The sequence below is a fragment of the Phytoactinopolyspora alkaliphila genome, from assembly GCF_010550695.1.
GTDB lineage: Bacteria > Actinomycetota > Actinomycetes > Jiangellales > Jiangellaceae > Phytoactinopolyspora > Phytoactinopolyspora alkaliphila.
The window spans coordinates 1-57,671 of record NZ_JAAGOB010000015.1; the positions used below are offsets into that span (position 1 = coordinate 1).

General features: G+C 67.0%; 55 protein-coding genes, 2 tRNA genes and 1 riboswitch (1 of these 58 running past the window's edge). Of the genes, 21 read left to right on the forward strand and 36 right to left on the reverse strand.

The features are described from left to right. The 8 genes from G1H11_RS21775 to G1H11_RS26105 all read right to left on the reverse strand — a co-directional run. Nucleotides 1–1,222 (reverse strand): DUF6531 domain-containing protein (locus G1H11_RS21775; protein ID WP_163820727.1); only part of this gene is annotated, 1,222 nt, incomplete at its 3' end. A 264-nt stretch (nt 1,223–1,486) separates the two neighbouring features. After that, nucleotides 1,487–2,446, reverse strand: a complete 960-nt coding sequence (locus G1H11_RS21780; RefSeq protein ID WP_163820728.1) for a M23 family metallopeptidase — start codon at nt 2,444–2,446, stop codon at nt 1,487–1,489. A gap of 39 nt (nt 2,447–2,485) precedes the next feature. Next, nucleotides 2,486–2,860 carry a hypothetical protein gene (locus G1H11_RS21785; RefSeq protein ID WP_163820729.1) on the reverse strand — a complete coding sequence of 125 codons (375 nt, stop codon included), beginning with the start codon at nt 2,858–2,860 and terminating at the stop codon, nt 2,486–2,488. A gap of 354 nt (nt 2,861–3,214) precedes the next feature. Then, the gene (locus G1H11_RS21790) at nt 3,215–3,874 is read right to left on the reverse strand and encodes a hypothetical protein (RefSeq protein WP_163820730.1); all 660 of its coding nucleotides are present in this window, start codon (nt 3,872–3,874) and stop codon (nt 3,215–3,217) included. A gap of 11 nt (nt 3,875–3,885) precedes the next feature. Beyond that, a complete protein-coding gene (locus G1H11_RS21795) occupies nt 3,886–5,604 on the reverse strand; it encodes a hypothetical protein (RefSeq protein WP_163820731.1) in 1,719 nt (572 codons plus the stop codon). A 62-nt stretch (nt 5,605–5,666) separates the two neighbouring features. Further along, nucleotides 5,667–6,569, reverse strand: a complete 903-nt coding sequence (locus G1H11_RS21800; protein ID WP_163820732.1) for a hypothetical protein — start codon at nt 6,567–6,569, stop codon at nt 5,667–5,669. Nucleotides 6,570–6,849: 280 nt separating this feature from the next. Next, nucleotides 6,850–6,999: a hypothetical protein gene (locus G1H11_RS21805; protein ID WP_163820733.1), complete on the reverse strand. Its 150-nt coding sequence runs from the start codon at nt 6,997–6,999 to the stop codon at nt 6,850–6,852. Nucleotides 7,000–7,158: 159 nt separating this feature from the next. After that, nucleotides 7,159–7,497 (reverse strand): winged helix-turn-helix domain-containing protein, encoded by a 339-nt coding sequence (locus G1H11_RS26105; RefSeq protein ID WP_216844016.1) that lies wholly within the window; start codon nt 7,495–7,497, stop codon nt 7,159–7,161. A gap of 194 nt (nt 7,498–7,691) precedes the next feature. On the opposite strand from G1H11_RS26105, the gene G1H11_RS21815 reads away from it, so the two are divergent. Then, nucleotides 7,692–7,955, forward strand: coding sequence for a helix-turn-helix domain-containing protein (locus tag G1H11_RS21815; RefSeq protein WP_163820734.1), 264 nt, complete (start codon nt 7,692–7,694; stop codon nt 7,953–7,955). Nucleotides 7,956–8,170: 215 nt separating this feature from the next. Continuing rightward, nucleotides 8,171–8,593 (forward strand): hypothetical protein, encoded by a 423-nt coding sequence (locus tag G1H11_RS21820; protein ID WP_163820735.1) that lies wholly within the window; start codon nt 8,171–8,173, stop codon nt 8,591–8,593. Between the two features lie 171 nt (nt 8,594–8,764). Here G1H11_RS21820 and G1H11_RS21825 read toward each other — a convergent pair whose 3' ends face one another. The 7 genes from G1H11_RS21825 to G1H11_RS21855 all read right to left on the reverse strand — a co-directional run bounded on the left by G1H11_RS21825 (nt 8,765) and on the right by G1H11_RS21855 (nt 11,112). After that, complete coding sequence (locus G1H11_RS21825; RefSeq protein ID WP_163820736.1) at nt 8,765–9,013, reverse strand: hypothetical protein; 249 nt, start codon at nt 9,011–9,013, stop codon at nt 8,765–8,767. Between the two features lie 360 nt (nt 9,014–9,373). After that, complete coding sequence (locus G1H11_RS21830; protein ID WP_163820737.1) at nt 9,374–9,688, reverse strand: hypothetical protein; 315 nt, start codon at nt 9,686–9,688, stop codon at nt 9,374–9,376. Between the two features lie 24 nt (nt 9,689–9,712). Then, the gene (locus G1H11_RS21835; RefSeq protein WP_163820738.1) at nt 9,713–9,991 is read right to left on the reverse strand and encodes a hypothetical protein; all 279 of its coding nucleotides are present in this window, start codon (nt 9,989–9,991) and stop codon (nt 9,713–9,715) included. A gap of 24 nt (nt 9,992–10,015) precedes the next feature. After that, the gene (locus tag G1H11_RS21840) at nt 10,016–10,342 is read right to left on the reverse strand and encodes a hypothetical protein (RefSeq protein WP_163820739.1); all 327 of its coding nucleotides are present in this window, start codon (nt 10,340–10,342) and stop codon (nt 10,016–10,018) included. 13 nt (nt 10,343–10,355) lie between these two features. Then, the gene (locus G1H11_RS21845) at nt 10,356–10,535 is read right to left on the reverse strand and encodes a hypothetical protein (protein ID WP_163820740.1); all 180 of its coding nucleotides are present in this window, start codon (nt 10,533–10,535) and stop codon (nt 10,356–10,358) included. Between the two features lie 273 nt (nt 10,536–10,808). Further along, nucleotides 10,809–10,958, reverse strand: coding sequence for a hypothetical protein (locus tag G1H11_RS21850; RefSeq protein WP_163820741.1), 150 nt, complete (start codon nt 10,956–10,958; stop codon nt 10,809–10,811). Continuing rightward, a complete protein-coding gene (locus tag G1H11_RS21855) occupies nt 10,951–11,112 on the reverse strand; it encodes a hypothetical protein (protein ID WP_163820742.1) in 162 nt (53 codons plus the stop codon). The genes G1H11_RS21850 and G1H11_RS21855 overlap by 8 nt, the downstream gene beginning before the upstream one ends. A gap of 568 nt (nt 11,113–11,680) precedes the next feature. Between G1H11_RS21855 and G1H11_RS21860 the strand changes: the two genes are divergently transcribed. The 3 genes from G1H11_RS21860 to G1H11_RS21870 all read left to right on the forward strand — a co-directional run bounded on the left by G1H11_RS21860 (nt 11,681) and on the right by G1H11_RS21870 (nt 13,933). After that, nucleotides 11,681–12,004 (forward strand): hypothetical protein, encoded by a 324-nt coding sequence (locus G1H11_RS21860; protein WP_163820743.1) that lies wholly within the window; start codon nt 11,681–11,683, stop codon nt 12,002–12,004. Between the two features lie 340 nt (nt 12,005–12,344). Continuing rightward, the gene (locus G1H11_RS21865) at nt 12,345–12,557 is read left to right on the forward strand and encodes a helix-turn-helix transcriptional regulator (protein ID WP_216844017.1); all 213 of its coding nucleotides are present in this window, start codon (nt 12,345–12,347) and stop codon (nt 12,555–12,557) included. Beyond that, complete coding sequence (locus tag G1H11_RS21870; RefSeq protein WP_216844018.1) at nt 12,536–13,933, forward strand: tyrosine-type recombinase/integrase; 1,398 nt, start codon at nt 12,536–12,538, stop codon at nt 13,931–13,933. The genes G1H11_RS21865 and G1H11_RS21870 overlap by 22 nt, the downstream gene beginning before the upstream one ends. Nucleotides 13,934–14,050: 117 nt before the next feature. On the opposite strand, the gene G1H11_RS21875 is transcribed toward G1H11_RS21870, so the two are convergent. Beyond that, nucleotides 14,051–14,126 (reverse strand) — tRNA-Glu (locus G1H11_RS21875). A 238-nt stretch (nt 14,127–14,364) separates the two neighbouring features. On the opposite strand from G1H11_RS21875, the gene G1H11_RS21880 reads away from it, so the two are divergent. Next, nucleotides 14,365–14,658: a DUF6412 domain-containing protein gene (locus G1H11_RS21880; protein WP_163820744.1), complete on the forward strand. Its 294-nt coding sequence runs from the start codon at nt 14,365–14,367 to the stop codon at nt 14,656–14,658. A 111-nt stretch (nt 14,659–14,769) separates the two neighbouring features. Further along, on the forward strand, nt 14,770–15,513 hold the full coding sequence (locus G1H11_RS21885; protein ID WP_163820745.1) for a membrane protein insertase YidC: 744 nt from the start codon (nt 14,770–14,772) through the stop codon (nt 15,511–15,513). A 726-nt stretch (nt 15,514–16,239) separates the two neighbouring features. Here G1H11_RS21885 and G1H11_RS21890 read toward each other — a convergent pair. From G1H11_RS21890 to G1H11_RS21900, 3 genes are all read right to left on the reverse strand, one after another. Further along, nucleotides 16,240–16,311: transfer RNA gene (locus G1H11_RS21890), tRNA-Gln, on the reverse strand. An 87-nt stretch (nt 16,312–16,398) separates the two neighbouring features. Next, nucleotides 16,399–17,940, reverse strand: coding sequence for a glutamate--tRNA ligase (gltX, locus tag G1H11_RS21895; RefSeq protein ID WP_343074903.1), 1,542 nt, complete (start codon nt 17,938–17,940; stop codon nt 16,399–16,401). 140 nt (nt 17,941–18,080) lie between these two features. Further along, on the reverse strand, nt 18,081–18,881 hold the full coding sequence (locus G1H11_RS21900) for a fumarylacetoacetate hydrolase family protein (protein ID WP_163820746.1): 801 nt from the start codon (nt 18,879–18,881) through the stop codon (nt 18,081–18,083). 107 nt (nt 18,882–18,988) lie between these two features. Between G1H11_RS21900 and G1H11_RS21905 the strand changes: the two genes are divergently transcribed. Then, complete coding sequence (locus G1H11_RS21905) at nt 18,989–19,843, forward strand: 3-methyladenine DNA glycosylase (RefSeq protein WP_343074904.1); 855 nt, start codon at nt 18,989–18,991, stop codon at nt 19,841–19,843. A gap of 37 nt (nt 19,844–19,880) precedes the next feature. On the opposite strand, the gene lplAB is transcribed toward G1H11_RS21905, so the two are convergent. Continuing rightward, nucleotides 19,881–20,927 (reverse strand): lipoate-protein ligase LplAB, encoded by a 1,047-nt coding sequence (lplAB, locus tag G1H11_RS21910; RefSeq protein WP_163820747.1) that lies wholly within the window; start codon nt 20,925–20,927, stop codon nt 19,881–19,883. Nucleotides 20,928–21,063: 136 nt separating this feature from the next. Between lplAB and G1H11_RS21915 the strand changes: the two genes are divergently transcribed. Next, nucleotides 21,064–21,783 carry a Pr6Pr family membrane protein gene (locus G1H11_RS21915; protein WP_163820748.1) on the forward strand — a complete coding sequence of 240 codons (720 nt, stop codon included), beginning with the start codon at nt 21,064–21,066 and terminating at the stop codon, nt 21,781–21,783. Nucleotides 21,784–21,906: 123 nt separating this feature from the next. On the opposite strand, the gene G1H11_RS21920 is transcribed toward G1H11_RS21915, so the two are convergent. From G1H11_RS21920 to G1H11_RS21985, 14 genes are all read right to left on the reverse strand, one after another. Continuing rightward, nucleotides 21,907–22,944: an NAD(P)H-dependent flavin oxidoreductase gene (locus G1H11_RS21920; protein ID WP_163820749.1), complete on the reverse strand. Its 1,038-nt coding sequence runs from the start codon at nt 22,942–22,944 to the stop codon at nt 21,907–21,909. A gap of 38 nt (nt 22,945–22,982) precedes the next feature. After that, complete coding sequence (gene cimA, locus G1H11_RS21925; RefSeq protein ID WP_343074905.1) at nt 22,983–24,602, reverse strand: citramalate synthase; 1,620 nt, start codon at nt 24,600–24,602, stop codon at nt 22,983–22,985. Nucleotides 24,603–25,097: 495 nt separating this feature from the next. After that, complete coding sequence (locus G1H11_RS21930) at nt 25,098–26,195, reverse strand: branched-chain amino acid aminotransferase (RefSeq protein WP_163820750.1); 1,098 nt, start codon at nt 26,193–26,195, stop codon at nt 25,098–25,100. 158 nt (nt 26,196–26,353) lie between these two features. Continuing rightward, on the reverse strand, nt 26,354–27,202 hold the full coding sequence (locus G1H11_RS21935) for a glycerophosphodiester phosphodiesterase family protein (protein ID WP_163820751.1): 849 nt from the start codon (nt 27,200–27,202) through the stop codon (nt 26,354–26,356). Nucleotides 27,203–27,380: 178 nt separating this feature from the next. Next, on the reverse strand, nt 27,381–28,418 hold the full coding sequence (locus tag G1H11_RS21940; protein WP_163820752.1) for a 3-isopropylmalate dehydrogenase: 1,038 nt from the start codon (nt 28,416–28,418) through the stop codon (nt 27,381–27,383). 63 nt (nt 28,419–28,481) lie between these two features. Then, complete coding sequence (locus G1H11_RS21945) at nt 28,482–29,522, reverse strand: phosphotriesterase family protein (RefSeq protein ID WP_163820753.1); 1,041 nt, start codon at nt 29,520–29,522, stop codon at nt 28,482–28,484. A gap of 129 nt (nt 29,523–29,651) precedes the next feature. Continuing rightward, nucleotides 29,652–29,813 (reverse strand): IclR family transcriptional regulator domain-containing protein, encoded by a 162-nt coding sequence (locus G1H11_RS26685; RefSeq protein WP_216844019.1) that lies wholly within the window; start codon nt 29,811–29,813, stop codon nt 29,652–29,654. Between the two features lie 801 nt (nt 29,814–30,614). Then, entirely contained in the window at nt 30,615–32,204 is a 1,590-nt protein-coding gene (gene serA / locus G1H11_RS21955) for a phosphoglycerate dehydrogenase (RefSeq protein ID WP_216844020.1), read from the reverse strand. Between the two features lie 217 nt (nt 32,205–32,421). After that, complete coding sequence (locus tag G1H11_RS21960; protein WP_163820754.1) at nt 32,422–33,087, reverse strand: TenA family protein; 666 nt, start codon at nt 33,085–33,087, stop codon at nt 32,422–32,424. Nucleotides 33,088–33,162: 75 nt separating this feature from the next. Next, complete coding sequence (thiD, locus tag G1H11_RS21965; protein WP_163820755.1) at nt 33,163–33,978, reverse strand: bifunctional hydroxymethylpyrimidine kinase/phosphomethylpyrimidine kinase; 816 nt, start codon at nt 33,976–33,978, stop codon at nt 33,163–33,165. Nucleotides 33,979–34,004: 26 nt separating this feature from the next. Next, on the reverse strand, nt 34,005–34,673 hold the full coding sequence (gene thiE / locus G1H11_RS21970; RefSeq protein WP_163820756.1) for a thiamine phosphate synthase: 669 nt from the start codon (nt 34,671–34,673) through the stop codon (nt 34,005–34,007). Continuing rightward, the gene (gene thiM, locus G1H11_RS21975; protein WP_163820757.1) at nt 34,673–35,479 is read right to left on the reverse strand and encodes a hydroxyethylthiazole kinase; all 807 of its coding nucleotides are present in this window, start codon (nt 35,477–35,479) and stop codon (nt 34,673–34,675) included. Before thiM ends, thiE begins: the two co-directional genes overlap by 1 nt. Before the next feature lie 56 nt (nt 35,480–35,535). Next, a riboswitch (TPP riboswitch) is annotated at nt 35,536–35,627 on the reverse strand. Between the two features lie 120 nt (nt 35,628–35,747). Continuing rightward, the gene (locus G1H11_RS21980) at nt 35,748–38,741 is read right to left on the reverse strand and encodes a glycoside hydrolase family 2 TIM barrel-domain containing protein (RefSeq protein WP_163820758.1); all 2,994 of its coding nucleotides are present in this window, start codon (nt 38,739–38,741) and stop codon (nt 35,748–35,750) included. 171 nt (nt 38,742–38,912) lie between these two features. Further along, nucleotides 38,913–40,478: an alkaline phosphatase D family protein gene (locus G1H11_RS21985; protein WP_163820759.1), complete on the reverse strand. Its 1,566-nt coding sequence runs from the start codon at nt 40,476–40,478 to the stop codon at nt 38,913–38,915. A 210-nt stretch (nt 40,479–40,688) separates the two neighbouring features. On the opposite strand from G1H11_RS21985, the gene G1H11_RS21990 reads away from it, so the two are divergent. The 5 genes from G1H11_RS21990 to G1H11_RS22010 all read left to right on the forward strand — a co-directional run bounded on the left by G1H11_RS21990 (nt 40,689) and on the right by G1H11_RS22010 (nt 46,640). Continuing rightward, nucleotides 40,689–41,720, forward strand: coding sequence for a substrate-binding domain-containing protein (locus G1H11_RS21990; RefSeq protein WP_163820760.1), 1,032 nt, complete (start codon nt 40,689–40,691; stop codon nt 41,718–41,720). 115 nt (nt 41,721–41,835) lie between these two features. Then, nucleotides 41,836–43,140 carry an ABC transporter substrate-binding protein gene (locus G1H11_RS21995; protein ID WP_163820761.1) on the forward strand — a complete coding sequence of 435 codons (1,305 nt, stop codon included), beginning with the start codon at nt 41,836–41,838 and terminating at the stop codon, nt 43,138–43,140. Next, on the forward strand, nt 43,124–44,083 hold the full coding sequence (locus G1H11_RS22000; protein ID WP_163820762.1) for a carbohydrate ABC transporter permease: 960 nt from the start codon (nt 43,124–43,126) through the stop codon (nt 44,081–44,083). Before G1H11_RS21995 ends, G1H11_RS22000 begins: the two co-directional genes overlap by 17 nt. A 65-nt stretch (nt 44,084–44,148) precedes the next feature. Then, nucleotides 44,149–44,961, forward strand: a complete 813-nt coding sequence (locus G1H11_RS22005; RefSeq protein WP_163820763.1) for an ABC transporter permease subunit — start codon at nt 44,149–44,151, stop codon at nt 44,959–44,961. 59 nt (nt 44,962–45,020) lie between these two features. Next, a complete protein-coding gene (locus G1H11_RS22010) occupies nt 45,021–46,640 on the forward strand; it encodes an FAD-dependent oxidoreductase (protein ID WP_163820764.1) in 1,620 nt (539 codons plus the stop codon). A gap of 2 nt (nt 46,641–46,642) precedes the next feature. Here G1H11_RS22010 and ppk2 read toward each other — a convergent pair whose 3' ends face one another. Continuing rightward, complete coding sequence (ppk2, locus tag G1H11_RS22015; RefSeq protein ID WP_163820765.1) at nt 46,643–47,485, reverse strand: polyphosphate kinase 2; 843 nt, start codon at nt 47,483–47,485, stop codon at nt 46,643–46,645. 120 nt (nt 47,486–47,605) lie between these two features. Next, complete coding sequence (locus tag G1H11_RS22020; RefSeq protein ID WP_163820766.1) at nt 47,606–49,888, reverse strand: outer membrane protein assembly factor BamB family protein; 2,283 nt, start codon at nt 49,886–49,888, stop codon at nt 47,606–47,608. A gap of 242 nt (nt 49,889–50,130) precedes the next feature. Between G1H11_RS22020 and G1H11_RS22025 the strand changes: the two genes are divergently transcribed. The 7 genes from G1H11_RS22025 to G1H11_RS22055 form a co-directional block, all read left to right on the forward strand. Beyond that, entirely contained in the window at nt 50,131–51,306 is a 1,176-nt protein-coding gene (locus G1H11_RS22025) for an exo-beta-N-acetylmuramidase NamZ family protein (protein WP_216844022.1), read from the forward strand. Between the two features lie 86 nt (nt 51,307–51,392). After that, nucleotides 51,393–52,259 carry a MurR/RpiR family transcriptional regulator gene (locus G1H11_RS22030; protein ID WP_216844023.1) on the forward strand — a complete coding sequence of 289 codons (867 nt, stop codon included), beginning with the start codon at nt 51,393–51,395 and terminating at the stop codon, nt 52,257–52,259. A gap of 109 nt (nt 52,260–52,368) precedes the next feature. After that, nucleotides 52,369–53,067 carry a PIG-L family deacetylase gene (locus G1H11_RS22035; RefSeq protein ID WP_163820768.1) on the forward strand — a complete coding sequence of 233 codons (699 nt, stop codon included), beginning with the start codon at nt 52,369–52,371 and terminating at the stop codon, nt 53,065–53,067. Between the two features lie 14 nt (nt 53,068–53,081). Next, nucleotides 53,082–54,074, forward strand: coding sequence for a GNAT family N-acetyltransferase (locus G1H11_RS22040; RefSeq protein WP_163820769.1), 993 nt, complete (start codon nt 53,082–53,084; stop codon nt 54,072–54,074). Then, nucleotides 54,071–55,756, forward strand: coding sequence for an ABC transporter substrate-binding protein (locus G1H11_RS22045; protein ID WP_163820770.1), 1,686 nt, complete (start codon nt 54,071–54,073; stop codon nt 55,754–55,756). Before G1H11_RS22040 ends, G1H11_RS22045 begins: the two co-directional genes overlap by 4 nt. A 21-nt stretch (nt 55,757–55,777) precedes the next feature. Then, nucleotides 55,778–56,755 (forward strand): ABC transporter permease, encoded by a 978-nt coding sequence (locus tag G1H11_RS22050; RefSeq protein ID WP_163820771.1) that lies wholly within the window; start codon nt 55,778–55,780, stop codon nt 56,753–56,755. Next, on the forward strand, nt 56,755–57,671 hold the start of the coding sequence (locus G1H11_RS22055) for a dipeptide/oligopeptide/nickel ABC transporter permease/ATP-binding protein (RefSeq protein WP_174257874.1). The gene runs 949 nt beyond the window's last position; only the first 917 of its 1,866 coding nucleotides appear in the window; its start codon is at nt 56,755–56,757; the stop codon falls past the right edge of the window. The genes G1H11_RS22050 and G1H11_RS22055 overlap by 1 nt, the downstream gene beginning before the upstream one ends.

The window sequence follows — 57,671 nt, forward strand, 5'->3', positions numbered from 1 at the left end:
CCATCGCATCAGTGACAGACGCCACGTCGCTGTTCGGGGTCCATTCCTGCGAACGAGTTCGCCCTAAAGCGTCGGTGACCTCGATGACGCGGTCATCTGAGTCGAAGACGAACACCGAATCGTGACCGTTCGGATCGGTCACGGTCGTCTCGTCACCGTCGTAGGCGAACGAGGTCACCGCGGCGTCGCCGCTCTGAGCGTGCTGCGTCAGGTACCGCCTGATCTCGGCGACACGGTCCGAGCCGTCGTAGGAAATCTGGGTGCTGTACCCATTCGGGCTGGTCACCCATTCCAGCAGGCCGTCGCTGTTGTAGCCGTACACAGTGATTACCGCTGGCTGCCCGGGCAACGTCGGCGCGGTCACCGTGCTCAGCCGACCAGCCGAATCGTAACCGTAGACCGTCTCCCGGCCGCCAGCATCAACAACATGGGTAGCCCGGCGAGAGGTGTCGTGGAAGATGTCCGTGGAGCGATGGGCGGCGTCCCGCATGCCCCAACCCACCTGGGTACCAGGAAACGGCCCGTCGATATGGACCATGGAATCATTTCCTACATCGTTGCGGTCACGGTCACTGGTCAACGTCCCGCTCGATGTGAACCGCAACCACTCCCCTGTACGCTGGTATTCGACCCTATATCCACCACCACTGAGCTCGGTCAGGTCAGCATTGAGTCCCGGCGGTGCGACCCAATCGCCGTTCGAATCCTGCGTGAACGTCTGCGCGAACCCTGTCGGGCCGTAGAAGGTCGCTTCATCATTGTCGACGTCGAGACGGATATCCGGCCAGGCCGACAACGTCCACCGATCCCGCAACGGCGACGTCGTTGAATCATTCGCCAGACTGTTGTAGTAGCGATCGATCCGGTGAGCGACGCCCGGAGCATCGATCTGCACGTCATTCGCCTCGAGCAGAAGATTCCCGTTGCCAATGTTCACCCGCAACACAGAACTATCCCATAATTCGAAGTCCTGAAACGAAAAGAACGGCATCGCACCCGTAGACGACGTTCCGATAGATAAAAGTCCTGCACCAAACCCCTCGCCGTCGCCGTCCTCACTCAATAGCTCTTCACGGAGTAGCTGCTCGAACTCCTCGACCTCGACAGCGCCATCGACGTCTCGCACCGCTTCATCCGGCGCATCCCACACCGGCAAGTCTTTCAGTTCCAGGGTTTCAACTACTGGACCCGCATCTGCAATTTCAGTGTCGACTCCCACCATGGAAACACATAGAGCCACACTTAATGCCGAAAACCCCACCCTCTTATCGAACCCGCGCATACTCAGGCCCACCCTCGTGCCACCCATAACTAACTCCCCACCCCTCGATAGCTTGCCCTCAGCTAACAAAAACTTTGCAACTCTGTGAACCCAGAAACATATAACGAATAAATAACGAAGAACTCAATGCTGATGATTTGATCATGAACCTAAGTCCTGGCTCATCTCTTGGTCGCCGACTTGACCTGGAAGCATGCGCGTGTCTTATGGCTCAAGACTCTCAGTCTGGAACCACGATTCTGGGTCAATCGGCGATCCGTTGGCTGTGATGGTCAGGTGCAGGTGTGGGCCGGTCGAGAGTCCTTCGTGTCCGACGGTTCCGATCTTCTGGCCGGGGTGGACTGTCTCACCTCGGCCCACGGTTGATGTGCTCATGTGTCCGTAGACGCTTGCGTGCCCGTCGGCGTGGGTGATCTCGACGGTGTTCGGGCCGGACCAGACCCGGTACCCGGTGTAGGTGACGGTGCCGGCGGCGATGGCGCGCACGGGCGTGCCGGAGGGTGCAGCGAAGTCGAGTCCGTCGTGGAGTTTCCATTCGCCGGTGATGGGGTGCTCGCGGTAGCCGTATCGGTCGGTGATCCGGTAGGCGCCTTTCCCGATCGGCAATACGGCTGAACACGAATGGCCTTCGGTGAGGTCGGCTAGCCAAGCCCGCGCGCGCTGTTCCCACCGGCCGTAGCGTTCCGGGTAGGCGCTTCGCTGCACCGCCTGAGCGGCGTCGCCGACGGGAATGCGGTGCCATTCCGCGATGTCGAGCAGACCGGGCGGCTCGCTTGCCGCGCCGAGGCTGTTCGGCCCACCGGGGCCGCCGTAGAACGCCCGGGCGGCGTAGGAGACGTCCATGATCTGGCCTGGTGTCCCCCACCCCATAGAGGGTCGCTGCTGGAACACCCCGAGTGAGTCCCGGTCCCCGTAGTCGAGGTTACGCACGCCCGACTCGACGGCCGCGGTCACCAGCGCCACGATCAGTCCCCTGCGTGGGACGCCCGCCTTCTGGCCTTCAGCGATGATGATTCGTGCGACGCGGGACTGCTCGTCGTCCAGGCCAGGTGCCGTGCCTGTTGCGGCGCAGTGCTCGCCCCAGATGTCGCCGTCGGGCTCTTCGTCGTCAAGGTCGTCACCCAAGACCACGCTGGCGCCCAGTGCCGCCGTAAACAGGAACATCACAGGCACCAGGAAGGCAGCTGCGGCTTTGCCGAGCATCTACGGTTGCCGATCTACGACGCGCAGCACGCGGCAGCCGGACCATTCGTCGGCGCACCCGATGAGCATCTGCAGGGACGGGTGCACGGTCTGAGTCTGTGACGTGCCGTCCGGTTGATCGAACGTGATTCGCTGGTGCCCGGTGACCAGGACCATGGTGGTGCTCGCGCCTGCTGCCGCCAGTTCTGCACTCGTCTGGATGGGTTCGACGCCGACCGGTTCGCGCACGTCGAAGTTTGCCCGCTGATGGTGGTCGGCCAGTCGGTCCCACACGTCCGGCGCAGGCACGAGAGCCACGACCCCGGCAAGGTCCGAGTCGTCAGCGAACGCCGCCATGGCTTGCTCGGTGTTGTCGTCGTCGCCCCCGAGGGTCACCGACCACAAGGCGTCCGCGTAGGCGTCACGATCCAGTCGGTAGTCCGCGCCGTAGGTGGTTTCAGCGACCCACCGGGCAAGCAGTTCCGGTCGCCTGTGGGAGGCGACGGGATCCGTGGCTCGGTCTGCGAGTCACGGGTGAGCATTTCAGGTCCCGTTGGGGTCGGGTCCGGCGTAGACGTGGCTGTTGGAGACGATGTCGCCGGATCGGTCGGTCGTTCGCCACCGCCGCCGATGACACTCGCAAGCGTCACGGCGAGAAGCGCTGCGGCGACGGCCGCGATAGCTGCGATTCCTCTGAGGTGTCTCACGTCGTCTGTCCGCCTTTCTTCTGGGACGGCCACGAGGTCGGGGTCATAGGTCGATTCCCTGCCTCGAGGCACCCGGTGTGACGGTGAGCGGGGTATCTAGCGGTCCCCATTGGCGTCGACGCGCCATCACGGTGATGGTCACCAGCAGCGCTCGCGAGGCAGCGTCGTAAGAGAGCTGCCCGTGCTCGACCGCGGCGACCACGCGTTGGCCGACAGCGTCGGCTTCCGGGCGGATCGTGTCCGCGACGGGACGGAGGATCCGTGCGTCGGTGTGTACGGGTTGCAACTCCCAGCCGAGCTGGTCCAGCCGGTACAACCCATACGTGTCCGGGTCGAGGTGAAAGGACCCATGCGCGCCGTCGCGCCGCTGCCCCGTGCCGTCGGTGATCACATCCCGGAAGTCGACGCGTACCCGGTCGCCGTTCCAGCTCAGGCGGTCCAGCGCCGGCTGCGCTTCGCCGGCGGGTGTGGCGTAGCTGGTTCGCTGCATCACGTGTCGTCGTGCCGTGTGCAGGTCAGCTTGGCGAGCGACGATCGCGGCCATCACGTCGCGGTTCACCAGCGGGCACATCGGATCGCCGTTCGATCTTGTGGACTGATCTGCCCAGGCTGCGACCTCAAAGGCGGTCAAGTATCCCCCACCACTGCGGTGGTTGGCTCGGACGTGTTCCCACGTGCCCGAGACGAAATGTGCGTCATTCATTCCGGCACCTCTCACTCCTTCTGCTCGGCGTTCTGGTTCAGGCCCAGATGGGCCACTACGTCGGTCCGGCGGATGGCGTGCACCCGCTCGTCGTCGACGACGAGCAATGCCCCGCACGCCGTCGCGGCGTGCGGGATGGGTGTCTGCGGGGAATCGCGCAGCGTGCCGTGACGGTCGACGGTCACGACCTGACCGGTTCGGCGTCTCCCCCAGATCCGCTCATCGACGTGCCGAAGCCAGGTGATGTCTGCTTCGACGATCGGATCGAACGCAGCCGCGACCGGCAGGAGCACCGGCCCAAGGCCGACCATGACCGGCGTATCGCCAATAGTGGCGACCAATTCAGCCTGCTCAACGTCCGCCCACGCAGCCTTCGCCGACACGAGCGGCTGCCCGTCGGCGGTGTCATGAACGACAACGATGACATCGCGTTGCGGGTCCGGTTCACCTGGCTCGTCCCAGACAACCGTCACGGTGTGCCCGGCCATACCTGCAAAGCGTCGTGGCGTCATGCCCTCCGGGCCTATCAAGGTGACCCGTTCAGTGAGGCCACTATCGATGGGTGTGCGGTGAAGAGCAGGGCGGCCGTCGGAGGCGACGACGTCACCGTTGATCGCGCCCATCGCCGTTGCTCCATCCGGAACGGGCACCCATTTCAGGCCCGTGTCGGTCAGAACGCCTGCTTCTGTTGGCTTCTCCGGGTCGGTGACCATGAGCTGGCCGCCGGCGCGACTCAGCTCAGCTCGCGGGCCAATATTGTCGACGACGGTCGCCGCGTCGCCGACGCCTTTCATGACGATCAGCTCGCGGTGATGCCAGGCGATGACGTCACGCCCGGCACGACCGATCACAGCCAGTGCGCTGGTGGGTTCCTGCGCAGAAGACCATCTCTGGGTTCCGGTGCGTGCATCGACAAGCCGCACGTTCCCATCACTGGTCTGCACGGCGACCGAGCGGCCAGCATCAGCTATCAGCGGTTTCGTGCCTGCAGCGATGCCTACGCTCCATACCGGCTGGAGCGAGCCAATGGCGGTACGTCCTATCTCCGCCAACGAAGCCGTCGTCGCCCCGCGGCTGGTGTCACCGCCTGTCGCCTGCAAGGTGAGCAAGCAGACGAGAAGCACCCCCATGGCACACGCCACCACCGGTGTCACGCCCCGTCCTGCGGGGTAGCGCCCGTCCCCGGCGCGGACGCCACCCCGACCTTCGGTGACAGGCGCCGCCGCGTCATCTGCCTGGCGGTCAGCGCCCCAAGCAGGCGACCAGCCATTACCGTCGCTACCGTCGTCGCCCTGTACGCGGGCGGCGTTCGGAGCCGAGGCCCCGACACGTGGCGCTGCGTCGTCGTAGCCAGACTCATCAACCGACTGCGGATCCCCAGCCCTGTCGTGGACATCCTGCTCTTCTTCGCCAGCGGGTATGGGTTGCTCAGTGTCCGGGCACAGTGGAGCATGTTCCGGTTCCGGGCGTTCGTTTGTGACGGCCGGCTGAATCAATGGCGAGGTAGTGGTGGGGTTGACGACGTTGCGGTAGGCGCGGCCGCGCTCGTCGACCGTTCTCACCAGCAACGGGCCGCCCGCAGCCGTCGCCATCGTGGCCAGCAGCGCCCATGCCTCGGATCGATCGACGATCCTCTCCCCGTCTGCACAGGCCGGACCCGACTGGGTGGCCGTGGCGTCACCGAGTTCATCCACGGTGATCACCACAGTCACGTCCGGTCGATACGCCAAGAAGCCCTCCTTCGCTGAGCCGGCGGCACAGGATTCACAGAACGCGCGGGGCCCGTATGTCGTCAGGCAGGAACCGCACAGCGGTGGGTATCAGCTGCTGCGTTGCGGAACGGTGCCGCGAATCGGTCCACCCGCGCCGCAAACGCCGAAGGAGTGACCGTTCGGCCGCTGCCCTCGCCTTGACACTCACGGCGCAGCGCCAGCCACGCCGATTCCTCCGGACCGCCGCGGCGAGTGCCGATCAGTAACTCGGCAAGAGCACGGCGTTGGGTGTGGGTGAGCCCGTTGAGCTGCTCGCACCGATACACGGCCGTATGCATGCGCGACTTGGAATCCGCCGAGGACGCGGCGTCGATGACGCCGAGGATCGCGTCCGCCGCCACGGTGGCTGGCGCTCCAGCGGCCACCAAGTCTTCATGAACCGTGCGCAACGCCTGATCCCAGTCCGCGGTCACGTCCACGTCCAGGGCGGCGAGGACCTCGTCGCTGACGGGGTCATCGCTCGCGTTGCCATTGGAACCGGAGCCGAAACGCGTCTCGGCGCAGTCGCCGACGCGGATCATCGTGTGCAGGTGGTGAGCCGGCATCCGTGAGCGCACCTTGGACTCCAGCAGATGACGGGCATGCCGCTCGGACACGCCCAGCTCGTCTGCCAGCGTCGCCGCGCTCGCCAAATGTCGCATCGCCGTGCGAAGCAGCGACCACGGCGACCTGGCCCGCAACACGGACTCGGCGTCGGTCTTCAGGAACTCCCACGCCAGCCCGGCCAGGTGATCCGCCCGATGCGGATCCTCGATCGCGCCATACGGCGAGATCCATCGACGCGCCACTGATCGCAGCGCATCGATCACCGCACGTCCGGTCGGGCCGTCCCAACCACCATCCGCGGGCATCCGACGCAGCGCGGCCCGCAACCCATCGTTGCTGCAGACGTCGCCGACGTGACTGTTCGTAGTCTCACGCACCGTGAACCTCCCACATCCCTGCGGACACAGACGCGGTCCCGGCACTCGCCGGCTTGGATAGGGCTTCTGCGTGGCCGCTCGGTCGCTTTAAAGGCCCGATCACAACGGGCAGCCCTCACCGAGAATCCGACCGAACGACTGACCGAGCTCCTTACCGAGGACGACGGCGCAGCTCAGCGGCTGGATAATCCGTCGCGGCCGTCGAGCGGATGATCTGACGTGCCCGCTGACCGTGTCCTCCCCAAGGACCATGTCGACGTGTCGGTAAGGCATCCCACACTCACCACTCCCGGCCCACCCGTCGCACGCAATGTCCGTGTCCGGAGGCGTAACGACGGTGAGCATCCACCAGCAGCACCCCCAGCCACTGGGCCATCTCCCACTCCAGGTGCACCGCCGCCGACGACTCGCCGTCGACCATGAGGACCAAGCCCGGCCTGCCTCCCCGACCGCCGCGTCAAGAGACAACGCCACCTGGGACCCACTATCCGAGCCCGGCACCATTCCGAGATCGTGACGATGCCGGCCGTCATGGCCGCCAACCAGGCCAGAAAGGTCACACCATGCGGAACACGACCGCTCGCTGCGCTCAGTCATCGCTCACCGGCCCCACGACATAGGTGCCTTTGGCCGCCACAACACGGACCAGACCACGAGACGCCAGCACACCCACGGCCCGCCGGACCGTACCCAGCGATACGCCGCAATCCCGCGCGAGCTCCCGCTCTGACAGCAGCCGGGCGCCCGGCTTCAGCACTCCTGAGTCGATCAATGCCGTCAGGTGCTCAACAAGCTTCACGTAGACATAGCCAGGGGGACCTGAGTTGGGGTCGAACAACCCCTCCGCGTCTTCTGAGTCGCGATCATGCTCCCGTGGACCGCGCGCTTCGGCTGTCACGTGGGCGTTCGCCGGTAGATTGGTTGCCACGGCCTGAACCTCCTGTCAGGTTCGGTCGAGGCCTCGGCCGGCGTTGCAGTCGCCGAGCCGGGGCCGTCTCTTTGTAGTGCGCCCACCTAAGTCGGAGCGTGCACCTGATTTGTGAACTGCTCAGCACCACTGTATTGCTGACCAATACAGTGGTGCAAGGCTAACTCGACGAGCCGCCCGATACGCTCAAGAACATGGACAAGCCGCTGGTCGATCTGGACCGCCTCCGCGCGATCGCCGACCCAGCCGAACGTGCCCTTGCCGCTGGCGAAGTCCTGAACGAGATGCCGAACCTGGCCGAAGAGCTACGCAAACTTCGCCAGGCGGCCGTCCTGGAACTGCGGGACGCTGGATGGTCATACGCCCAGATCGCTGAACGGCTCGGCCTCCACCGCAATCGGGTGCAGCAGATCGCCCAAGGCTTCACGAGCAAAGACCGGCGTCGAGCAAACGATTGATCACGCCCTCCAGCCATGTACGCACCGGGTGTGACGAACGAGTAGGACTCACGGTTGTCGACGGACTGCCCGAGCAGGACCGCGAGCAGTTGCGGGGAGATTTGCCGGGACTGGACAACAGCTGACGCTAGGGTCTTTGTCCTCTGGTGCTGAGCGAAGCCGATGATGATGATCAGGCGAGAGCCGACTTAGGGATTATGTGAGGGGAAGGTGGCGTGCTGAAGACCTGGAAGTGCGATATCTGTGGCGAAGCCACGGAGAGCGTCGAAGACGCCTACGCCTACTGGAGGGATGACGTACAGGGGAGGGAGGTCGACTTCAAGATCGCGCACAAGATGCGATGCGACCCCGGGCCTGAGTTCGTGAACTGTATGGACATCGACGAATTTCTCGGCGACGACGGTCTGACCCGGCTTCTCGCCATGTTGAGTGCCGGTCCGCTGAAAGGACCACAAGGCGGGGAGGTCCATGTCGCAGACCTCAACGAGTTCGTCGATTTCGTCCGGCGTCTACACACTCCTGGCTACGAGGAGGCTCGTCCCCACTTCAGAAGTCACGAAGTGCAAGAGGCCTATTGCGATACAGATGAGGTGTTCCCATACCTCCAGGAGAACCTTGAGCAGATAGCTAAGAGCTAGCTGTTTTGGCCACCACGCGATCTTCTGGTCAGGACCGACGCCCGGCGAGACGTGTCGCGAGCGTGCTTTCAATTTCGAGAGAGGTGTTTGCCGCTACGCTGGCGTTTCCCCATGCCGAAGCCCCGGCCGAATTCGGGTCGGCCGGGCCTTCGTGGTGGGTGAGGGCAAGGTTTACTGGCCGACGATGCCCCTCGCGGCTGCGCGGGTCTCTAGGGCAAGGCATCCATCAGGTGCCTCAAGGACCATGTTGGCCCAAAGCACAAAATCGGCGCGCATCTCCACTTGTATGAGTTCTTCGCGCCCTTCCTCGTCGCGGGCCGCCCACCAGGTGAGCGGATCGGAGCTTGTCTTATCGGCATCCCAATCGTCGTACATGCCTTGGATCTTCTCCGCCATCTGATTCTCGTGCCGTTCAATCACAATGATGGCCTCCTCGCACGGGGAGGCCGGCTCGTCAACCCGTTCCGGCGTGTCGCCACAGCCCGCGAGTCCAACGAGGACCGTGAAGCCGAGGCCGATGAGAACTCGGATACGCATGTCAACCCCCAAATGAAGGCCTCATTCTGACAGGTGCCGGACATCGCCGCTAGGGCACACGAGCCCCAGAAGCGGAGCTCCTTTTCTCATGCGAGCCGGGCCAGCTTCAGCCGCTCGGCGACCAAGCTGTACCCACGCTGCAAGTGTTTCGCGCACAGCAGGATCTCGGCGTACTCGTCTGCGACCTCGGCCGTGCAACGTTCGCCGTTGCGGCGGAGGTACCGGCACTGTTCGTATGCGCGCTCACAGCCACCACGCCCCGATCAGGATGCCGAGCGCGAGGCTGGTGAGAACGAGCAGCACGTCCCGCAGCCAGGCGAGGTCGGGCCGAAAGGCGGGGGCGTTGACCTCGATGTGGCCGCCCTGCCATTCGTCGAACTCGGCCTGCAGCTTACGCATCGCCTCATCCATCTCCGGTGTGTGGGACATGCCGCGAGCACGTTCGGCGTTGTACCGGGCCAGTACTTCGAACTTCTCCGGCATCTCGCGGCCGGTGAGCGCGAGTATTTGCGGCCACTGAGCCTGAGTGGCGGCCAGTGCCTGCTCGGCGCCGCGCATGCCGCGGGTTTCCAGAACTTCATTTCAGCCCTCCACGAGCGCGAGGTTCGGACGGGTGTTGGACGCTGGGTGGGTCGCGGCGCGCTCGAACGCGACCCGCAGTGCACGACGGATGTCCTCGACGTCAAATTCGCTCAAGAACACGGCCATGGATCGCTTCTCGGCGCCGGCCTCGTAGGTCAACTCGATCCGGACCTGCGGCTCGAGGGGCTCGGTCTCGACCCAGGCCGGGCAGACCGACAGCTCGTGGCAGTCGTCCAGCTCGATGATGGTAGTTCCGCTGAGGGTGGTGGGTGTGGTCATGGTTTCTCCGTTCGGTTCAGTGGGTCAGGCTTCGAGGAACATCCACACGTCGCAGTCAGTCGAGTGGGTGTGGACGACGTAGGCGGCGCCATGGTCCGGCCGGTCGAAGTCGGCGCGAACCTCGACTTGGGCGTGCGCGCAGCAGTCGCCGCGGGGAGGCACGTACGGCAACGTTGTGAGCGTGATGAACGTTGCGTAGTCCGGCTGGGGCTTCGGCTCCGCCGTGTACAACCCGCACGTGCCGCACGGCTCCCCGTGGGAGCTAGCGACGTCGTTGCACTCACTGCAACTCGCGGGAGTTTCGGTGAGGCTCTCTGTGCCCGGGTCGGGTAGTTGGTGCTGGTCGGTCATCGTGATTCTCCTGTCAGCTGGCCACGCTGCGGGCGCAGTCGCGGCAGAGGTGGTCGGCGGGCGGTTCAGTGCCAGGTGCCCACGGCCAGCCGCACATCCGGCATTCGTTCGCGGTGCTGGCGGCGTACTCGTCCTTGCGTTCCCTGAGCAGGCGGTTACGGACGACGATGGCTCTGGCGCCGTTGGTGACCATGCCGGTGGCGGTCCGCTATTCCACGTCGTCGATGAAGCCGCCGACAGCGTTCTCGATCGCCTCGATGAGGGCGTCGTCGTCGATGCGTCCTTCGTCGTAGTCGCGTTGCAGTTGTGCCCATGGCCGGGTCTTGGATTTGGGATGAATGACTGAGGGGAGAGCAGGTTCCGGCTTCGCCGGGGCCCGTCGACGTGTTCTTGTCGGCCTGCTCGACGCGGTCGTAGCTACCTAGCGGCGCCGGGATGTCCTGAATGCTCAGTTGCTCGTTGGTGCTCATGCCGCCGCCCCGCATTCCTCGCGGAGGCGTTTCCGGTCGATGGCAAGCCGGACGATCCGGGCTGCGCGGGCCAGCGTGGGCGGATCGTCGACGGCGCGAGTCTGAGACTCCTGGCACGGTGGGTCGGTCGCGATGCGGTCAGCCATCGAGCGCCGCCAGCTCGGCCTGGGCTGCCTCGATGGCCTCCTCGGCGCGAATCCGTAGGAACTCGCGTCGAAGACGCTCGATCTCGGCCTCATCGGCGCCATGACTGACCGCGCTGGCCAGATAGGCACGGGCCCTTGTCGAGCGTGGGTCCATCGGGCCAAATTTTGCCGATCGGCTACTTGCGCGTAGGCGTGATTGCACTACCATCCGAGGTAGTCCTTCCTGTGGAGGTTGGGCGCTGCCCCGGCCTTGCTGTCGCGTCTCTCGCCAAAGATTCCGCGATAGCAGGCCGGGCTTTTGCATCTGGGCGCTAGGCCCGACGCTTCGAGATACTAGGGCCGGGATACGCCTCACACAACCTCAACACGCACATCGGTCGGCGAACCCCGATACCTCCCGTGACCTGCGGTATAGGGGTGTACCACAAGATTCCGACAAGCCGCGCCCTTAGCACTTTCCACAGGGTTATCCATAACCGCTGGCGTTCCCACGATGTTGCCTACAGACACGTCTAGACACGTACAGTCCGGACTAGAGCGTTACTCGCACATACGTATACGTACATATTCGTAGCCACTCCCGTCAGACATCGGCCCCATCTCGGACACGGGCTGGGGACGTTTCATGCAGCCTGTCCACAGGTTCGAGATGTTCGCTGTGAGCAGAATCGACTGCTCACATTCTGAGATTCGGTGGCTAAGGTCACACGGTCGCGCAAGGGGTGTTCAGCGCCACCCGAGCCCACCAGACGCTGGTCGGCCAGCACCTCGGCCATGCCGAGCCGACGCCCCCTGCCGACCAGCTGATCGAAACGCTGGAACCCCGACTGACCTGTGCGATCAGCTTCGCCACCCGCCTGCTCCCGCCGGAGGACCGGACCCGAGTCAACGAGGAGTTCGACGCCGAAGTCTGGTCCAGCCTGTCACCCAGCACCCAGCACGCTGTGCACTCACTGGCCGCGCAACTGGAGGGTTCATGGACCGTGGAAGAGTTGACCGGCCCTCGTCTATTCGATCCCCAAGCTCCAGCTCGGGCTGTCGGCTGACGCGGCCCCCACCCCTGAGCTGAAGAAGGCACAACGCGAATTCTTCAAGTTCCTTTATCGCCTGTTGTGCGGTGCCGATACGGGACCACGGCTGCCGACACTATTCCTGTCCATCGGACCAGCCAAGACACGCGACCTGGTCATCGACGACACCAACGACCCCGGACCAGGCACGTCGCAACCAAGGGTGGCAACCGTCCCCAGGAAGCACTAAGAGCCACAACCAGGACATCCCACCCAACACTGAATCGCGCCGCTCCAGCAGCGTGCACAAACGAACGTCTCCCTCTCAGCAAAGGCCCACACGTCGATTGGGCCCGCGGAGAGAGGACAACACGCCGTGGCCACTCAATCAGCTCACACCCTGCGTTCCCATCGGCATCTCACCGTGGCGGACATCTGCGAAGAGCTCGGCATCTCGCGGTCCACGTTCTACGAGTGGCGCGTCAAGAACACCGCGCCACCGTGCATCAAGCTCCCCAATGGCGAACTCCGCGTCCGCCGCGCAGATCTCGACGCCTGGATCGAGTCATGGACGGAGCACACCGTCTGATGCTCACCAGCTACAACGCCCGCGTCTGGAAAACCACCGTTCGCAAGGGCACCCGAGTCACCACCTATTACGTGCGCTGGGGCGTAGACGGCCGGGCATTCAACCGGTCTTTTCGAAAACGAGCGCAAGCGGATAGCTTCCGCTCCGAGCTGGTGTCAGCTGCCCGCAAGGGCGAGGCATTCAATGTGAACTCCGGCCTACCAGAATCGATGCAACAGGCCGACAAGGAGATTTCTTGGTATGAGTTCGCCTGCGACTACGTCGACGCCAAATGGCCCAAGTCGGCGGCCACCACTCGCCGCACCATCGCCGAGGCAATGACCGCCGTCACCTGTTCGATGTTCACCACCGACCGCGGTCAACCCGACGGCGTACAGCTTCGGTCCGCAATAAAACGGTACGCGTTCAACACCAGCCGCCGAGCCAGCCCCGACATCCCCGACATCCCCGAACAGGCTACGCAAGCGCTGCGCTGGGCCAGCCGACACACCCGTCCAGCAGCAGACCTCAACGACCCACAAGTCCTACGGAAAATTCTCGACGACCTGGCCATACGCCTAGACGGCACCCCGCGGGCACCGAGTGTGGTTTCCAGGTGGCGACGAATCCTGCACAACGCCGTCGAGTACGCCATCGAACGCAAGATCCTCACCACCAATCCCATACCGGCGCTCAAATGGAAACCACCTCGCACCGTTCAGGCCGTCGACCGCCGCCGCGTCGCCAACCCCAGCCAAGTACGAGCATTACTCACCGCCGTTGACAAGCGTGCACCTCACCTGGTCGCCTTCTACGCCTCCTTGTACTTCGCCGCCCTGCGTCCGGAAGAAGCCGCCGCGTTAGCCAAGCAGAGCATCGATGGGCCGGCTGAGGGCTGGGGCAAGATTCACCTCGAGAACGCCAAGCCTCACGCTGGCAGCGAGTGGACCAACTCCGGAGATGAACGCGACAATCGCCAACTCAAGCAACGCGCGATCGGCGAGACCCGCACCGTACCGTGCCCGCCGGAACTCACCGCACTGCTACGTCGCCACATCAAACGGTTCGGTACCACAGCGGACGGGCGACTCTTCGTCGGCGAACGCAACACCGACCACCTTCCGGCCCTCAGCGTCACCCGAACATGGGCTCATGCCCGAGAGTCCGTCTTCGGCGAGAATGCCGGAACGTCTCACGTCGCGGCCAGACCCTACGACCTACGCCACGCAGCCGTCTCGACATGGCTCAACGCCGGCGTCCCGGCAACCCAGGTCGCCGAATGGGCAGGCCACTCCGTCGACGTCCTCCTCAAGATCTACGCAAAGTGCATCGACGGCGACGCAGCGCGCAACCAAGCCAAGATCGACAACGCTCTGGGGCGCTCGATCGGCGACTAAAACTTCAACACGTATTCAACAAGAACAGTCGGAGAAACCCGTTTCCAGCCGGAGACAGCCGGACACACGAAGAGCGCCCCTCACTCGCGTTTCCGCAGGTGAGGGGCGCTCTACCAGTGGTAGCCCCGACGGGATTCGAACCCGCGCTACCGCCTTGAGAGGGCGGCGTGCTAGGCCGCTACACAACGGGGCCTTTGCAGTGCATCGACGCGGTGCGTCGCAGTTCGGAACTCTACCCGACCTTGCCTCAGCTCACCAAACTGGGCGCAAACGCAGTGTTCGGAAGGGCCGGCCCATCCGCATCAGCCTCCGTTGAGGGGCAACGCGGAACGCGGCACGACGTCGCGTCACCAGCGCGTCGCGATCCCACTCTCGACCGACAGCTGGCGTGAGGCTAGGCTGGAGATCACGCTCTTCATTCGGAGGCACAGGTGCTGCTCGCGCTCATGACCACGTTCGTCGTGGTCTTCGGCGCCGGTCCGGATTCCGCGACTTCGGGCGAGCTGACGGCAGGGCTGCTGTCGATGGTCGCGTTTGTCGTCGTGGCTGCCGTGCTTGCCCGGGTGGCGTTCCAGCTCCCAGGCGTCGACGCGACTGCGGCCACTGTGCGGTCACGGTCCCTCCGACGTCTCGCCGCTCGCCTCGGAACCGTCGTCGTCCGCGATCCTGACGCGCCCGGCCGCACGCGTCCACGAGCACCCGGCTGCGCGGTCGTCCCCGCGTAGCGGCGTCGGCCACCTCACCTTTACCTGAGCCCACTCTTTGAGGCCTTTCGACGGCGTATGCGCGAGGACATCGTCCGCGTCCCGTCGGTTCTCTCAAGAGAGTTGGTCCTCGTGTACACGTTCGGCCCCATCGCGTTCCTCATCGGCCTGGCATCCTCCATCGTCTCGGTTCTCATCGGCCTGCTGAGCCCGTTGGCCGGCACCGCCGCGCCCGCGTTGTCCATCGTCGTCCTCACCGTCCTGGTCCGAGCAGCGCTGGTGCCGCTGGGGTGGATCCAGATGCGGGCCGAGTTCGCACGCCGCCGGCTGGCACCTCGCCTCGCCGAACTGCGTCGGAAATACGGGAGTCACCCGGTGCGGCTGCGTGAAGAAGCCATGCGCCTGTACCGGGACGAGGGTACGTCGCCGCTGGCCGGCTGCCTGCCCGCGCTGCTACAGGCTCCGGTTTTCCTCGCCGTTTATGGCCTGTTCTTGTCCCCCACCGTGTCGGGCGAGTCCAACACCCTCCTGGAGGGGACGCTCTTCGGCGTTCCGCTCGGGGAGCGCCTCGTGGCGCTGACGGGTGACCTGATCGCGATGGCGCCGTTCGCTGGGCTCGGCGCCGCCCTGGTCGCCGTCGCCTGGCTGCAGCGCCGCACGACGCCGCCGCTGACGGCCGAGCCGGACAAGCCGACGGTCGACACCATGCGGAGGGTCACCGGCGTCCTGCCGTTTCTCGTGGTCGTCGCCGTGCCGATTGCGCCGCTCGCCGCACTCGTGTACCTGGTTACCACGACGACGTGGACGCTGGTCGAACGCGTCGTCCTCCGTCGAGTGATGGCGACCCGACAGCCACCCGCCCGGCCGGGCTCGTAACACCATGCACTGCGCCGATTTCCTCGCATGCCAGGTGAGCGCCTGGATTTCGACCGTCACCGGCCTGGACAGGTGGCTGTGCAGGTGTGGCCTACCGACGGAGAGCAACCTGTGCGGCAATGCCCGCGTTGAGCAGCAGTGCTGAGCCCCGCAACGCTAGCCGCGGGAGCCTCCACCGTTCACGAGCATCGACTATTTCGACGGCCCATCGGGTTACCGGAGTCGACAATCGTCATTGCTCGTCCCGAAACGCAGGCGGAAATCATCGCTGTTCGACTCGTCGATGCTGGAGGACCCCTGACCTGAAGCCTGTTCCACGTGAGCAGACGCGGCGAGCGCCGAGAACACGCTGAGTGCGGCCGCCATGGTCAGCGCCGCCCCCACGTTGACAATGTTCCTGAATGCCATTCTCATCGACCCTTCTATCAACCGGAGAGACCGTACTGTTCTTCATCGCAGCCAGAGGCGCTACCGCCTCTGTGCTTCATGATCAACAACAGGGTGACGTGCATACTACGCCGTCCGCACGACGGTGTGAATAGGCCAGATGAAAACTCGCATGAATCCGACCAAAGGGCGCGGTCACCTGTACCACTCGCGCCATGTCATAGCGCAGCCGTCACCGGGCGCCGACGCACGGGAGGCTAGGCGGCCGCACGCATGGAAGTTGCCCACGGCTTGTCGGAAAAACGGAACGCGATGTCCCTGATCAACGCAGAATTGTTGCTGGGGTACCAGGACTCGAACCTAGACTAAGTGAACCAGAATCACTCGTGCTGCCAATTACACCATACCCCACGGTTTCGGGCGGGATCACCGCCCGATCGCCCGGTAAGAATAGCCGCTGAGCGCGCTGCTCACCAAACCGGCACGACGCGACCTAGGTCACGCCTTGGCATCGGTCAGCGGCAGTGCCGCGTCGATCCGGGCGAGCGTGCGTTCCCGGCCGAGCAGCTCCATGGACTCGAACAGCGGCGGGGACACCCGGCGGCCGGTGACGGCAACCCGGACGGGGCCGAACGCCAGCCGGGGCTTGAGCCCCAGACCCTCTACCAGAGCAGCCTTCAGCGCATCCTGGATGGGTTCAGTGGCCCACGTCTCCAGCTCACCCAGGGCGGACCTGGCGGCCTCCAGGACGGAGCGAGCATCGGCCGTCAGCACCTTGGCCGCGTCCCCCGCGTCAAGCTGGAACGCGTCGTCGGCGGCGAACAGGAAGCCGAGCATGCCCACCGACTCGTCGAGCACGGCCATCCGCTCCTGGACGAGCGGCGTAGCCGCGCGCAGCACCTCCACCGACTCCGGCGTGGGCGGGTGCTCCAGCAGCCCGGCGTCCTGCAAATGCGGCACCATCCGCTCGGCCAGCTCCTCGACCGGGAGCCGGCGCAGCCAAATGCCGTTGATCGCTTCGGCCTTCTTCAGATCGAAGCGGGCGGCGTTCGAGTTCACCCTGGTGATGTCGAAGGCCTCGGCCATCTCCTCCATGGAGAAGACCTCCCGGTCCTCGCCGATGGCCCAGCCGAGCAGCGCCAGATAGTTCAGCAGCCCCTCCCGGAGGAAGCCGCGGTCGAGGTAGAGCTGCAGCGACGACTCTGGCTCCCGCTTGGACAGCTTCTTGCCGCCTTCGCCGGTAACCAGCGGCAGGTGGCCGAACCGTGGCAGCGGACCGGACGCGATGCCCAGGTCACGCAGCGCTTCATGCAAGACGAGCTGGCGCGGCGTCGAGGAGAGCAGGTCCTCGCCGCGCAGCACGTGAGTGATGCCCATCAGGGCGTCGTCCACCGGATTGACCAGCGTGTACAGGGGGTGTCCGTTCGCCCGCACCAGGACGTAGTCGAACAGGTTGTCCTGGTCCACGCTGATCTCGCCACGGATCAGGTCGGTGAACCTGACCGTCTCGTCGGGGGTGCGCATCCGCAGCACCGACTCGCGTCCCTCGGCCTGGAAGGCGGCGATCTGCTCCGGCGTCAACGAGCGGCAGTGCCCGTCGTAACCGCTCGGCTTCCCGGCGGCCCGTGCCGCCTCGCGTCGTTCCTCGAGTTCGGCGGTGGTGCAGTAGCACGGATAAGCCTTGCCGGCCTCGGCGAGCTTGCGAGCCACGTCGTCGTAGAGCTCGCGGCGCTGCGACTGCCGGTACGGGCCGGCGTCACCGCCCACCTCGGGGCCCTCGTCCCACGTCAGTCCGAGCCAGCGAAGCGACGCGAGCAGAGCCTCGTAGGACTCCTCGGAATCGCGCGAGGCGTCGGTGTCCTCGATCCGGAACACGAACGTGCCGCCGTAGTGCCGGGCGAACGCCCAGTTGTACAGCGCCGAGCGAATGAGCCCGACGTGCGGGTTACCCGTGGGCGACGGGCAGAACCGGACTCGGACGTCTTTCGGGGCGACGTCGCCGAGCACAAATGCATCCGACGAGTTGACGCCGTCAGTCACTGAAACCACCTTCGATTAAGTCGATACGTCCGCGCGGTGGGCGCGCGGACCCGCCAGCATGCAGGGTAACGCGCCCGCGCCGGGCCTTGCCGATGATCATCGACGATCGCGCACATGATGATGCTCGAGGCCGTCGATGATCATGGGGAGGGGGCGTCGTCGTCGGGTGCGACGACCTGGTTGGACAACAGGCCGATCCCCTCGATCGAGACGACGACGTGGTCGCCGGCCTGGATCGGGCCGACGCCGGCCGGCGTCCCGGTGAGGATCACGTCGCCCGGCAGCAGCGTGAAGGCGGAGCTGATGTAGGAGACCAGGGTGGGCACGTCGAACACCATCTGCGACGTCCGGCCGACCTGACGCGCCTCGCCGTTGACCACGCAGCGCACCGACAGGTCCGCCACATCCAGATCGGTCTCGATCCAGGGACCGAGGGGGCACGACGAGTCGAAACCCTTGGCGCGGGCCCACTGGCCGTCCTTGCGCTGCAGGTCGCGCGCTGTGACGTCGTTGGCGCAGGTGTAACCGAGAATGACCTCGGGCACCCGCTCCCGCGGGACGTCCTTCGCGATCCGCCCGATCACCACCGCGAGCTCCGCCTCGTGATGGATCTCGTCCGACGCCGGGAACATGACGATGGGATCGTCCGGCCCGATCACCGCGGTGTTCGGCTTGAGGAAGAGCAACGGCTCCTCGGGCACGTCGTTCCCCAGTTCGGCGGCATGGTCGACATAGTTGCGACCCACCCCGATCACCTTGCTTCGCGGGATCACCGGCGCCAGCAGGCGGACCTCGTCGAGGGCGAGCTTCTCACCCGTCAGCTGCACCGGTTTGTACAGCGGATCGCCTTCCAGCACCGCCAGCACCGTCTGGCCGTCCTGATCCTCACCAACCGCGCCGAATCGGGGATCGTCACCCGTCGTGAACCTCGCTATACGCACGCAACGGAGGCTATCTCGCCACGCTGCCGAATACCGAACCGGTCCGCGGCGCATATTCACTGACCGGTCCGTGGGGCGAGACCGGACGTGTCTCCTACGCTGGACCGGTGCGGTACGTGAGTGAGCCGGAGTGGCGTGCGCGGATGGAGGCGTACGAGCAGCGGGTCGACGCCCTGATCGCGCCCCATCTGGCGCGGCAGCACAGCGGACGCAAGCATCCCGTACACGACTTCCTTTTCACCTACTACAACAATCGCCCCGCTCACCTGCGCCGATGGCATCCAGGGCCGGGCGTCGTCTTGGCTGGTGAACCGCCGCACTCCGGATGGCGCGGCTATGTCCAGACCCCGGACGGGACCGTCGTCGATCCGGATTTCGTCGAGCGCCGCCGGAACCTCGTCGAGGGAACGCGTCGCCTGCTCTCCGCCACCGCGTCGCGCCCCGCGTTCACCGGTTGTTTCGGCCTGCACGAGTGGGCCATGGTGTATCGCACCGCGGCGGGCGGCGTCCGGCACGAGGACTGGCCGCTGCGGCTCGGACACCAAGGCACGGACGAGGTCGTCGAAGCGCACCAGATCCGCTGCTCGCATTTCGACGCGTTCCGGTTCTTCACCGACGACGCGCGTCCGCGGAACTCGCTCCAGCCGACCAGCGGCACCCGGGAGACGCACGAGCAACCCGGCTGCCTGCACGCCAACATGGATCTCTACAAGGTCTGCTTTCGGCTGGCTCCGCTCATCCCGAGTGAGCTGACCCTGGAGGCGTTCGAGCTGGCCGGCGAGATCCGCGAACTGGACATGCGCGCCTCCCCCTACGATCTGGCCGGCCTCGGCTACCAGCCGATCCGCATCGAGACCCGCGAGGGCAAGGCCGAGTACGCCGCGGCACAGCGCGCCTTCGCCGACCGTTCTGCGGCTCTGCGCGGTCGCATCCTCGAGGCCTTCGCCCCGCTGCCGCTGTGAAACGGCGGCGCTCCGAATGGGGCAGGGCTACGCGACGCTACGGGACGCGGTGAAGCCACTCCTCGGTCGCGAACTTCGTGGACACCAGGTCCTTCGCCCGCGCTAGCGTCGCGTCCCCGAGCGTGCCGCCGACCAGCCCGTACCGGGAACGGAAGGTCCCCACCATCCGGTCGATGACATGGGCCCGCGCCATGCCGGTCTGGCTGCGCAGCGGGTCCACCCGCTTGTTCGCGCTCTTGGTGCCCTTATCGGACAGCTTCTCCCGGCCGATGCGCAAGACCTCGAGCATCTTGGCCGCGTCAATGTCGTAGGCCATGGTGGTGTGGTGCAGGACGACGCCGCCGGCCAGCCTCTTCTGCGCGGCACCGGCGATCTTCCCCGCGGGCGAGGTGATGTCGTTGATCGGCTGATACGACGCCGCGATCCCGAGATCGTTCAGCGCACCGACCACCCAGTCGTCGAGGAAGGCGTACGAGTCGACGAAGGACAGCCCGGACACCAGGGACTCCGGCACGTACAGCGAGTAGGTGATGGTGTTCCCCGGCTCGACGAACATCGCGCCGCCGCCGCTGATCCGCCGCACCACCGTCACGTCGTGCTTGCGCGCGCCGTCCAGATCCACCTCGTTGCGTACCGACTGGAAACTACCGATGATCACGGCATTGGACGCCCACTCCCACACCCGCAGCGTTGGCGGCCGCTCCCCCGACCCGACCTCCTCGGCCAGGACTTCGTCGAGCGCCATCTGCAACGCCGGCTCGTAGGGCTCGCCCGGCAGGAATTCCCACGCGTGATCGGTCCAGGTAGTCGCGCCCGTCACCGCCCGGCGAACGGCCACGGCAACGGCGTCCGCGCTGAAACCGAGCATCACGGCGCCGTCGAGCGCCGAGCGCACCCGTGCTGACAGCTCGGCGGCTGACGCTGCGACGGGCACCCCTGCAAGGGCGGCGTTGATCCGTTCCAGTGCGTCGTCGGGTTCGAGGAAGAAGTCACCACTGATGGTGGCCTTGCTGATCACGTCACCGACGACGACGAGGTCCGCGACGACGAGCTTGCCGCCCGGCACCTTGTATTCACCATGCACGCCTGGTTCAACCCGGCCACCCTGGGCAGTGTTCCCCCTCGCCGTGAGCCCCGATACGCACGCGAGGTCCCGGCGCGCCGTCGCCTACGCTCCGGGATCGCCTGCGCACACGTGCGCGGGGCACTACTGTGTCGTCATGCGAGCCTGGCGGCGTTCGGCGACGGTGGCGAGAGGGTGGCATCTGGCCACCCTGCTCGTCATCGTCCTCTCCCTCGGTGCCCAGCTCGTCATGGTGATCCGCGGCATCGAGGTCCTGGTGCCCGAGGGCGAAGAGCTGGCGCCCACGCCCACCCGCGTTGTCAACTTCTTCAGCTACTTCACTGTGCAGAGCAACATCCTGCTGGCCGTCGCCGCGGCCGTCCTAGTCAAGAATCCACGCTACGACGGGCCGGCCTGGCGGGTGCTGCGGCTGGCCGGCCTGATGGGCATCACGGTCACCGGGATCGTCTTCGTCACGCTCCTACGCCCCATCGTGGAGCTGGACGGGCTCGCCGCCGCCACCAACGTCGGCTTCCACTACCTGTCACCGCTGCTCGGCGTGGCAGGCTGGGCGCTGTTCGACCCTCATCAGCGACTCGGCCGCCGTGTCCTGCTGTGGACGCTGATCTGGCCGCTGGCCTGGCTGGCCTACACGCTGATCCGCGGCGCCGCCCGGGACTGGTATCCCTATCCGTTCATTGACGTTGTCGAGCTCGGCTACGGGCGCACCCTGGCCAACGCGCTCGGGGTGACCGTCCTCATGCTCGTCGTGGGTGGCGCGTTCCTCCTCGGAGACCGGCGCCTCACCGACCCGACCGGGCTGGCAGACGACACACCTTCTGGCCCGGAGTCGGTGCCGGAGCACCCGGTCAGCTGAAACGTCACCACGCTGACGCGCACGACGACGGGCCGTTCCCGGCGAAGGGGGACCGGCCGGGACGTCGCCGAGCCCCAAGCCGGAGCATCAGCCGATCTGAGGCCTGGCCTATCGATGTCTCCGTCAGAAGCCGGCGGCCAGCCGGTGGGTGAGTTCGGCGGCGGGGACCTCCAGGCAGCCGCTGGTGTTCTGTCCCGCCCAGAGCGGGGAGAAGTCGCCGCTGCCGCGTCGTTCCGCTTCCGCCTGCAACAGTGCCACCGCCGGCGTCGCGAGCGGGTAAGGCGGTGCCTCTCCGCGCATCGGTCCCAGTTCCCGGATGAGGCGGTTGACGATCCCCCGCGCCGGTCGACCGCTGAACAGGTTGGTCAGCGCCGTGTGCCGAGCCGCCTGCGTGGTCAGTGCGGCCCGGTGCACCGCACTGGTGGTCGCCTCGGGACACAGCAGGAATGTGGTTCCGGCTTGAACCCCGGCCGCGCCAAGGGCCAGCGCGGCGGCCACACCGCGGTGGTCGGCGATACCTCCGGCGGCGATCACCGGCACGTCAACCGCCTTCACCACCTGCGGCAGCAGCGCCAATGTCCCCACCTGCGTGGTGAGGTCGGTGGACAGGAACATGCCGCGATGCCCGCCGGCCTCGCTGCCCTGCGCCACCACGGCGTCGACCGCGCGCTCTTCCAGCCAGCGAGCCTCCTCCACCGTGGTGGCAGAGGCGAGGACGACGCTGCCCCAACCCTTGACCCGTGCCACCAGATCCGGAGATGGCAGCCCGAAATGGAAGCTCACCACCGCCGGGGCATCCTCGGCAAGCACATCGGCGAAGTCCGGGCCGAACGGCACCCGCGCCGCGCCAGGCGAAACCTGATTCGGGTCGATCCCGAACTCCCGGTAATAGGGTTCCAGGACCACCCGCCACATCGATTCGCGCTGCGCGGCCACGGCCGGCTGGGCATGGCAGAAGAAGTTCACGTTGACCGGCCCGCTGGTCTGTTCTCTTACGCGAGCCAGCTCCGACCGCAGCCCGTCCGGCGTCAGCCTGGCCGCGGGCAGCGAACCGAGGCCACCGGCGTTCGACACGGCGGCCGCCAGCGCGCTGCCCTGAGAACCGGCCATCGGCGCCTGGATGACCGGCACGTCGACGCCCAGCAGGCTCCGCAATGTCATGGCCGACACGTTACGCCACCCGCCGGGTCTCGATCAGTTCAGGACATCCGTTCGGCTCCCTGCCGGAGCAGTCCGTAGGTGACGCCGTCGACGAGCGCCTCCCACGATGCCTCGATGATGTTGGCCCCCACGCCGACGGTCTCCCACGAACTCTCCCCGTCGGCCATCTCCACCAGCACGCGGGTCACCGCGTCGGTGCCGTGCGCGGCGTCGAGGATGCGCACCCGGAAGTCGATCAGCTCGATCTTGTCGATCTCCGGATAGAGCGTGCCGATGGCCGTACGCAGCGCATGGTCGAGTGCGTTGACCGGGCCGTTGCCCTCGCCCGTGATCACGGCCCGCTCGCCGCCGGCACGAAGCTTGACCGTCGCCTCGCTGGCAGCCTCGACACCTGGGCGTGATTCGGTGATGACCCGCCACGCCTCCACCTCGAAGAACCGCCCGCGCTCGCCTTCGACCTCTTCGCGCAGGAGCAGTTCGAACGACGCGTCGGCGGCCTCGAAGGTGTAACCGGCGGCTTCCATCTCCTTGACCCGCTGGGTGATCCGGCCGACCAGGTCGCGGTCGTGTGACAGGTCGAAGCCGAGCTCGCGGCCCTTCAGCTCGATGCTGGCCCGGCCGGCCATGTCGGAGACCAGCATCCGCATGTCATTGCCGACGTGTGACGGATCGGTGTGCTGGTATAGATCCGGGTCGACCTTGATGGCGGAGGCGTGCAGCCCGGCCTTGTGCGCGAACGCGCTGGCCCCGACGTAGGGCTGGCGCGAATAGGGCACCGTGTTGGTCAGCTCGGAGATCGCATGCGCGATCCGCGTAGACTCCTGCAGCGCGCCGGGAGGCAGCACCTGGCGCTGCCGCTTGAGCTCGAGATTGGCGACGACGGTGAGCAGGTCGGCGTTTCCGGTACGCTCCCCCGTGCCGTTCACCGTGCCCTGCATGTGGGTGGCGCCCGCGGCCACGGCCGCGAGCGAGTTGGCCACCGCGCAGCCGGTGTCGTTGTGCGCATGGATGCCGAGGCGCATACCGGTGGCCGCGGACACCTCGCCGACGACGGCGTGGACGTCGTCGGGCAGCATCCCGCCGTTCGTGTCGCACAGCACGACGACATCGGCGCCCGCTTCGGCGGCTGCCCGGATCACCTCGATCGAGTACTCCGGGGTGGAGCGGTACCCATCGAAGAAGTGTTCGGCGTCGACGAAGACCCGGCGGCCTTCACCGGCCAGGAACGAGACCGTGTCCCGGATCATCTCCAGGTTTTCCGCGAGGGTGGTGCGCAGGGCGCGCTCGACGTGCCCGACGTGGCTCTTGGCGACGAGCGTGACCACGGGCGTCTCCGCGTCCACCAGCGCCCGCACCAGCTCGTCGTCGGCGGCCCTGCCACCGGCCTTCCTGGTGGCGCCGAACGCCGCGAGGGTGGCGCTCTTCAGGTTCAGTTCCGTGCGCGCCCGCCGGAAGAACTCGGTGTCCTTGGGCACGGCGCCCGGCCAGCCGCCTTCGATGAAGCCGACCCCGAGCTCGTCGAGATGCCGGGAAATGGCCAGCTTGTCCTGTACCGACAGGGAGAGCCCCTCTTGCTGGGCTCCGTCACGCAGCGTCGTGTCGTAGACGTGGAACGCCTCGGCGTCCAGCCTCGTCGCCTGCTCCGGTGTGCTGGTCACTTCTCTCCCCGATCCTCGCGTGTGTTTTCGACTCTAGCCTCTTCGGGTGCGCCGGCTCGCAGCCGTCAGAAACGCAAAAAACCCCTCGCAGAGGATGCGAAGGGTTTGCGCGCCTGGCGGTGTTGCTCGGTGCCGGCGCGCTTACATAATGATCATGTTGAGAGACATCGTAACGAAGCATGCCACACGCCCGGCGATTCGGCCACAGAAACGTCCGCATCCTGGGACGGCTGTCCCGCGGGTCGTCGGGGCCAGGCGTCGTCGTGATCATGCGCCGGGGTCGCGATGATGTGAGGGGGTTCGCGATCAGATGACTGAACGGCACATCGCGGGGCGGCTTGGTCACCTGATCGTTTTGCGTCCACATGCTGGCGGCGATCAGATGATGCACCACGGTCACACTCGGCGCTCTTGTACACCTGATCGCTCCCGCGGAAACGATCAGGCGACAAATCGACGATCAGGTGACCAAGCGGGGTGAGGTGGGTGGCGCTGTCAGACCAGGCGGCGCATCCAGGCGTGCTTGTCCTCGGCTCGGCCGTACTGGAGGTCCAGGAGCGCGGTGCGGATCTCCTGGGTGACGGGGCCTGGCTCGTCGCCCATGTGCAGCTCGCCGCCGTTCCAGGCGAGCCGGCCCAGCGGCGTCACCACGGCCGCCGTACCGCAGGCGAACACCTCGGTGATCTCCCCCGACGCCACGCCGTCACGCCACTCGTCGATGGAAACGGGGCGCTCCTCCACCTTGTGATGGAGGTCGCCCGCCAAGGTGATGATGGAGTCCCGGGTGACCCCCTCGAGGATGGTGCCGGTGAGCGACGGGGTGGTGATCGAGCCGTCCGCCCGCACGAAGTAGAGGTTCATCCCGCCCAGCTCCTCCACCCACTTGCGCTCCAGCGCATCCAGGAAGCACACCTGGTCGCAGCCGTTGGCGATCGCCTCCTGCTGGGCGACGAGGCTGGCGGCGTAGTTTCCGGCGCACTTGGCCGCACCGGTCCCGCCCGGCGCCGCGCGCGTGTACTCGGCGGAGAGCCAGATGCTCACCGGCTTCACACCCGAGGCGAAGTACGCGCCCGCCGGTGACGCGATCAGGCCGTAGGTCACGTGGTTGGCCGGGCGCACCCCGAGGAACACCTCGGAGGCGAACATGAACGGCCGCAGGTACAGGCTCGTCTCCCCACCTCCGGGCACCCACCCCGCGTCGGCGCCGACGAGCAGGTCGATCGACTCGACGAACGCCTCGACCGGCAGCTCCGGCAGGGCCATCCGCGCGGCGCTGCGCTGGAACCGGGCGGCGTTGGCCTCCGGGCGGAAGGCCCAGATGGAGTCGTCGTCGTGCCGGTAGGCCTTCAGACCCTCGAAGATCGACTGCGCGTAGTGCAGAACGGCCGTGGCCGGGTCCAGGGACAACGGCGCGTACGGCCGGAGGCCGGCGTCGTGCCAGCCGGCATCGGGCGTCCACACCGCGGTGACCATGTGGTCGGTGAACGTGGTCCCGAAGCCGGGAGCGGCCAGGATCTCCGCCCGGCGCTCGGCCGGTACCGGCGTCGACGAGAGAGTCGTCGAGAACTCCACTGCCGGTGCGGTCGGTGCCATGACGTGATCCCTTCCTCAAGGAAGCCGTGAGTACAGCGTGCTGCCTGCACGCGGGACGGGCGGCTGGTGGGTCCCAAGATAGTAGGACGTCCAACCAGAAGCCACCGCGAGCGGTCACCGAGGTATGTGTTCGCGCGTGGACGACGTTCAGCTGTGGCTTACTCGTCGATCAGGGAGGCGCGTTCGCCAGCGGCATCGGATGCCGCCTCAAGGATAGTCGAGCCGTCGCGGCCATGTTCGGCGGGTTGCCATTTCCCTTCCGCGATCAGCACCTCGCGGAGCACGTCCGGCCGGTCCGTGATGATGCCGTCGACGCCCAGACGCACCAGCCGCCGGATCAGGTCGGCGTCGTCAACCGTCCAGACGATGATCCGCAGCCCCAGGTCATGTGCACGCCCGACGAGCCGGTCTGCGAACACGGGCAGCCGGCCGAGCCGCATCGGAAGGTGAACGAAGCCGCCGGTCACCAGCCTTCGCGGGGTGGCTAACCGGGCCCGCTCGCACGCCAGCCAGCCCACGAGTGAACGCCATCCGAGAGCGCAGGAAAGCTCCGGTCCGGCAGCGTCGCGAAGCCGCACCAGCCAGCTGTCCCAGGCGCCGGACGCACACACCCGATGCGCCGAGTCCGTGGCACGGAGCACCCGAGCCAGCGGCTCGACGGCGGCCTCGTCCTTCACGTCGATGACGAAGCTGGCGTCCGGGAAGCCGGTGAGCACGTCCTCGAGCCGGGCGATCGGCTCCCGCCCCAGCACGGCGAGACGCTGGATCTCGGCCCACGTGTGCTTGCTGACGAGCCCACGGCCACTCGTGACGCGGTCGAGGCCGGCGTCATGAAAGGCCAGGCACACCCCATCCGACGTGACTCGGACGTCCGTCTCGAGATACCGGAATCCGAGCGCGTAGGCACGGCTGAACGCCGCCAGCGTGTTCTCCGGCGCCAAGCCGGCGCCGCCCCGGTGGGCAACAGCCAGGAACGTCCGGTTCTCGCCATACCGAGGCCTGGTCACGGCACCACCATGCCAGCGTTTCGGGCCGCAGCGGTTCCTCGGCACCGGAACTTCACCGGCGTTCATCCGCATTTCATCCACGGCCCGGCCGCCGCCCACCGGTGATCATCAACGATTGCCGACGCCATAACAGGGGCATTCGTTGATGATCATGGCCGGTAGGACGGTGCTGGATCCTCTAGCTCGAGACGCGTGCCGCGAGCGCGTCGCCGATCTCGGAGGTGCGGCGCGGAGCCGAACCGCGCTCGGCGAGGTCCGCGGTGACCGCGTCGTTGATCCGCGCAGCGGCGTCGTCCAGGCCGAGGTGCTCCAGGAGCAGCGCGACCGAGGACACCGTGGCCGTCGGGTCCGCGATCCCCTGGCCCACGATGTCCGGCGCCGAGCCGTGCACCGGCTCGAACATGGACGGAGACGTGCGGTCCGGGTTCACGTTGCCGCTCGCCGCGAGACCGATGCCTCCGGATATGGCGGCAGCCAGGTCCGTGATGATGTCGCCGAACAGGTTGTCGGTGACGATCACGTCGAAGCGGGACGGGTCCGTGACCATGAAGATGGTGGCCGCATCGATGTGCAGGTAGTCCACGGTGACGCCGGGGTACTCCTCGCCCACCCGCTCGACGGTGCGCCGCCACAGGTGACCGGCGTGGACGAGGACGTTGTGCTTGTGGATGAAAGTGAGCTTGCGCCGCGGCCGGTCCTGGGCGCGCCGGAACGCGTCCCGCACTACGCGCTCGACGCCGAACGCCGTGTTGACGCTCACCTCGTTCGCGATCTCATACGGGGTGCCGACGCGCAGCGCGCCGCCGTTGCCGACGTACGGCCCTTCGGTTCCTTCACGAACGACGACGAAGTCGACCTCACCGGGGTCGGCCAGCGGTGTCTCGACACCCGGCACGATCCTGGACGGACGGAGGTTGACGTAGTGGTCGAAGGCGAAGCGCAGCTTGAGCAACAGGCCACGCTCGAGAACCCCGCTGGGGACACCGGGGTCACCCACGGCTCCCAGCAGGATGGCGTCGTGCCCGCGCAGCTCTTCCAGGACCGTGTCGGGCAGCGTCTCGCCGGTGGCGTGCCAGCGGCGAGCGCCCAGGTCATATTCCGTCGTGGAGACCTTCGCGTCGGCGAGCACGGCATCGAGAACCTTGAGGCCTTCGTTGACCACCTCGGGCCCGATACCATCGCCCGGAATGACGGCGAGGTTGATGTTCTGCGTCATGACCGCCAACGCTATCGCTCACGTCCGAATGGCGGTACGCCACTCTCACGATGCGGACGCGATTCAGCCGCCCGCCAGCCACGCCGCAGGGTTCTCGACGAGTATCCGGTGAAGAGCCTCGTCGGTCACGCCGGCGCGCCGCAGCCGCGGAACGATGCTCCGCAGAATGTGGGCGTACCCGTGCCCGCCCTTCGCCGCCAGCTCGTGGACGAAGCAGATGTCCTGCGACACCAGGATCTGACCGTCCAGTCCGCTGTCGAGGAGCTCGGTCAGGGCGCGGATACGCTGCGCGTCGGACGGCAGCTGCGTGTCGAGGTGCGGGTAGTAGCAATCCCGCCCGAAGCAGTCCATGCTCAACATGAATCCGTGCCTGGCGACGTCCCGATAATGCCCCGTCGCGTCGCCAAACCGGTTGTCCAGGTGACACAGGGCGGTCCGTGCCGGGTCCAGCGCCGCGGCCTCGGCCGCGATCGCCGTCGCCCGGACGCCTTCCGGGCTCCACGGGGTGTGGATGGCCACGGCGCAGCCGGTCTCCGCCTGCACCTTCCCGGCCGCCGCCAGGAGCCGCTGCTCGAACGGCAACAGCGGCTCGGACACGCCGAGCTCCCCGATCATCCCGGCCCGGACATCGCTCCCGGCGATGCCTGCGGTCAGCTCCTGCCGCAGACGGTCGGCGATCGCCTCCACCGGCCACTCGGCAACCTCAGCCGGGTACGAGCCGGGAATGTAGAAGCCGGTGCCCGCGACGATGTGCACTCCCGTGCGCTCGGACACCTCCACCAGCAGGTCCGGCTGAGGGCCGATACCCGCGACGGTCTGGTCGACGACGGTCCGGCCGCCGGCGGCCGCGAACTGGTTCAGTTCGGTGACCGCCAGCTCCACGTCGTCGTGGACGAGGTTGGCCCGGGAGTTCATCGGATGCGTCCGCAGCCACCACAGCCGGTCCTGGGCGACCGGCACCCAGCCGTCCTCACCCGCATCGTCGGGTTCGTCGTCCGCCCGCGTGTAGTACGTGCCGAGATCGAACACCACGTGCTCGTGCGCCATGGTGGTACCCAGCTCGCTCGCCGGAACCGGGCCTCGCACGGTCATGACATCCGCCACGGTCTCACTCCTCGTACTGCGCTGATGGGTGCGCTGATGGCTGTGCTGACGGCTGAGCCCAGCCAGCCGTCATGGACGGCCTGGCCGGTGACCAGTGTCTCCGACGGGGTCAACGACGCGGCGGCGGGGTCACCGCCTCGTCGACGCCAGCGACTCTTCGCTTTCCGGGGCGAGCTCTCCGGTGGCGCCTGACACGCTCGCCGCGCCGAGAACGTCGTCGTCCAATCGCAGCGGCACCGCGACACATCGCAGTCCGTACGCGTTCTCCTCGTCGTCGACGAGGGTATCCACCGGCGCGGATCCGGTCCAGGGTGCGGCGCAGCGCCTCCCGGGTGCTGACGCGATAATCCGCACCAGCTGCAGCCCCCGGGACAGGGCATGCGGGTGGTAAGGGGCCGCGCGTCATTCTTCGGCAACGGCCCGCGCCACATGGGCGCGGGCCGTTGCCGTCAAGCTGTGCTGTGATCGATGTGTGCTGATCAGTGGCCTGTCTCGCCGCCGTTGTCGCGACGATCCATAGCCTCCTGCAGGGCTTGCTGTGCTTTTTCCTGTTCTTCAGTCATGAGGACCATTCCTGCCGGTAACCCGCTGCGCGGGTGTGGATCTGTGGGCTGCGGACATCCGCCCTGACGAGGTGGGGCTCCGACGGTGGTGGGTGACACGGTTGGCGAAGCATGCCGCCATCCGTGGTCATGCGCTTGTGGCGGCATACCCGGCGAATGAGCGACGAACCGCTGAACGCTCCGGGTCACGGATGTCAGCAGCGCCCTCGTCACGAGGAATCGGCCAGCTGGACACGCTCGACTCCGCGACGGGGTGCCGGCCTATCGGACCTCGTCGCGGCAGCTAAGAATGCGTACCAACCACTGCATGACTCAAAGCACGTTACGCCCCTGTCCGCGTTCTGTCTCGCGGGCCGGCACCGGATCTCACATTTCGAGACCCCACACCCGCCGCCGGCCGCCTAAATGATCATGTAAACCAGGTTTTCTCGTGCTCTACCAGGCCTGCAGGCATGGTGAAGCACGAGAAAACCTGGTCTACATGATCATTTGGCATCGGGCGGTGCGGGTTGCTCGTGGAGTTCGGTTTTCAGCCGTCCAGGTCGACCGTACGGCCCCACTCGGCGCCGATGGCCTCGACGATGTTGTCCAGCACCATGCTGGGGATGGCCTGGTCGACCGTCATGGCAACCAGCGCGTGCCCGCCAAGGGTGTCCCGGCTGACCTGCATGCCGGCGATGTTGATCTCGCCCTCGCCGAGGATGCGCCCCACGGTTCCCACCACGCCAGGCCGGTCGACGTACTGGAAGAACGCCATGTGCTCGCTGGGGAAGGCCTCGATGTCGAACCCGAGGACCTCGACGATCTTCTGCACGTGCTTGGTGCCGGACAGCGTGCCCGACACCGAGACGCTGCGCCCGTCGGCCATCACACCGCGCACCGTGACCAGGTTGCGGTAGTCCGACGAGTCCTCGTTGGTGACCAGGCGCACCTCCACGCCACGGTCGGCGGCGATCACCGGCGCGTTCACGTAGGAGACCTGCTCATCGACGACGCCGGCGAACACACCCTTCAGCGCGGCCAGTTCCAGCACCTTGACGTCCTGCGCGGCGATCTCGCCGCGCACCTCGACGTCGAGCTGAGTGGCGATGCCACCGGCCAGCGCCGTGAACACCCGGCCCAGAGTCTCGGCCAGCGGCACTCCCGGGCGCACGTCCTCGGCGATGGCGCCACCCTTGACGTTGACCGCATCGGGGACCAGCTCACCGGCCAGCGCCAGGCGAACCGACTTGGCCACCGAGATTCCGGCCTTCTCCTGGGCCTCGTCGGTGGAGGCGCCCAGGTGGGGCGTCACGACGACGGACTCGAAGTCGAACAGCGGCGACTCGGTGCACGGCTCCGAGGCGAACACGTCGATTCCCGCGCCGGCCACCCGGCCTTCCTTCAGCGCGACGGCCAGTGCGTGCTCGTCCACGATCCCGCCGCGCGCGGCGTTGATGATCCGCACGGTCGGCTTCACCTTGGCGAGGGCCTGCTCACCGATCAAGCCGAGCGTCTCGGGAGTCTTGGGCAGGTGCACGGTGATGAAGTCGCTCGCCTTGAGCAGCTCGTCCAGGGAGACGCTGCGCACTCCCAGCTGTGCGGCCCGCGCCGTGGACACATACGGGTCGTAGGCGATCAGCTCGGCGCCGAACGTGGACAACCGCTGCGCCACCAGCGCGCCGATACGGCCCAGGCCGACGATGCCGATGGTCTTCTCATATATCTCGCTGCCCGTGTACTTGCTGCGCTTCCACTCGCCACCCTTGAGTGCCTGGTTGGCGGGCGCGATGTTGCGAGCTGTCGCCAGCAGGAGCCCGACGGCCAGCTCCGCCGCACTGGTGATGTTCGAGGTCGGCGCGTTGACGACCATGACGCCCGCCTGGGTGGCGGCCTTCACGTCGACGTTGTCCAGGCCGACGCCGGCCCGAGCGATGACCTTGAGCTTCGGGGCGGCTGCTATGGCCTCCGCGTCGACCTTCGTGGCACTGCGGACCAGGATGGCGTCCGCGTCGGCGATGGCGGGCAGCAGCGCGGAGCGGTCCGCGCCGTTGGTCTGCCGGACCTCGAAATCCGGTCCCAGCGCGTCAACTGTGGCGGGCGAGAGTTCTTCGGCGATCAGTACGACGGGCTTGCTCACGTGGTGTACACCCTCTTCTAGTGTCGGCTGGCTCTGCATGATCATCTGGGCGAGCGCGACACTGGGCCCGGTCGCAGACGATTGTAACGTCTATGTGTCAGATCGAGTAGTGACATACAAAACCTCCGCACACAAATCCTTCTCACGTGGTGGGCGAGTTCATCTCACCACCTGAATCCAGGCACCCACGGAGTTCTCTGTCCAGGGACGGTCCGGTTCACACCGTTGGCCAGCGTTCACCCCGGTACGACGCGTCCCAGAACATCCACTCGAACCTCGACGCCCGGGCATACGCCTGGTGCATCGCCTCGAGCGGCGCACCGCCGGCCGCTGCCTGCTGATCCACCAGTTCCTCCGCGCGCCTCGTGTCCTCCGCGAACTGCGGGTCGCCGTAGGTCGACAGCCACGGCGCGTACGGATGGCCGGGATTGTCGTCGAGCACGCCCGCCAGGTGCCCACCGACCTCGGCGTAGATCCGGAAGCACGGGAGCAGGCCGGCCATCGCCACCGCGGGCGGGGCCAGCGACGCGTCCGCGTGCAGTGTGTTCACATATGCCAGGCACGTGGGTGTCGGCTCGGCAGCCAGCTCGTCGATCTCCTGGCCCGCCTCGCTCAGCAACGACGCGTGCAGCATCCGCTCCGCTTCAACCGCACCGGCGGCGAACCTGGCGATGGTGGCGGCGCCGTCCGGCTCGGGCCACCTGGCCGCGGTGGTCGCCAGCGCCCTGGAGTACCGGGAGAGGTAGTGCGCGTCGTCCACGATGTAGCGCAGGAACACCTCTCGGTCCAGGGAGCCGTCGCCGAGCTCCCGCACGAACGGGTGCTCGAGGATCGCTTCGTACCACGGCTTGGCCCGCTCCCATGCGTCAGCGGAGAATCCCATTGCTGTCCTCACTCCTTGTCGATATGGATGCGTCGTTCGGATGCGCCGTGCCGATCGGCTGGCCGGCGGACGTGTTCAGTTCGCCCTCCGGGGACCGGTCCATAGCGCGTGAAAATGGTGCACCGGTCCGTAGCCGCTCCCGACGTGCAGAGAGTCGGCGGCACGCAGCGCTTCGGTCAGATACGCCTTGGCGTCGGCGACGGCGTCGATCAAGGGCTTGCCGTTGGCCAGGCCGACCGCGATGGCCGAAGCGAACGTGCAGCCTGTCCCATGGGTGTTCTTCGTCGGCACCCGATCTCCCCGCAGCTCGTGCGCGCCCTCCGCGTCCACGAGCACGTCAATCGCCTCGGGCCCTTCATGGTGCCCGCCCTTCACCACCACCGCGGACGCGCCGAGGTCACGAAGCATCGCGCCCGCCTCCGCCATCTGCTCCGGCTGGATATCGCTCCAGCCGAGCAGTGCGGCCGTCTCCGGGAGGTTGGGCGTGATCACCGCGGCCAGCGGCAGCAGGCGGTCGCGGATAGCGGCTGCCGTCTCCTCCGAGACCAGGCGGTCACCCGAGGTCGCCACCATCACCGGATCCACGACCAGCCTGCGGATGCGATAGCGCATGACCGTCTTCACAACGGCGTCGACGACCTCCGGGCTCCCCAGCATGCCGGTCTTGACCGAGTGCACATCCAGGTCCTCGAACAAGGTGGTGAGCTGCTTCTCGACGAACTCACCGGACACCGGCACGACGCCGGTGACTCCCCTCGTGTTCTGTGCGGTCAACGCTGTGAGCACCGCGGCGCCGTAAGCGCCGAGGGCGGAGAACGTCTTCAGGTCAGCCTGGATGCCGGCACCACCGGACGGGTCGGAGCCCGCGACGGACAAGACGGTGGGAATCATGCGTGCCTCATTTCCTTCGGTGATCGTCAACCCGCTGCAGGCGTCTGGGCACCAGCACGGGCACGCAAGGTCTCGTCCACCGCGGCGCGCAGGCTCGCCGCCGCGGCACGCGGATCGCCGACGCCGAACACGCCGGACACCACGGCGACGCCGTCAGCACCCGCGGCGATCACCTCTGCGGCGCGCTCCGGTGTGTTGATGCCGCCGATCCCGACCAGGGGCAGCCCGGTGGCTTGTCGCAGGGCCGCGACGCCGGGCGGCCCGAGCGGATGCGCGGTGTCGGCCTTGGTCGGCGTCGACCAGACCGGACTGGCCGCCACGTACGAGCACGCCGCCGTCTGATCGGAGGCCAGGTGCTCGGGGCTCTCGACCGACCAGCCCACCACGGCTTGTGCGCCGAGCGCGTCCCGGGCCCTGGCCGGCGTCGCGTCACTCACGCCCACGTGTACGCCGGCGCCGGCCTGCCGGGCCACGTCCAGCCGGTCGTTGACCACGAGCGTCACCCCATACTCACGCAGAGCGGTCCGCAGCCGGAGCGCCTGGCGCAGCAGCTCGTCATCGCCGGCCTGCTTGTTGCGCAGCTGCACGACGGTCGCCCCGCCCTCGACGGCGGCCACGCACATCTCGACCAGCCGGTCCTCGGGGGTCAGGGCCGGGTCGGTCACCACGTAGAGCCGGACGTCGAGAGTACTCATCACGAGATCCGGGTGCCCTCGAGGACGGTGGCCTCGTCCAGCATGTGCAGCTCGTCGAGCAGCCGCCAGCGCAACGTTCCCGGCCCGGGTGCGTCCACCGCAGCCCGGGCGCCGGCCAGGCCGAGCACCGCCAGCGCCGCGGCCGTGGCAAGGAAGAGATCATCCACGACGGCCGCGAACGCCCCGGTGACGGCGCTGGCGGCACAGCCCATGGCGGTGACCCTGGCCATGAGTGGGTGACCGCCGGCCACCTGGACGCTGCGCCGCCCATCGGTGACGACGTCGATCTCGCCGGTGACCGCTACGACGGCACCGGTCTTCGTGGCGAGCTCACCCGCAGCGTCCACGGCATCGGACGAGGAGTCGGTGCTGTCCACGCCCTTGCCGCGGCCGGCGGCACCGGCCAGGGCGAGGATCTCGCTGGCGTTGCCGCGGATCACGGCGGGACGAAGCGCCAGCAGGTCCGACGCGGTCCTCGTGCGGTACGACGTGGCCCCCACCGCCACCGGGTCCAGCACCCAGGGAATCCCACGGTCACGGGCGACCGTCGCGGCGTCCAGCATCGCGGCGACCCACTCGGGCGACAGGGTGCCGATGTTGACCACGAGGGCGCCGGCGATGCCGGCGAACTCGGCGGCTTCGTCGCGGGCGTGGACCATCGCCGGTGACGCACCGGCCGCGAGGAGCACGTTTGCCGAGAGGTCCATGGCCACGTAGTTGGTGATGTTGTGCACGAGCGGGCCACTGCGCCGGACGGAATGAAGGGCCGCCCAGACGTCGCCCGGCGCGGGTGTGCCCGGAACCATCACGTACTCCTTCCTGGCCGGGAGGGAGACGAGACGGCCACGTCCTGCTGCTCGGTCCGTGGACCGTGTCGGCTCCCTGCGCCGGCATGACCCGGATCAGGTTCGGCGGGTGTGTTCTCAGCCCGTGAGGGCACCCCGGCCGATCGGTACTCGTCCCAACCTACCGCAGAACGCGTCGACCGGGACAAGGATGCCCGTGGTGCGCTGAGCACTCGCGTTAAACCGGTTGCACCATCCCGGCTCACCAGCGCTCAGCGCACCACGGGGCTCAACGAGGCGGATTCACCGCGCGCATCGCCACCGCGAACCGCGCCGGACCGGGCGTAAGCACGTACCCGGGCAGGGTCCCCGGCCCGCACGAACCGCTGCCGATGCCATGCTGCACCACGTCCAGGTTGACGTAGACACGGTCCCGGGCGAGGAGATCGTGGGGGTGCCGGGCCACGTCGAGGTCTTCGCTGGTCCACCGCCGTGCGGTGAAGCCGAAGACCGGCTCGCCGAGGAAGCGCACACCGGGGACGCCGTCGCCACCGGTTGTCAGCTCGGCCCAGCGCACGTCGATGCGGTGACCGTTCTCCTGCGGATACACGTACGGCGTCTGCAACGCATCCACCGTTGACATGTAGCGCCCGACACGGACGGCTTGCCTGGTGTCCGGGTAGGCCTCGCCGGGACCGCCGCCGTACCACGTGACCTGAGTGAGCCCAGCCGGCAGCGCCATGCCCAGGCCAAGCCGTGGGAGCGGAATGTCGGGCCACGGCCCGTCCGGGGTCACCTCCACGTCGAGGTGCAGGGTGTCGTCGTCGCCCGTCCACCGGTAGGTGACCAGCAGCCCGAAGGACCACGCCGCTGGAGCCACCCGCGTGCGCACCACGAGCGCGTCCCCGTCGACGTCGACCTCGTCAGTGCGGTGACGCATCCGGTGCAACCCGTACTTACGCCATGACGCCGCGGGTTCCCCGGAATGCTGCCCCGTGTCGTTGTCGGTGGGCGCCCTCCACACGTCGAGCCGTGGGCCGTCGACCTCCACCTCACCCAGGCGCAGCAGCCGGCCCGTGTGGCGATGGAACCGGCTCGTGCCGATCCGGATCGCGGACTCGTCAACCGTCGCCGGCACGTGGGCCATCCGCCGCGGTTCCGGGCGCGGTACCACGCACCCCTGCCCCCAGGCGACCTCGTGACCGGCCGGTGCCCACGCCGTCTCGGCCGCGAGCAGCGCCGTCACCGTCAGCCAGGTTTCGCCGGCGGTGGATGACACGGGGACGCCGACGTCGGCCGACTCCCCCGCGGCCAGCACCGGCACGTCCAGCTCGCCGGAGGCGACCTCAATCCCGTCCTGCTCCAGTTGCCAGCGGTACGAGAACGTGGACGTGTCGGCGAAGTCGTGCAGGTTGCTCACCGTGACCTTGACACCACCATCCGGCGACCCGCTGCTCGGCAACCGGCCGTCGGACACCGCGCCATCCACCGTGATCCGCAATGGCTCGATGACCTTCTTGTACTCGATCAGGCCGGGCGATGGCGTCCGATCCGGGAACACCAGCCCGTCAGCGATGAAGTTCCCGTCGTGCAGCGGCTCGCCGAAGTCACCGCCGTACCCGAAGAACTCCCGCCCGGAGTCGTCCCTGGTACGGATGCCGTGATCGATCCACTCCCAGATGAACCCGCCTTGGCAGCGCTCGTAGGTCTCGAACAGTTCTTGATACTCCGCCAGGCCGCCAGGGCCGTTGCCCATGGCATGCCCGTACTCGCACAGGATGAACGGTTTGCCCCGCCGGGCCGCATCCTGGACGGCGTCGTCCAGCGGCTTCTCCTCCCGGCGGCCGATCTCCCCCACCTCAGCATGGCCGGCATACATCCGGCTGTAGACGTCCGAGCAGACGGTGCTCCAATCGCCCTCGTAATGCACCGGCCGCGACGCATCGTGCGCCTTCGCCCACTCGTACATCGCGATCAGGTTGGCCCCGGTCCCGGATTCGTTGCCCAGCGACCACATCACGACGCTGGCGTGGTTCTTGTCCCGCTGCACCATCCGGCGCATCCGGTCGAGGTAGGCGTCGCGCCACCGCTCGTCGTCGGACGGGTTGTTCCGCCAGCCCTCGAACACGAATCCGTGCGTCTCGATGTCGCACTCGTCGATCACATACAGGCCGTACTCGTCGCACAACTCCAGAAAGCGGGGGTGCGGAGGGTAATGGCTGGTGCGCACCGCATTGATGTTGTGCCGCTTCATCAGCAACACGTCGTCGAGCATGTCCTGCTCCGTCAGCGCGCGACCCCGGTCGGGATGGAACTCGTGCCGGTTCACGCCGCGGAACAAGATGCGCCGCCCGTTGACCTTCAGCATGCCGTCCTCGATGACGACGCGCCGGAACCCGATCCGCAGGCTGATCAGCTCCGCCGGCGTCACCACCTGCCCCTCGTACAGCCGCGGCGTCTCAGCGGTCCACGGCTCGACACCGACGACGACGTCCTCCCCTGCCGCAACGTCGATCCCCAGCTCCGGAACCACGACGCGTGCTTCCACCGATTCCGAGTTGCGTCCTGCAAGCCGAGCGCCATCGCCCTCGCTCTGCAGGACGCCAACGGCAGCCGTGACGTCGATCCTCAACCGCCCCTGGCCGGTGGTGTGCTCGTAGTCGGCATGCACGGTCACGTCGCCTACCGCACCCGCCGGGCGAGCCAGCAGCGTCACGTCCCGGAAGATCCCGGACAGCCACCACATGTCCTGATCTTCCAGATAGCTCGCCGCTGACCACTGGTGCACCCGCACCGCCAGCACATTCTCCGCACCCACCCGCGCGGCCGGGGTCGCATCGAACTCCGCCGGCAGCCTGCTCCCCGTGGCGGATCCCAGCTCCACCCCGTTAAGCCAGACCGTGTACGCCGAGTCCACGCCGTCGAAGCGCAGCACCAGCCGATGCCCGTCCCAATCCGCCGGCACGGTGAACGTGTGCCGGTACTCACCGGTGGGATTCTCCTCCGGCGGATGGGGCGGATCGATCGGGAACGGGTACACCACATTCGTGTAGGCAGGCGCTCCGAAACCCTCCAATTGCCAGTGCGACGGAACGGGAAAGCGTTTCCAGGTGCCGTCATCGAAGCCCGGTTCCCAGAATCCCTCGGTACCCGAAGCCACATCGGGAACCAGATGGAAGCGCCACTCTCCGTTCAAGGACAACGATGGCGCGTCCGAGGCGAACCTCGCTCTGGGCGGCAAGGCACCCGTACTCGGAATGAAGTCGTCGGCGAAAAGCGGCACGCGCGGGTCCTCTCGGTCAGGGCGGCTCGGTCTGCAGGTGGTGCACACCTTGCCAGACCTATGCTGCCAGGCCGGCTGTTACCGCTCACAGCCGTCCCCTCCGATGATCATTGACGTTCGCGCACCCGATCGGGTCAAGGAAAGCCAATGATCACGGGAGAGGGAGCGCGGTCAGGCCTGTTCAGCCCCCGGGCGGCCGTTCTCCACCACAAAGCTGGCGCGCGTACTGATGGGGGCATCCGGCTCTGAAACGTACGGAACGACCCGGAAATCGTTGACGAGCTCGTCCGGTGTGACGGTGACCCGGCTGTATCCGCGCTGGAAGTTACAGAACTTCATGTGCGGGTTGGCCGCGAGGTATCCCTCTCCGACGGGGAGCATGTCCGCACCGTCGCGACCGCTGCTGATCGACGTTCCGACGATCTCCGTGCCGACCACGGGCGAGTTGGGAACGTTGTAGTCGGCCTTCAGATCCATGACGTAGTTGCTGTGCCGGTCGCCGGTGACCACAACGAGATTGTCGACCTCGCGCTCGTGCGCCTCCGTGAGCAGTCGGTCGCGCTCGACGACGTAGGCGTCCCACGAAGACGGGAACCACTGCTCGACGTCCGGGTCGGGGTTGCGGTCCAGCTGGGCCATCGGCATCTGGTTACCGATGATCTGCCAGCGCGCCGACGACGACGAGAACCCATCGATCAGCCAGTCGGCCTGACGTCCACCGAGCATAGTGGCGTTCGGGTCGAACCGACCGTCCCGGGCCGATTGGTACTGCCGTGAGTCGAGCATGGTGAAGTCGGCCAGGACACCGTACGCGAGCCGACGGTGGATGCGGACATCCGGGCCGGATGGCATCTGGTCGTGCCGCAGCGGCAGATTCTCGTACATCGCCTGGAAGGCCATGGCCCGGCGCTGCCGGAACACGGCAGGGTCCTGGTCCGGCCTCGAGGGGTCGGCGCCTGCCCAGTTGTTCACGATCTCATGGTCGTCGAACGTGGTCAGCCACGGACAGCTGGCGTGTGCAGCCTGGAGGTGCACATCGGCTTTGTACAGCGCGTACTGCAGGCGGTAGTCGGTCAGATCGTGGCACTCGCCCAGCATGTACTCCGGCAGCGGGTTGCCGTCGTGGTCGGTGGTGAAGCCGTACGACTGCTCGTAGATGTAGTCGCCGAGGTGTACCACGAGATCAAGGTCCTCGTTGACCATGTGCTGGAAGGCGGTGTAGTGGCCCCCGTGATAGCTCTGGCACGATGCGAAGGCGAACGACAAGGAGTCCGGCATCGCTCCAGGCGCAGGTGCGGTGCGAGTGCGTCCGATCGGCGAGATCTCTGATCCCACCCGGAACCGGTACCAGTAATGGCGGCCCGGCTCCAGGCCGTGAACTTCCGGGTGCACCGAGTGGCCCAGTTCCGGCGTCGCGAATGCCACCCCAGCGCGTATGACCGAGGAGAAGCGTTCGTCCGCGGCCACCTGGTACTGGACAGGGATGGCACGGTCCGGCATACCGCCCATGCCGTCGGGCGCGAACGGTTCGACCGCCAGCCGGGTCCACAGGACCACGCTGCCGGGAGCCGGATCGCCCGAGGCCACACCAAGGGTGAACGGGTTGCCCCGCAGACGGGGCGCGGCCGAGGAAGCGCTCCACCAGCCGGTGCCCAGCATGACGGCGGCTGCGCCCGCGCTGGAGTAGCCCAGGAACCGGCGGCGGCTGATCGAGCGAGGTCTGCCGGGTGAGTTCATCGTGACTCCTTACCAGAGGGCCGGCCCAGATCCGGCCGTATGCCGCGAAATGCTGTCCGCATTAGTGGGCACCTGTCAAGGTTCTAATACAAATTAGATTTGCTGTCTACGGCCCATACTCTTTCGAGAGTAGGGGTCTATGCATCTCTTGACAGAGCGCAGACACATCCCTAGATTAGCCGTCTAATTCGAATTGGAAGGAACTCAGACGTGACGGGTCGGCCACGGCAAAGTGACATCGCGAAGCTCGCGGGCGTCTCACAGACGACGGTCTCGCTGACGCTCAACGGCAAGACGGCCGAGCACGGAATCAACAACGAGACCGAGCAGAAGATCATGGCGGCTGCCCGTCAGCTTGGCTACGTACCCAACGTCACGGCCCGGGCATTGCGCGGCGGACGGAACGGCCTGATCGGCGTCCACGCGTTCGAGCCACTGTTCCCCACCAGTAAGGAGTCCTACTACGAGGAGATCATGATCGGCATCGAGCAGCAGGCCATCCGGTCCGGGCAGGACCTCGTCCTGTTCACCTCGATGCACCAGGACGAGGGCCCGGCAAGCATCTTTCACGAGGGGCGCAACCGGCTGCGCATTGCCGACGGCGCCATCATTCTGGGCTTCGACGAGCACGACGACGAACTGGCACGACTGGCGGCAGAGGGCTTTCCTTTCGTCTTCATCGGCCGGCGGGAGAAGGCAGCCGCACTGATGCCCTACGTGACAGCCGACTACGTCACCGCGGTCTCTGACCTGATGAGGCTGATCCACCGGCACGGACATCGCCGCGTCGCCTATATCGGCGTGCCAGACAATGTCATGCCCCGACTCGAACGGCGGCACAGCTTCCGGATGGCCTGCACCGACCTGGATCTGACCATCGTCGACTCGACGCTCGCCAACTACGGCGAGCTGGATCCAGGATGGCTGGAGCGCCTACTCGACGGCGGCACCACCGCGTTGCTGGTGGAGAGCACATCACACCTGGAAGAGATTGCCGCGCTCTGCGCCGGCGCGGGTGTCGAAATCCCGGACCGGCTTTCTGTCGTGGGGCTGGACTCGATCAACAACAGCCCGGCGATCAGCCGCCGCTGGACCCACTTGACGGTTCCCCGGCTGCCCATCGGTGCCCGAGCGGTCGAACTCCTGCTCGAGGTCCTGGACGGCCAGCACGAGCTCACGTACCACGAGCGGCTGCCCTGTGGCTTCGAACCGGGAGTGACACTCGCCCGGCCGCCAGCGTGAAGTCGCACCGAATCCCCGCGGGCCTCTACTCCGGCCAGTCAGCCCAGATCGTCGGCCGCAGGTCCGCCCTGCACAGCCGAAACACCTCACTTCGCCCATACGGAGGATCATCACGATGAGAAGAGTCCGGAACGTACCCACCGGCGTGCTGGCCGGCTGCCTGGCCGTGTCCCTGGTGGCCGCGTGTGGCGGCGACACCGCCACCGATGAAGGCGGCGGCACGCTGACCGTCTGGTTCCCCGGCAACAGCGAAGCGGAGATGGCGCTGGTCAACGAGACCATCGTTCCTGCGTTCGAGGAAGAGACCGGCGCCGACGTCGAGGTGACCTATGTCGACTGGGCGGACATGTCACCGAAACTCAACACCGCCTTCGCCGCCGGCACGGCCCCGGACGTCATCGGTCACGGCGTCGCCGCCACAGCGGACCTGGCACACAACGATCGGATCGAGGACCTCACACCCTACGTCGAGGAGCTCGACGCCGCTCTGCGTGAGGACATGAGCGCCGCTCTTCCGGGCGGCGAGATCAGCGGGAACCAGTACATCATTCCGCTGATGATGACGCTGCGCATGATCGTGTACAGCGGTGCGGATTTCGAGGAGGCCGGACTGGACCCGGACGCACCACCGCAGTCCTGGGAAGACGTGAAGGCCGCTGCTGAGCAGCTGACGGTACGCGAGGGCGACAAGATCACGCGCGCCGGCCTCGTGGTCCCCAGTGACCCGATCGGGGCGCAGCAGGCGTTCGGCACATTCCTGTGGTCCAACGGCGGCGAGTTCCTTGATGAGGATGGCACCACGGTGCTCATGGACTCTTCCGAGGCCGTGGACGCACTCGAGTACTACGTCGGCCTCTATCAGGGCTCCGACGCCGTCGACAACACGCTGGGCGCCACCTGGGCGAGCTCGCCCGATGCCCAGCAACCCATCGCGACAAGCCAAGCGTCGATGCAGCTCAGCAATGCCGGTGATATCGGCAAGTATCAGGACGCGGCGCCGGATCGAGACCTGCGGCTCATGATGCCACCGGCGTTCGAAGGCCACGAGCCACGCGCGTTCGGTGGCCCCGCCAACGGCCTCATGATCAACAAGGACAGCAGTCAGAAGGAACTGGCGTGGGACTTCATCGCCTACATGATCGACCCTGACATCAACCTCGACTACGCCGAGGCGCTGGGCGCGCTGCCTGTCCATGCCTCCGCGGTCGACTCGGATTACGTGTCCTCCAACCCCGAGCTCGCCAAGGCCGTCGAGGCGCTGCCAGCCAATCATCCCAACCCCAACGTTCCCGGCTGGGTCCAGATGCGCGACGCCATGGGCCAGCACCTGGAGCGTGCCCTGCACGGCGAGGTCGGTGCCGCAGAAGCACTGGAGCGCGCCACGGCCGAAGTGGAAAAGATCGTTGACGCCGGCTCCTGACTCGTCGCCCGCGGCGGACAGGGTGGCGGTCATCAAGCCGCGCCCGAACCGCCGCGGGCGGCCCGCCAGGCAGCGGTTGCACAGCCGCCAGGCCAGGTTCGGTCTCCTATTCGTCGTCCCTGCCACGCTGTACGTGGCGATCTTCCAGCTGGGGCCGGTGCTTTACGGCCTGGTGTTGAGTTTCAGTCAGTACAGTCCCCTCAGCAGGTCCGGCCCGCAGTTCATCGGCCTGGACAACTATCGCGGCCTCTACGGTGATCCGGAGTTCGCCCGCGCCATGGCGATCACGGGCCGATACGTCCTGCAGGTGCTTCCCCCTACGGTCGTCATCGCACTCGGTCTCGCGTTACTGTCCAACCGCGCGTTCCGCGGCGTGGGGCTGTTCCGGACAGCCATGTACGTCCCGCACGTCATATCACTCACGGCCGTGAGCATGATCTGGCTCTGGATCTACTCGGACCAAGGACTGGTCAACGAGGTTCTGGCGTTCTTCGGCATGTCCGAGCAACGGTGGCTGGCAACCGAAAGCGGCGCGCTGAACGCCGCATCGGCTATGCGGGTATGGAAGGCGTTGGGCAGCAATATGGTGCTCCTCCTGGCCGGCCTTCAGACCGTGCCGAAGGATCTCTACGAGGCGGCACGTGTCGACGGCGCCAACGCCTGGCAGCAGTTCCGTGCCGTCACGCTGCCAGGGTTGCGTCCGATGCTTACCTACGTGGTGGCCATGGACATCATCTACCTGGCGCAGGGCTTCACCGAGATCTTCGTGCTGACCCAGGGTGGCCCGTACGGCAGCACCACCACCGTGAACTACCTGATCTACACCGAGGCTTTTCAGTACAACGACATGGGGAGCGCCTCGGCCATGGCCTTCGTCCTGTTTGCGTTCATCGCCGGTCTGTCGATCATCGCCATCCGAGTGGGCCAGGGAAGGAGACCGTGACCATGCTCCTCACCCGCCGGGCGCGCCGATCGCGGCCATGGCCGCGGATCGCTGTCCTAGCCTTCGTGACCGCCCTTGTACTGCTGCCCTTTCTGTGGATGATCAGTCTGGCCTTCACCAAGGAGGGCCAGGCGATGTCGGGGATCAGCCTCATACCGGAACAGCCGACACTGGAGAACTTCTCCGTCGCAGTCCAGGCTGCGAATCTCCGCCAGGCCTTCGCCAACTCCACCATCGTCACCACCGTCGCGGTGGCCACCAACTGCGTAGTGCCGGTGATCGCCGGGTACGCCTTCGCGCATCTGCCGTTCCGCGGCAGCAAGGTCCTCTTCTACATCCTGGTCTCCACTGCGGCGATTCCGGTGTCCGTGACGTTGATCCCGCTGTTCCTGATGGCGAAGAACTTCCCGTTCGCCGGCGGGAACGACGTGTTGGGGCAGGGCGGGAGCGGGCTGCTCGACTCGGTGGGTGGACTGATGCTGCCGTATCTGGTCGCCACCATGAACATCTTTCTGTCCCGGCAGTACTTCGCCGGGATGGACAGGGACTTCGCCGAGGCAGCACGGATCGACGGCGCAAGTGAGCTGCGCATCTTCACGCGCGTCTACCTGCCGATGGCCCGCCCTCTGATAGCCCTCGTGGCAGTGTTCTCCTTCACCGGCGTATGGGACGACTTCCTGTGGCCGCTGGTTGTGTCGACGTCCGCCAAGAGCACCACGGTTCAGCTGGCCATCACCACCTTCGCTTCGACCGGAAATGTCAAGTACGGCGCTCTTATGGCGGCGACCATCCTGGTCAGCGTTCCGGTCCTGCTGGTGTTCCTGTTCAACCAACGAGGGTTCATCGCAGGACTGTCGGAAGGCGGCATCAAGGGCTGAACAGTGGCCATGACCTGGCCTGGCAATCACACGAGACGCACCCGAATACGAGGAAACACGTGCCACATCAGACTTCAGACATACTCATCGTCGGCGGGGGGCTTGGAGGAGTCGGCGCCGCCCGCGCCGCCCTCCTGCTCGGCCGATCGGTGACGCTCACCACGTCGGGCGACTGGCTCGGCGGGCAGCTCACCGGCCAGGGTGTACCTCCCGACGAGCACCCGTGGATCGAGCTCGACTTCATATCGGCGGGCTATCGCGAACTCCGCACCGGCATCCGGGACTTCTACCGCCGCAACTACCCGTTGACGCCGGCGGCCCGGGCAGACGAGCGGCTGAACCCCGGCCGAGGCTTCGTCTCAGCGCTGTGCCACGAACCACGAGTGGGCGCCGCCGTCCTCGAAGAGCTGCTCTCCCCATGGGTGGCCAGTGGAGCCCTGACCATCCTTTGGCACCACGAGCCGGTAGCGGCCTGCCGAGCGGGCGACCGTGTGACGTCGGTGACCTTCCATGACCGGCAGGCGAACGTGCGCAGGGAGGTGACCGGCACGTTCGTGCTCGACGCCACGGAACTCGGGGATGTGCTCCAGCTCGCCGGGATTCCACACGTGGTCGGCGCGGAGTCGCGCGCTCAGACCGGCGAGATGCACGCGCCCGACGACGCGGACCCCATGGACCAGCAGGCCATCACCTGGTGCGCCGCCGTCGAGTACCGCGCAGGCGAGTCCCATGTGATCGACGAGCCCGAGGGATACCGGTACTGGCGGGACACGGCGGACCCGCGGTGGCCTGGCCCACAGCTGTCCTGGACCGATGTCCATCCCGTCACCCTCGAACGAAGGGACCGGCCGCTCTTCCTGGGCGATCCCGACGACGCCGCACACCGTGACGACCGTGACCTGTGGCACTACCGCCGGATACTGGCACGCCAGCATTTCGATCAGACCTTCACCGGTGGCGACGTCACACTGATCAACTGGCCACAGACCGACTACTGGGAGCTGCCGATCGTCGGCGTCGACGAGCAGACGCGCCGCACGGCGCTCCGGCGCGCGCGGGATCTGACGCTCTCTTTCGTGTACTGGATGCAGACGGAGGCGCCGCGCTCCGACGGCGGTCACGGATACCCCGAGCTGCGGCTGCGCGGCGACGTGCTCGGCACGGCGGACGGCCTCGCCAAGGATCCGTACGTGCGAGAGTCGCGGCGGATCAAGGCGCTGTTCACGGTGACCGAAGCCCACATCGGATGCGCCATGCGCGGTCCGCAAGCGGGCTCGGAGATCTTCGAGGACAGCGTCGGCATCGGCTACTACCGGATCGACCTGCACCCGTCCACGTCCGGACGCAACTACGTCGACATTGCCTCCTTCCCGTTCCAGATCCCGCTCGGTGCCCTGATCCCGGCGACGGTGTCCAACCTCCTTCCCGCGAACAAGAACATCGGCACCACACACATCACCAACGGTGCGTACCGGCTGCATCCGGTCGAGTGGTCGATCGGTGAGGCCGCGGGCGCTCTCGCCGCGCACTGCCTGGACACCGGCCGTACACCGGCCCAGATCCGGAACGACGGCGCTGATCTGCGCACGTTCCAGGGCGTGCTGGCTGACGCGCTCGGCGTCGGGTTGGCGTGGCCCGATGACATCCGGCGCACCGGATCGCCCGACAGCCAGGGCTGATACTACTGCAGTGATGCCGCGTGATCCGGGACATATGTCTGCATCTCCCGCGGCGGCCTCTCGTAGCCTGTGGACGCAGGCCGTGGCGGCAGTTCGATCGGCGGCAGCCGAACTTCGGAGTAGGCGAAGGTCGAGAGGAGATGAGCGATCATGTTGATCCGGGCCCGGCGCTTGTCGTCGCTCTCGACCACGCGCCACGGCGCCTCCGGGATGTCGGTATGGGTGAACATGTCGTCTTTGGCGCGGGAGTACTCCTCCCACCGGTTGATCGCCTCGACGTCCATCGGTGAGAGCTTCCAGCGACGCATCGGATCCTCCAGCCGAGACCGGAAGCGTCGTTCCTGCTCGTCGTCACTGACCGAAAACCAGTACTTGCGCAGTTCTATGCCGTCGTCGACCAGCAGCCGCTCGAAGATCGGGCATTCCCGGAAGAATCGTAAGTACTCCTCCCGGCTGCAGAACTCCATGACCCGTTCGACGCCCGCTCGGTTGTACCAGCTGCGGTCGAACAGCACGATCTCGCCGGCGGCGGGTAGATGCTCGACGTAGCGCTGGAAGTACCACTGTGTGCGCTGACGCTCCGTCGGGGCCGGCAAGGCGACGATCCTCGCGAACCGCGGATTCAGGTACTCGGTGACCCGCTTGATCGTGCTCCCTTTGCCCGCTGCGTCCCGGCCCTCGAAGACGATCACGACACGCGCGCCTTCGGCCCGGACCCATTCCTGAAGCTTGACCAGTTCTCCCTGGAGCCGATACAGCTCCTTCTTGTAGATCTTCTTAGGAAGCCGCGCGGCCCGGGCACCGGCATCGTCCTTCGTGGGCGCCGTGCTGTCCTTCTTCGCCACGTCGTACCTCCTCGTGCCACCCCGGCCCGCCCGGTGGCACCACCCTAGCGAGCGCGCGCATGCTCGGCTGCCCAGGCGCACGGATAGGCCGTGACGCCCGGGCAACTGTGTCCGCGGCCGTCAGCCAGGCAGCTCGATACCGCGCAGCAGGCCGTCCTGATCACCGAGCACCAGTGTCGAGTCCACGATCACCGGCGTGCTGAACGTGTTGGCCGGCCCCACCTGCCAGCGGTGCAAAATCTCGCCGGTAGCGAGGTCGATCCCGGCCAGCAGGCCGGTCGTGGCCACGATCCAGGCCGTGTCGCCTACTACTACCGGTCCGGCGTTAAGTGCCCGGGCGCCGAGCTCGGTTCTCCATTCGGCCTCGCCGGTGCGCGGGTCGACCAGCTGAATGCCGCCCCACTCGTCGACGAGGAGCAGACTGTCCTCAGCCACAAACGACGGCGGATACATGCACCCAGCGCTGATCTGCCAGCTCAGCTCACCGGTCTCCCGCCGCACAGCGAACGTCGTGGTGACGGTCGCGAACATGACGAGTCCGTCCGGCAGGAGCTCGACGGTGTCGTCCCATGGCCCGTAGATGAGGCGGCCGTACTGGTCGGTCCGGTCGGTGACGCTGAACGACCACACCCGCTCACCGCTCGCCGCGTCGAACGCGTACCCGTGCCCATCGCCGCCGCCGGTATAAACCAGATCGCCGTCACATGCCGCCCGTCCGGCGAAGATGCCGCCCACGTCCGACGACCAGACCGGCGCGCCGTCCGCGGACGTGACCGCGTGCAGGGCCGAGCCGGCGGAGAACAGCACTGCCTCGGTCTGGCCGATGGTGGCCGGCTGTGGTGTGCTGAGGACCGGGTCGCCGGCGTCGGCGCTCCACAATTGCTCACCGGAGCCGGCGTCCAGGGCGTAGAGGCGATGGTCCGCCGACGGCACGAAGACCGCGCCGCCGTCCTCGGAGAAGGCCGCCGCCCGGTAGACGGCTCCAACCTCGCGGCGCCACCTCACCTTGCCCCGGACGGCGTCGACGGCCGCCACCTCGCCACCGCTTGATCCAGCGACGACGACGCCGTCACGTTCCGCGAGCGCACCCTGGACGGCACCCGGCATCCGCAGGGTCCAGCGCTCCGTCGGCATGGCGGCGGAGGAGTCGGCGGGCTTCGTCTCGAAGAGTTCGGCCGCCTCATAGGTGGCGCCGTCGTCGCCGACCACACGCAGCTGCATACGATGCCGGCCGGGCGGCAGGTCCGCGGTATCGAGTCGGCCGGACCACCAGCGGCTTCGGCCCTCGGCAGTCAGGTCGATCCACGTGCCCGCACTGCGCCCACCGAACACGTGCTGCGGGTAGACCTGGGCGCGCACCACGGCCGGCCGGGCGTCGCGTCCGGCATCCACGCGAACCGTCATGCCGTCCCGGCCGGCGCGGTCGATCACCACCTTGCGTGGCGCGAGGAGACGGCCCTCACCGTCTCCGCTCAGCGGGATGCTCGTGAGCTCGCTGCGCGTCTCGGTACCCGCCACGTCCACCGTCACGGAGGTGACCTCCAGTACCGGATGGCCGTCGTCCACGTGACGTTCCACCCAGTAGTAGACGGCGTTGCGGCCGGCCGCGCCGGTCACCTGCGTAAAGCCGTTGAATCGGTAGACGCCTTCACGGTGGACGTGCCCGGCGAACACCGCCCGGACCGGGAGCCCCGCAACCGTCTCGAAGAAGGCGTCCTGGTCGTTGACGTAGTAGTGGTCGGCGCCGAACGGGAAATGCAGGAACAGGATGCTCGGTCCCGCAGATCGCAGGTCCGCGGCGAGCCAGTCGAGATGCTCCGGCCCGAAGTTGGCCGGCTCCTGCAGCAGCTGTGTGGGGTCCAGTCCGACCAGGTGCAGCCCGCCGGCGTCGAACGAGTACGGCGCGGGCCCGAAGAGCTCCCGGTACACCTGAGCCGCTTGCGCGTCCCACCGGACGTCGTGGTTTCCCGGCACATGCCTGATCCGGTCCACCACATCGCCGGGTATGGTCGCGAGGTACGCGTCGTAGGCGCTGCGGCCGCCGAAGTCGGTGATGTCGCCGCAGTTGAGCACGAAGGACGGCTCTCTCCGGCTGATCGACGCCAACACCACAGACAGCAAATCCATCCGCGCGGGCTGCTCCGGGTTGGCGTGGGTGTCGGTGACCACGGCGAATCGTAGATCCGCCTCGCCCTCGGGCTGTCCGTCCGCCGCGTGCGCGCGGCTGGCGAAGGAGGGCGCTCCCCCGATGACGGCCGGCCCGCCGACGATCCCAGCTCCGGCCAGCGCGAGGAGCCTGCGCCGGCTCAGTGTGCCTGGCGCCGCGGCGCCGATTCGAGCTCGCCGATGGTTGGACTCGTCGTCGTTGGTCGTGGCGGCGGACTGATCCGGTCGGGTCGTCATAGCGGCACCTTCCCGTGGTCTAGGAGTGGTCCATTGACCCTAGAAGGTGTGATCGATCTGTCAACGGCCTTGCGGCAAACGCCTCCGGACCCATCGGTGAAGAATGGGATGTTGGCCGCATCTCGAGCGGCACGCTACATGCGGGCCCGTAACTGATTGACGTAGATTTCAGACGTAGGTAACTTGCCAACGCCCACGCCAGACCCACGCCCCCACGCCCACGCCCACCCCGAGGATCCTCCGTGGACTTGCGAACACGCATCGGAGCCGAGAGGCTCTGCGCCGAGCCGACGTTGCTGAACGCCGAGCGCATCGGACTGGTGACGAACTACACCGGCGTCATGCCCGACCTCCGGCGCAGCATAGACGCCCTCGTGGCGGCCGGCGTGCCGGTCACCGCGCTCTTCGGCCCCGAGCACGGGTTGCGGGGCACCACGCAAGCCGGAGAGAGCGAGCCGGCCACCAGCGACCCGGAAAGCGGCCTGCCGCTGTTCGACACGTACCAGCATTCCGGCGCCGACCTGGACGCACTGGTGTCATCGGCCGGTATCGACGCGCTGCTGCTCGATCTCCAGGACATCGGGACCCGCTTCTACACCTACATCTGGACCATGTTCGATTTGCTGGTCTCCGCCGCCCGGCTGGACGTCCCGTTCGGCGTCCTGGACCGGCCGAATCCGCTCGGCGGTGGGTCGGTCGAAGGCCCTCTGCTGGATCCGTCGTTCGCGAGCTTCGTCGGGCGCACCCCCATCCCGGTTCGCCACGGCCTGACCATGGGAGAACTCGCCCGCCACTTGAACTCGGCTGCCGTCCCCCGAGCCGCCGGCCGGCCCGCCGAGCTCACGGTGGTCACCATGACCGGATGGGCGCGGCACACATACTTCGACGGAACCGGACTGCCCTGGGTGATGCCCTCCGTCAACATTCCGACGCCGGACACCGCGCTCGCCTACCCGGGTACCGGTCTGTTCGAGGGCACCAACCTGTCCGAAGGCCGGGGCACCACCCGCCCGTTCGAGCTGATCGGCGCGCCCTACGTCGACGGGAAGTGGGCCGCGGCGCTGAACGAGCGTGGGCTTCCGGGCGTCCGCTTCCGCGATGTCTCGTTCACGCCGACCTTCCACAAGTACGCCGGCGAGGTACTGCGTGGCGTGCAGCTTCACGTGAGCGATAGGGACGCCTTCAGGCCTGTGCGCACGGCGGTCACGATGCTGCACACGCTGCGGCTGCTGTATCCGGACGAGTTCGGCTGGCGGGCCGACGGGCCGGGCTTCAGCGGAACTCACTTCGTCGACCTGCTGTGGGGCAGCTCAGCTCTGCGCGACACCGTGGACGCCGGCGAGGATCCGGAACAGCTGCTTCACGGCACCGAAACCACGTATCCGAGCTGGGCCGGCGATGAGGTGCTTCTCTATTGAGAAGCGCGACACCAGTGGCAGATCCACCTGATCGAAGAGAGGCGAACATGGTGACCGACGCAGCGTCACGGGGGTGGTCCGGCGGCGTGCGACAGCATGTCCGCGCGCTTGTGCCCACCCTCGCACCAGCCGAACGACGGGTGGCCGAGGCCTTGCTCGCGGACCCGTCCGTCGTCGTCGAAAAGACGATCACCGAGGTGGCGCAGGCCTGCCAGACGTCCGAGACCACGGTGGTCCGGTTCTGCCGCACGGCCGGGTTCCGTGGCTACCCGGAACTGCGCCTCGCCGTCGCGACGGAGCTGGGGCGGGATCATGCGCGACGCCCGCAGGACCGGGCACCTGGCACCGACATCGGCCGCGACGACACCCTCGAAGACCTGGTCCGCAAAGTCGCCTACACCGACACCCGGGCCATCGAGGAGACCGTCGACGAGCTGGACCTCGGTACGCTCGCACAGGTGATCGAGGCGGTGGCCACCGCTCGCCGGATCTACCTGTTCGGACTCGGCGCGAGTACGTTCGCAGCGCAGGATCTCCAGCAGAAACTCCTGCGCATCGACCGGGTGGCGCTGTTCATCACCGACCCGCACCTGACCCTGGCCTCATCCGCCTTGATGACCGGCGACGACGTCGCGATAGCCCTGTCGCACACCGGAGACACCGCCGAGGTGGTCACCTGGCTGGGCGAAGCCCGGCGCCGGGACGCCACCACCATCGCGATCACCAACTACGCGAAGTCGCCGCTGAGCACCCACGCGCAGCTGACCCTCATCACCGCCGCGCAGGAGTCCCGGTTCCGGTCCGGCGCGATGGCCAGCAGGATCGCTCAGATGGCAGTGATCGACTGCGTCTACCTCGGCGTCGCACAGCGCACCTACGACGCATCGGTGGCCGCGCTGACCACCACGCACGACGTGGTCCACCCGAGTCACACCCCTCCTCCATCCCCGTAATCAGATCTCAACCAGGCAACCATTGACGTGGCACGGCTGCGTAGGTAAATTTCCAACCGAGTCGAACTTCTGTAACCTTTTGCCGCATGGCGAGACGAGGGCGGACACGGTGAGAACGCGCACCATCATGGCCATAGGCGGCCACATCGGAGACATGGATCTGGCCGCTGGACCGATCCTCGCCCAAGCTGTCAGAGACGGCGGCCGCGCTGTCCTCGTCGCGCTGACCCCGGGAGAACGGGGCCATCCCCGCCTCGGTGTGGACGAGTACCGCGAGCAGAAGATCGCCGAGGGCACAGCGTTCGCCGCCGCCATCGGCGCCGAGTTCCATGTCTTCGACGACATCTCCGACGGGTTCCTGCAGCCCACGGACGACGTCGCCGCCCGCCTCGCCCGGCTGATCCGCGCGACCAAGCCGGACACGCTGCTCGCACACTGGCAGCACAGCATCCACACCGACCACGAGCACGCGTCCACCCTCGCCGAGCGCGCCCGGTTCCTGGCCGGCCTGCCCGGCTGGGCGCCAGCGGACGGCGAGCGGCACGGCGTCACGCGCCTCCTGTACACGGAGAACTGGGAGGACGATCGTGGGTTCGCGGCGGACTCCTACGTCCCCATCTCCACCGAGGCGTTCGACGCGTGGCACGCCGCCATCAGCGGTCAGGCCTTCGCCCGCGGCGAGACGTACGGGTTCCGCTACATCGACTACTACACCGCTCAGCTCACCATGCGCGGATGCCTGGCGCGCACCGGCCGAGCCGTCGCTCTGTCCAGTGGCGACGGCAGCCGCTTCACGGTCATCGACTGAGCCGGAGGCCATTGATGAACGACGTCACATACCGCACCTTCGCGCGCGGAGACACCGGCCCGCTCGTCGAGCTGATCGCGCGCGGCATGCCCCACGACGCCGTGTCCCGCGATTGGTTCACCGAGTTCGTTCTCCTCGACCCCAACTTCGATCCGGACGGCCTGATCGTCGCCGCCGACACCACGTCAGGCCGGCCTGTGGGCTTCGTCTACGCGGTGCGTGGCACGGGTAGCACGGGCATACCGGTCGACCCGGACGGCGGGTGGGTGACCATCGGCGTCGTCGATCCGGATGTTCGCCGGTGCGGCATCGGCACCGAGCTGATCAGCCGTGCCACCGAGTTCCTGCGCTCGGCTGGTGCGGCCTGGACGGTCTACTCCGGCTACCCGCCGGCGTATTTCCTGCCCGGTCTCGACGCCGAGCTGTACCCGGACGGGCTGCGCCTGCTCGAGCGAGCCGGGTTCCGCACCGTGTCCCGGCCGGTGGCCATGTCCCTGAGCCTGAGCGGTTTCACCGTGCCCGACGCCGTCAGTGACCTACGCGCCACCCGCGAGGCCGAGGGCTACACATTTGGACCTGCCACCGGCGACGACCTACCCGATGTCATGGCCTTCGCCCGGGACGAGATCGCCTCGGACTGGGGTGAGGTCATCCGCTCGGCTGTGGTCCGCTCCGGGCGGCCGGAACGCGTGGTACTGGCCCGGACGCCCGACAACGCCGTCGCCGGCTTCGCCATCTACGGCGCCTACCGCGGCGTCGTCGAACGGTTCGGACCGTTCGGCGTCGCTGAGCAGCTACGCGGACTCGGCCTCGGCAAGATCATCCTGCACGAAACGCTGCGGAACATGCGCGACGAGGGCGCCACCGACGCCTGGTTCCTCTGGACCGGCCCGGAGACCCCGGCCGGCCGTCTCTACCTCAGCACCGGCTTCTCCATCACCCGAACCTTCCATGTCATGCGGGCGGACCTGAGTCTGTCCGGCGACAACGAGGAGACCAACCGATGACCATCCGACGAACCACAACAGCCGTGGCCACCGGCGTGATCGCCGGCGCTCTGCTGCTCAGCGCCTGCGGGGGCGGTGACGACGGCAGCGGCGGCGAGGGTGGCGGCAGCGGCGACGGCCAGCCCGGCGGCGAGGTCAGGCCCGTCACCATCCACGCCACCAGCGCGAATCAGTTCGAGACGCAGTTCAACCCGCTGCTCGCGACGTACAACCAGGGCACTCGCGGATTCATCTACGAGCCCCTGACGGTGTTCACCGCGATGGACCCCGGCAACGGCAAGCCGTGGCTGGCCGAGTCGATGGAGTTCAACGAGGACGGCACCGCGGTGACGTTCAGTCTCCGCCCGGACGTCACCTGGTCCGACGGTGAGGCGTTCACGGCCGACGACGTCGTGTTCACCTTCGAGACCATGCGTGACGAGCCCGCGACGAATGCCGGCGCGCTGCCGATCGCGTCCGCAAGCGCCGTCGACGACCTCACCGCCGAGGTGACCTTCGACAGCCCGGTATTCGCACTCGAGCCGTCGATCGGCAACATCACTCCGGTGCCGGAGCACATCTTCGCCGACGAGACGGTGGCGGAGTTCACCAATCCGGAGCCGGTCGGCACGGGGCCGTTCGTTCTCTCGGACTTCACCCAGCAGCTGTATACGCTCGAGGCGAACCCCAGTTACTGGAACGCCGACGAGGTGGATGTCCAGGAGGTGCGCTATCCGGCCTCTACGACCCAGACATTCAACACGTCCCTGCAAGCCGGCGAGTTCGACTGGTCCGGCGGCTTCGTCGCCAATATCGACCAGATCTTCGTCGGCCAGGACCCGGAGCACAACCACTACTGGTATCCGGGCGACGGGCTGGTGAACCTCCTGGTCAACCTTCAAAAGGAACCATTCTCCGATGTGGAGTTGCGCAAGGCGATCAGCCTTGCGATCGACCGTGAGGCACTCTCCACCACCGCCATGCAGGGCTACAACCCGCCGGCACACCCCACGGGCCTCCCTCTGCCGGCCTTCGAGTCCTTCCTCGAACCGGACCGGGCCGGTGACACCTTCACGCGCGACGTCGAGCAGGCGAACAGCATTCTGGACGCGGCCGGATACGAGGAAGGCGACGACGGCGTGCGGGTCGCCCCGGACGGTGAGCGGATGTCCTACGACCTGCACATCCCGTCCGACTGGGTGGACTGGGTGTCCATCGCCACGTTGCTCCAGGAACAGCTTGCCGACATCGGCATCGAAGCGGCACCGCAGGGCGTCTCGTTCGAGGCGTGGTTGCAGGGGCGCAACTCCGGAACGTACAGCATGACCATCGCCTCCGCGGTGGGCGGCGCGTCGCCGTACTTCCTGTATCGCGCCTTCATGAGCTCGGAGTACCAGGTGGAGCCCGGTGAGGACGCCGCCCAGAACTTCAACCGCTGGTACGACGACACCACCGACGACTACTTCGACGCGTACGAGGCGAGCGACGACGAGGCGGAGCGGCTCGAAGCGATCCACGGCCTGCAGGGGATCGTCGCCGAGCAGCTTCCCCTGATCCCGCTGCTGCAGAGCCCCAACTGGTTCCAGTACCGCACCGAGTTCTGGGAGGGCTGGCCGAGTGAGGACAACCCGTACGCGCTGCCCGCGCCATACCAGTACCCGGACAACCTTCTTGTCATCACCAACCTGACGCCAGCCGGCTGACGAGGACGCGGCAGCTCTCTTATGCGCTACCTCCTGCGCAAACTGGTGCTCTACGCGTTCATCGCGTGGGCCGCCGTGACGATGAACTTCCTCATCCCGCGGCTGATGCCCGGGGACCCGGTCACCCTGCTCGTCGACCGGGTCCAGGGACAAGTGGATCCAGCCGCGGTCGAGGCCCTGCGGGAGGCGTTCGGTCTCAGCGACGCGAACATCCTGCGGCAGTACATCGACTATCTGGGGTCGCTGTTCAGCGGCGATCTCGGGCTGTCCATCACCTTCTATCCGGTGCCGGTGGCCGACGTCGTCTCCGGTGCGATGCCGTGGACCATCGGGCTGATCGGCGTCACCACCGTGATCGGATTCGTGATCGGGACCGGTCTGGGCGTGCTGCTGGCCTGGCGGCGCGGCAGCTGGACCGACGGGTTCCTGCCCGGGCTGACCTTCCTCAACGCCATCCCGTACTTCTGGATGGCGCTGGTTCTCGTCATGATCTTCGCGGTGAACCTCGGCTGGTTCCCGGTCTCGGGTGCCCATACTCCGGGCCTGCGACCCGGCTGGAACGGTGAGTTCATCACGTCGGTGTTGTGGCACGCGCTCCTGCCCGCGATCACCATCGTGCTGGCCTCGTTCGCCAACTGGGTGATCGGCATGCGGAACATGATGGTCACCGTTCTGGGCGAGGACTACGTGACGATGGCCGAGGCCAAAGGGCTGCCCGAGCGGACGGTCATGGTCCGCTACGCAGCTCGCAATGCGATCCTGCCGAGCATCACCGGCTTCGCGCTGTCCCTCGGCACGGTGGTGGGCGGCTCGATGCTGACCGAGGTGATCTTCAACTACCCCGGCGTCGGATACACCCTGTTCCAGGCGGTGAAGAATCAGGACTTCCCGCTCATGCAGGGCATGTTCCTGTACATCTCGGTCGCCGTGATCATCGCCAATCTGATCGCCGACGTGGTCTACGTCTTCTTGGATCCCCGCACCCGGCAGGAGGCATGATGTCCCGCCGTCTGATTCCGGCATCGGGCAAAGTCCGGGCCGGCCTGATCATCGTCGCGTTTTTCCTCCTGCTGGCCGCGTTCGGGCCGATGGTGGCCCAGCACTCCCCCACGGCCAGCGGCCCGCACCTGTTGCAGCCGCCGTCGGCCGAGCACTGGATGGGGACCACGCAGCTGGGACAGGACGTGTTCGCCCAGTTCGCCCACGGCGCCCGGATATCACTGGCGGTCGGCCTGATCGCGGCTGTGGTCGCCAAGATCATCTCCATCCTGGTCGGCGTGATCGGCGGGTACTTCCGCGGCCTGACCGACGAGGCCCTCTACATCCTCACCGCCGTGTTCCTGGTGATCCCGGCGATGCCGCTGCTGATCGTGCTGACCGGCTATCTGCCCAGCCGCGGCGTCGAGTCCGTGGCTGTCGTCATCGCCATCACCTCGTGGGCCGGATCCGCGCGGGTGTTGCGTGCGCAGACACTGTCCCTGCGGCGGCGCGACTTCGTCGAAGCGGCCCGGGCCACCGGCGAATCCCGGTGGCGGATCATCACCAGTGAGATCATGCCCAACGAGCTACCCCTGATCGCGTCCGGCTTCCTCTTCTCCGTCATCGCCGCGATCCTCGCCGAGGCGGGCCTGTCCTTCCTCGGGCTCGGCAGCCTGACTACCACCAGCTGGGGGTCGATGCTCTACTTCGCGCAGAGCTCCCAGGCGTTCCTCTTCGGCGCATGGTGGTGGTTCGTCCCGCCAGGCCTGGCGATCGCCCTGATCGGCGCCGGACTGGCGCTGATCAACTTCGGGGTGGACGAGTATGCCAACCCGCGGCTGCGAACCGGCAAGAAGCGGCGCGACCGGTCCAAGGGCCGGCGCGCCCAAGCCCTGACCGTCGCTGGCAGTGGCCTGGCCGCCGCTGAGACGGTGCC

Coding starts and splice junctions, on each gene's coding strand:
- G1H11_RS22050 (WP_163820771.1), top strand. CDS start 55,778: ATGCGCTACCTCCTGCGCAAACTGGTGCTCTACGCGTTCATCGCGTGG.
- G1H11_RS21920 (WP_163820749.1), bottom strand. CDS start 22,944: ATGACATTGCGGAGCCTGCTGGGCGTCGACGTGCCGGTCATCCAGGCG.
- G1H11_RS21940 (WP_163820752.1), bottom strand. CDS start 28,418: ATGACGCAGAACATCAACCTCGCCGTCATTCCGGGCGATGGTATCGGG.
- G1H11_RS22045 (WP_163820770.1), top strand. CDS start 54,071: ATGACCATCCGACGAACCACAACAGCCGTGGCCACCGGCGTGATCGCC.
- G1H11_RS21915 (WP_163820748.1), top strand. CDS start 21,064: ATGCGAGCCTGGCGGCGTTCGGCGACGGTGGCGAGAGGGTGGCATCTG.
- G1H11_RS22040 (WP_163820769.1), top strand. CDS start 53,082: ATGAACGACGTCACATACCGCACCTTCGCGCGCGGAGACACCGGCCCG.
- G1H11_RS21855 (WP_163820742.1), bottom strand. CDS start 11,112: ATGGACCCACGCTCGACAAGGGCCCGTGCCTATCTGGCCAGCGCGGTC.
- thiD (WP_163820755.1), bottom strand. CDS start 33,978: ATGATTCCCACCGTCTTGTCCGTCGCGGGCTCCGACCCGTCCGGTGGT.
- G1H11_RS21870 (WP_216844018.1), top strand. CDS start 12,536: ATGGACGGAGCACACCGTCTGATGCTCACCAGCTACAACGCCCGCGTC.
- G1H11_RS21960 (WP_163820754.1), bottom strand. CDS start 33,087: ATGGGATTCTCCGCTGACGCATGGGAGCGGGCCAAGCCGTGGTACGAA.
- G1H11_RS22020 (WP_163820766.1), bottom strand. CDS start 49,888: ATGACGACCCGACCGGATCAGTCCGCCGCCACGACCAACGACGACGAG.
- G1H11_RS21780 (WP_163820728.1), bottom strand. CDS start 2,446: ATGTTCCTGTTTACGGCGGCACTGGGCGCCAGCGTGGTCTTGGGTGAC.
- G1H11_RS21995 (WP_163820761.1), top strand. CDS start 41,836: ATGAGAAGAGTCCGGAACGTACCCACCGGCGTGCTGGCCGGCTGCCTG.
- thiE (WP_163820756.1), bottom strand. CDS start 34,673: ATGAGTACTCTCGACGTCCGGCTCTACGTGGTGACCGACCCGGCCCTG.
- G1H11_RS21850 (WP_163820741.1), bottom strand. CDS start 10,958: ATGGCTGACCGCATCGCGACCGACCCACCGTGCCAGGAGTCTCAGACT.
- G1H11_RS21815 (WP_163820734.1), top strand. CDS start 7,692: ATGGACAAGCCGCTGGTCGATCTGGACCGCCTCCGCGCGATCGCCGAC.
- G1H11_RS21930 (WP_163820750.1), bottom strand. CDS start 26,195: ATGGCACCGACCGCACCGGCAGTGGAGTTCTCGACGACTCTCTCGTCG.
- G1H11_RS21985 (WP_163820759.1), bottom strand. CDS start 40,478: ATGAACTCACCCGGCAGACCTCGCTCGATCAGCCGCCGCCGGTTCCTG.
- G1H11_RS21845 (WP_163820740.1), bottom strand. CDS start 10,535: ATGGTCACCAACGGCGCCAGAGCCATCGTCGTCCGTAACCGCCTGCTC.
- thiM (WP_163820757.1), bottom strand. CDS start 35,479: ATGGTTCCGGGCACACCCGCGCCGGGCGACGTCTGGGCGGCCCTTCAT.
- G1H11_RS21830 (WP_163820737.1), bottom strand. CDS start 9,688: ATGCGCGGCGCCGAGCAGGCACTGGCCGCCACTCAGGCTCAGTGGCCG.
- G1H11_RS21840 (WP_163820739.1), bottom strand. CDS start 10,342: ATGACCGACCAGCACCAACTACCCGACCCGGGCACAGAGAGCCTCACC.
- G1H11_RS21790 (WP_163820730.1), bottom strand. CDS start 3,874: ATGAATGACGCACATTTCGTCTCGGGCACGTGGGAACACGTCCGAGCC.
- G1H11_RS21835 (WP_163820738.1), bottom strand. CDS start 9,991: ATGACCACACCCACCACCCTCAGCGGAACTACCATCATCGAGCTGGAC.